The organism is Xanthomarina gelatinilytica (assembly GCF_000348685.1).
GTDB classification, from domain to species: Bacteria; Bacteroidota; Bacteroidia; order Flavobacteriales; family Flavobacteriaceae; genus Xanthomarina; species Xanthomarina gelatinilytica.
Genome location: NZ_ANLA01000004.1, coordinates 807,401 through 865,071, shown reverse-complemented (window position 1 = coordinate 865,071; position 57,671 = coordinate 807,401). Strand labels below are relative to the sequence as shown.

General features: G+C 35.1%; 57 protein-coding genes (2 of these 57 running past the window's edge). 25 read left to right on the top strand and 32 right to left on the bottom strand.

Annotation, left to right across the window (positions count from 1 at the left end; genetic code table 11):
- Window positions 1–183: the beginning of a hypothetical protein gene (locus D778_RS04545; RefSeq protein WP_007648106.1), read on the bottom strand. 585 nt of this gene lie to the left of the window's left edge; the window shows 183 of its 768 coding nt (coding positions 1–183); the start codon lies at window positions 181–183; its stop codon lies beyond the left edge, outside the window.
- 165 nt (window positions 184–348) lie between these two features.
- On the opposite strand from D778_RS04545, the gene miaB reads away from it, so the two are divergent.
- From miaB to groL, 7 genes are all read left to right on the top strand, one after another.
- Window positions 349–1,794 carry a tRNA (N6-isopentenyl adenosine(37)-C2)-methylthiotransferase MiaB gene (gene miaB / locus D778_RS04540; protein ID WP_007648103.1) on the top strand — a complete coding sequence of 482 codons (1,446 nt, stop codon included), beginning with the start codon at window positions 349–351 and terminating at the stop codon, window positions 1,792–1,794.
- A 132-nt stretch (window positions 1,795–1,926) separates the two neighbouring features.
- Window positions 1,927–3,180 (top strand): sigma-54 interaction domain-containing protein, encoded by a 1,254-nt coding sequence (locus tag D778_RS04535; protein ID WP_007648100.1) that lies wholly within the window; start codon window positions 1,927–1,929, stop codon window positions 3,178–3,180.
- Window positions 3,181–3,279: 99 nt separating this feature from the next.
- The gene (locus D778_RS04530; RefSeq protein ID WP_007648098.1) at window positions 3,280–3,786 is read left to right on the top strand and encodes an LptE family protein; all 507 of its coding nucleotides are present in this window, start codon (window positions 3,280–3,282) and stop codon (window positions 3,784–3,786) included.
- A 4-nt stretch (window positions 3,787–3,790) separates the two neighbouring features.
- Entirely contained in the window at window positions 3,791–4,732 is a 942-nt protein-coding gene (locus D778_RS04525) for a hypothetical protein (RefSeq protein WP_007648096.1), read from the top strand.
- A 2-nt stretch (window positions 4,733–4,734) separates the two neighbouring features.
- Window positions 4,735–5,091 (top strand): preprotein translocase subunit SecG, encoded by a 357-nt coding sequence (secG, locus tag D778_RS04520; protein ID WP_007648094.1) that lies wholly within the window; start codon window positions 4,735–4,737, stop codon window positions 5,089–5,091.
- 145 nt (window positions 5,092–5,236) lie between these two features.
- Entirely contained in the window at window positions 5,237–5,512 is a 276-nt protein-coding gene (locus tag D778_RS04515; RefSeq protein ID WP_007648092.1) for a co-chaperone GroES, read from the top strand.
- 120 nt (window positions 5,513–5,632) lie between these two features.
- Window positions 5,633–7,264 (top strand): chaperonin GroEL, encoded by a 1,632-nt coding sequence (gene groL, locus D778_RS04510; protein ID WP_007648090.1) that lies wholly within the window; start codon window positions 5,633–5,635, stop codon window positions 7,262–7,264.
- Between the two features lie 75 nt (window positions 7,265–7,339).
- Here groL and D778_RS04505 read toward each other — a convergent pair whose 3' ends face one another.
- The 6 genes from D778_RS04505 to xrtF all read right to left on the bottom strand — a co-directional run bounded on the left by D778_RS04505 (window position 7,340) and on the right by xrtF (window position 12,516).
- On the bottom strand, window positions 7,340–7,945 hold the full coding sequence (locus D778_RS04505) for a hypothetical protein (RefSeq protein ID WP_007648088.1): 606 nt from the start codon (window positions 7,943–7,945) through the stop codon (window positions 7,340–7,342).
- Between the two features lie 327 nt (window positions 7,946–8,272).
- Complete coding sequence (locus D778_RS04500) at window positions 8,273–8,629, bottom strand: heavy-metal-associated domain-containing protein (RefSeq protein WP_007648087.1); 357 nt, start codon at window positions 8,627–8,629, stop codon at window positions 8,273–8,275.
- Window positions 8,630–8,660: 31 nt separating this feature from the next.
- Window positions 8,661–10,949 (bottom strand): TonB-dependent receptor, encoded by a 2,289-nt coding sequence (locus tag D778_RS04495; RefSeq protein ID WP_007648084.1) that lies wholly within the window; start codon window positions 10,947–10,949, stop codon window positions 8,661–8,663.
- A gap of 115 nt (window positions 10,950–11,064) precedes the next feature.
- A complete protein-coding gene (locus D778_RS04490) occupies window positions 11,065–11,478 on the bottom strand; it encodes an HYC_CC_PP family protein (RefSeq protein ID WP_155949885.1) in 414 nt (137 codons plus the stop codon).
- 68 nt (window positions 11,479–11,546) lie between these two features.
- The gene (locus tag D778_RS04485; RefSeq protein ID WP_007648080.1) at window positions 11,547–11,975 is read right to left on the bottom strand and encodes an exosortase F system-associated membrane protein; all 429 of its coding nucleotides are present in this window, start codon (window positions 11,973–11,975) and stop codon (window positions 11,547–11,549) included.
- The gene (xrtF, locus tag D778_RS04480; RefSeq protein WP_051052633.1) at window positions 11,968–12,516 is read right to left on the bottom strand and encodes an exosortase family protein XrtF; all 549 of its coding nucleotides are present in this window, start codon (window positions 12,514–12,516) and stop codon (window positions 11,968–11,970) included. Before xrtF ends, D778_RS04485 begins: the two co-directional genes overlap by 8 nt.
- Before the next feature lie 91 nt (window positions 12,517–12,607).
- Here xrtF and D778_RS04475 point away from each other — a divergent pair, with 91 nt between their 5' ends.
- The 14 genes from D778_RS04475 to aqpZ all read left to right on the top strand — a co-directional run bounded on the left by D778_RS04475 (window position 12,608) and on the right by aqpZ (window position 26,289).
- The gene (locus D778_RS04475) at window positions 12,608–13,060 is read left to right on the top strand and encodes a GAF domain-containing protein (RefSeq protein ID WP_007648077.1); all 453 of its coding nucleotides are present in this window, start codon (window positions 12,608–12,610) and stop codon (window positions 13,058–13,060) included.
- A gap of 166 nt (window positions 13,061–13,226) precedes the next feature.
- Window positions 13,227–14,759, top strand: a complete 1,533-nt coding sequence (gene purH / locus D778_RS04470) for a bifunctional phosphoribosylaminoimidazolecarboxamide formyltransferase/IMP cyclohydrolase (protein ID WP_007648075.1) — start codon at window positions 13,227–13,229, stop codon at window positions 14,757–14,759.
- Window positions 14,760–14,896: 137 nt separating this feature from the next.
- Window positions 14,897–15,925 (top strand): rod shape-determining protein, encoded by a 1,029-nt coding sequence (locus D778_RS04465; protein WP_007648073.1) that lies wholly within the window; start codon window positions 14,897–14,899, stop codon window positions 15,923–15,925.
- A 9-nt stretch (window positions 15,926–15,934) separates the two neighbouring features.
- Entirely contained in the window at window positions 15,935–16,756 is an 822-nt protein-coding gene (gene mreC, locus D778_RS04460; RefSeq protein ID WP_007648071.1) for a rod shape-determining protein MreC, read from the top strand.
- A complete protein-coding gene (mreD, locus tag D778_RS04455) occupies window positions 16,749–17,252 on the top strand; it encodes a rod shape-determining protein MreD (protein WP_007648069.1) in 504 nt (167 codons plus the stop codon). Before mreC ends, mreD begins: the two co-directional genes overlap by 8 nt.
- Window positions 17,252–19,111: a penicillin-binding protein 2 gene (gene mrdA / locus D778_RS04450; RefSeq protein WP_007648067.1), complete on the top strand. Its 1,860-nt coding sequence runs from the start codon at window positions 17,252–17,254 to the stop codon at window positions 19,109–19,111. Before mreD ends, mrdA begins: the two co-directional genes overlap by 1 nt.
- A complete protein-coding gene (rodA, locus tag D778_RS04445; protein ID WP_007648066.1) occupies window positions 19,111–20,388 on the top strand; it encodes a rod shape-determining protein RodA in 1,278 nt (425 codons plus the stop codon). The genes mrdA and rodA overlap by 1 nt, the downstream gene beginning before the upstream one ends.
- A 102-nt stretch (window positions 20,389–20,490) precedes the next feature.
- Window positions 20,491–21,069, top strand: coding sequence for a DUF4136 domain-containing protein (locus tag D778_RS04440; RefSeq protein ID WP_007648064.1), 579 nt, complete (start codon window positions 20,491–20,493; stop codon window positions 21,067–21,069).
- A gap of 895 nt (window positions 21,070–21,964) precedes the next feature.
- Window positions 21,965–22,759 (top strand): hypothetical protein, encoded by a 795-nt coding sequence (locus tag D778_RS04435; protein ID WP_007648061.1) that lies wholly within the window; start codon window positions 21,965–21,967, stop codon window positions 22,757–22,759.
- Window positions 22,760–23,026: 267 nt separating this feature from the next.
- Window positions 23,027–23,569: a hypothetical protein gene (locus D778_RS04430; RefSeq protein ID WP_007648059.1), complete on the top strand. Its 543-nt coding sequence runs from the start codon at window positions 23,027–23,029 to the stop codon at window positions 23,567–23,569.
- A gap of 21 nt (window positions 23,570–23,590) precedes the next feature.
- Window positions 23,591–24,625, top strand: a complete 1,035-nt coding sequence (locus D778_RS04425) for an HAD family hydrolase (RefSeq protein WP_007648057.1) — start codon at window positions 23,591–23,593, stop codon at window positions 24,623–24,625.
- Window positions 24,626–24,694: 69 nt separating this feature from the next.
- The gene (locus D778_RS04420) at window positions 24,695–25,252 is read left to right on the top strand and encodes a porin family protein (RefSeq protein ID WP_007648056.1); all 558 of its coding nucleotides are present in this window, start codon (window positions 24,695–24,697) and stop codon (window positions 25,250–25,252) included.
- Between the two features lie 39 nt (window positions 25,253–25,291).
- The gene (locus D778_RS14600) at window positions 25,292–25,456 is read left to right on the top strand and encodes a hypothetical protein (RefSeq protein WP_162138288.1); all 165 of its coding nucleotides are present in this window, start codon (window positions 25,292–25,294) and stop codon (window positions 25,454–25,456) included.
- 143 nt (window positions 25,457–25,599) lie between these two features.
- Window positions 25,600–26,289 carry an aquaporin Z gene (aqpZ, locus tag D778_RS04415; protein WP_007648051.1) on the top strand — a complete coding sequence of 230 codons (690 nt, stop codon included), beginning with the start codon at window positions 25,600–25,602 and terminating at the stop codon, window positions 26,287–26,289.
- A 45-nt stretch (window positions 26,290–26,334) separates the two neighbouring features.
- On the opposite strand, the gene gldC is transcribed toward aqpZ, so the two are convergent.
- Window positions 26,335–26,667: a gliding motility protein GldC gene (gene gldC, locus D778_RS04410; RefSeq protein ID WP_007648049.1), complete on the bottom strand. Its 333-nt coding sequence runs from the start codon at window positions 26,665–26,667 to the stop codon at window positions 26,335–26,337.
- A complete protein-coding gene (gene gldB / locus D778_RS04405; protein ID WP_007648047.1) occupies window positions 26,668–27,630 on the bottom strand; it encodes a gliding motility lipoprotein GldB in 963 nt (320 codons plus the stop codon).
- Between the two features lie 93 nt (window positions 27,631–27,723).
- On the opposite strand from gldB, the gene nadE reads away from it, so the two are divergent.
- Window positions 27,724–28,515, top strand: coding sequence for an NAD(+) synthase (gene nadE, locus D778_RS04400; RefSeq protein WP_007648045.1), 792 nt, complete (start codon window positions 27,724–27,726; stop codon window positions 28,513–28,515).
- Window positions 28,516–28,603: 88 nt separating this feature from the next.
- Window positions 28,604–29,233 (top strand): response regulator, encoded by a 630-nt coding sequence (locus D778_RS04395; RefSeq protein WP_007648043.1) that lies wholly within the window; start codon window positions 28,604–28,606, stop codon window positions 29,231–29,233.
- Here D778_RS04395 and dnaG read toward each other — a convergent pair.
- The 5 genes from dnaG to D778_RS04370 all read right to left on the bottom strand — a co-directional run bounded on the left by dnaG (window position 29,230) and on the right by D778_RS04370 (window position 34,809).
- The gene (dnaG, locus tag D778_RS04390; protein WP_007648041.1) at window positions 29,230–31,188 is read right to left on the bottom strand and encodes a DNA primase; all 1,959 of its coding nucleotides are present in this window, start codon (window positions 31,186–31,188) and stop codon (window positions 29,230–29,232) included. The two genes, D778_RS04395 and dnaG, sit on opposite strands and share 4 nt — an antisense overlap.
- Before the next feature lie 140 nt (window positions 31,189–31,328).
- Window positions 31,329–32,411: a hypothetical protein gene (locus tag D778_RS04385; protein WP_007648039.1), complete on the bottom strand. Its 1,083-nt coding sequence runs from the start codon at window positions 32,409–32,411 to the stop codon at window positions 31,329–31,331.
- 32 nt (window positions 32,412–32,443) lie between these two features.
- Window positions 32,444–33,172 (bottom strand): hypothetical protein, encoded by a 729-nt coding sequence (locus tag D778_RS04380; protein ID WP_007648037.1) that lies wholly within the window; start codon window positions 33,170–33,172, stop codon window positions 32,444–32,446.
- Window positions 33,159–33,722: an RNA polymerase sigma factor gene (locus D778_RS04375; RefSeq protein WP_007648035.1), complete on the bottom strand. Its 564-nt coding sequence runs from the start codon at window positions 33,720–33,722 to the stop codon at window positions 33,159–33,161. The genes D778_RS04380 and D778_RS04375 overlap by 14 nt, the downstream gene beginning before the upstream one ends.
- A 109-nt stretch (window positions 33,723–33,831) precedes the next feature.
- Window positions 33,832–34,809 carry a polyprenyl synthetase family protein gene (locus D778_RS04370; RefSeq protein ID WP_007648033.1) on the bottom strand — a complete coding sequence of 326 codons (978 nt, stop codon included), beginning with the start codon at window positions 34,807–34,809 and terminating at the stop codon, window positions 33,832–33,834.
- A gap of 153 nt (window positions 34,810–34,962) precedes the next feature.
- Between D778_RS04370 and D778_RS04365 the strand changes: the two genes are divergently transcribed.
- A complete protein-coding gene (locus D778_RS04365; protein ID WP_007648031.1) occupies window positions 34,963–35,790 on the top strand; it encodes a T9SS-dependent choice-of-anchor J family protein in 828 nt (275 codons plus the stop codon).
- A gap of 111 nt (window positions 35,791–35,901) precedes the next feature.
- On the opposite strand, the gene rlmN is transcribed toward D778_RS04365, so the two are convergent.
- The 12 genes from rlmN to D778_RS04305 all read right to left on the bottom strand — a co-directional run bounded on the left by rlmN (window position 35,902) and on the right by D778_RS04305 (window position 49,427).
- Window positions 35,902–36,942, bottom strand: coding sequence for a dual-specificity RNA methyltransferase RlmN (gene rlmN / locus D778_RS04360; protein ID WP_007648030.1), 1,041 nt, complete (start codon window positions 36,940–36,942; stop codon window positions 35,902–35,904).
- A gap of 126 nt (window positions 36,943–37,068) precedes the next feature.
- The gene (gene queA, locus D778_RS04355; RefSeq protein WP_007648029.1) at window positions 37,069–38,118 is read right to left on the bottom strand and encodes a tRNA preQ1(34) S-adenosylmethionine ribosyltransferase-isomerase QueA; all 1,050 of its coding nucleotides are present in this window, start codon (window positions 38,116–38,118) and stop codon (window positions 37,069–37,071) included.
- A gap of 103 nt (window positions 38,119–38,221) precedes the next feature.
- Window positions 38,222–39,451 carry a 3-phosphoshikimate 1-carboxyvinyltransferase gene (gene aroA / locus D778_RS04350; RefSeq protein WP_007648028.1) on the bottom strand — a complete coding sequence of 410 codons (1,230 nt, stop codon included), beginning with the start codon at window positions 39,449–39,451 and terminating at the stop codon, window positions 38,222–38,224.
- 33 nt (window positions 39,452–39,484) lie between these two features.
- A complete protein-coding gene (locus D778_RS04345) occupies window positions 39,485–39,811 on the bottom strand; it encodes a nucleotide pyrophosphohydrolase (protein WP_007648027.1) in 327 nt (108 codons plus the stop codon).
- Between the two features lie 2 nt (window positions 39,812–39,813).
- Entirely contained in the window at window positions 39,814–41,838 is a 2,025-nt protein-coding gene (locus tag D778_RS04340; protein WP_007648026.1) for a transglutaminase domain-containing protein, read from the bottom strand.
- A gap of 3 nt (window positions 41,839–41,841) precedes the next feature.
- Window positions 41,842–43,743, bottom strand: a complete 1,902-nt coding sequence (locus D778_RS04335) for a DUF3857 domain-containing protein (RefSeq protein ID WP_040491368.1) — start codon at window positions 43,741–43,743, stop codon at window positions 41,842–41,844.
- Between the two features lie 75 nt (window positions 43,744–43,818).
- Window positions 43,819–44,271, bottom strand: a complete 453-nt coding sequence (gene dtd / locus D778_RS04330; RefSeq protein ID WP_007648024.1) for a D-aminoacyl-tRNA deacylase — start codon at window positions 44,269–44,271, stop codon at window positions 43,819–43,821.
- A 3-nt stretch (window positions 44,272–44,274) separates the two neighbouring features.
- Window positions 44,275–45,228, bottom strand: a complete 954-nt coding sequence (rsgA, locus tag D778_RS04325) for a ribosome small subunit-dependent GTPase A (protein WP_007648023.1) — start codon at window positions 45,226–45,228, stop codon at window positions 44,275–44,277.
- 114 nt (window positions 45,229–45,342) lie between these two features.
- Window positions 45,343–46,425 carry a bifunctional 3-deoxy-7-phosphoheptulonate synthase/chorismate mutase type II gene (locus tag D778_RS04320; RefSeq protein WP_007648022.1) on the bottom strand — a complete coding sequence of 361 codons (1,083 nt, stop codon included), beginning with the start codon at window positions 46,423–46,425 and terminating at the stop codon, window positions 45,343–45,345.
- An 89-nt stretch (window positions 46,426–46,514) separates the two neighbouring features.
- On the bottom strand, window positions 46,515–47,366 hold the full coding sequence (locus tag D778_RS04315) for a prephenate dehydrogenase (protein ID WP_007648021.1): 852 nt from the start codon (window positions 47,364–47,366) through the stop codon (window positions 46,515–46,517).
- A 94-nt stretch (window positions 47,367–47,460) separates the two neighbouring features.
- A complete protein-coding gene (locus D778_RS04310) occupies window positions 47,461–48,603 on the bottom strand; it encodes a pyridoxal phosphate-dependent aminotransferase (protein ID WP_007648020.1) in 1,143 nt (380 codons plus the stop codon).
- A complete protein-coding gene (locus tag D778_RS04305) occupies window positions 48,600–49,427 on the bottom strand; it encodes a prephenate dehydratase (protein WP_007648019.1) in 828 nt (275 codons plus the stop codon). Before D778_RS04305 ends, D778_RS04310 begins: the two co-directional genes overlap by 4 nt.
- A 365-nt stretch (window positions 49,428–49,792) precedes the next feature.
- Here D778_RS04305 and gldA point away from each other — a divergent pair, with 365 nt between their 5' ends.
- Window positions 49,793–50,686 carry a gliding motility-associated ABC transporter ATP-binding subunit GldA gene (gene gldA / locus D778_RS04300; RefSeq protein WP_007648018.1) on the top strand — a complete coding sequence of 298 codons (894 nt, stop codon included), beginning with the start codon at window positions 49,793–49,795 and terminating at the stop codon, window positions 50,684–50,686.
- Between the two features lie 141 nt (window positions 50,687–50,827).
- On the opposite strand, the gene D778_RS04295 is transcribed toward gldA, so the two are convergent.
- The 6 genes in view from D778_RS04295 to D778_RS04270 are tightly spaced (at most 34 nt apart) and all read right to left on the bottom strand, a layout consistent with a single transcriptional unit that may run on beyond the window.
- Entirely contained in the window at window positions 50,828–51,574 is a 747-nt protein-coding gene (locus tag D778_RS04295) for a head GIN domain-containing protein (RefSeq protein ID WP_007648017.1), read from the bottom strand.
- A gap of 4 nt (window positions 51,575–51,578) precedes the next feature.
- Complete coding sequence (locus tag D778_RS04290) at window positions 51,579–52,670, bottom strand: acyloxyacyl hydrolase (RefSeq protein ID WP_040491365.1); 1,092 nt, start codon at window positions 52,668–52,670, stop codon at window positions 51,579–51,581.
- A gap of 34 nt (window positions 52,671–52,704) precedes the next feature.
- Window positions 52,705–53,661 (bottom strand): methylenetetrahydrofolate reductase [NAD(P)H], encoded by a 957-nt coding sequence (metF, locus tag D778_RS04285; protein ID WP_007648015.1) that lies wholly within the window; start codon window positions 53,659–53,661, stop codon window positions 52,705–52,707.
- 2 nt (window positions 53,662–53,663) lie between these two features.
- Window positions 53,664–56,393 (bottom strand): methionine synthase, encoded by a 2,730-nt coding sequence (gene metH / locus D778_RS04280; RefSeq protein WP_007648014.1) that lies wholly within the window; start codon window positions 56,391–56,393, stop codon window positions 53,664–53,666.
- Window positions 56,394–56,395: 2 nt separating this feature from the next.
- Entirely contained in the window at window positions 56,396–56,755 is a 360-nt protein-coding gene (locus D778_RS04275; RefSeq protein ID WP_007648006.1) for a four helix bundle protein, read from the bottom strand.
- A 34-nt stretch (window positions 56,756–56,789) separates the two neighbouring features.
- Window positions 56,790–57,671 carry the 3' portion of a homocysteine S-methyltransferase family protein gene (locus D778_RS04270; protein WP_040491459.1) on the bottom strand. Its footprint extends 108 nt past the window's final position, so 882 of the gene's 990 nt are visible here — the last part of the coding sequence; its start codon lies beyond the right edge, outside the window — the gene reads right to left on this strand; the stop codon is at window positions 56,790–56,792.

Genomic DNA, 57,671 nt, shown 5'->3' with positions numbered 1-57,671 from the left:
AGGCGCCAATCCTATCATGGTAAAAACAAAAATAATTCCTAAAGACACAGCCATAATCAATAAAATGGTTATGAATCCTTTTAACCATATTTTTTTGAACAATTCAAAAACGTCGTTTATGAGGTTGCCAAAATCAATTGGTTTGGCATTTTTAATTTTATCTTCAACATCCAAGTAGGTCATTTCCGTGATTTTTAGTTAGCACCTAAAAGTAATTAAATTTTACAATTAGAAACAGAAATTTTAACACACTGTCACTTTGTCACTTTGATTAAAATAATTGTATCTTTGCAGTTGCTTCATTTTTACAGGCATGAATATTGACTTAAAATAGTGTTTATTTTAAATATGGAAAAGATTATAGACGAAAGCAAACAAGGCGAAAGCTTGGTTTTAGAAAATAAAGAACAAAACACACGCAAACTTTACATAGAAAGTTATGGCTGTGCCATGAATTTTAGCGATAGTGAAATTGTGGCTTCCATTCTTTCCAATCAAGGTTATAATACCACACAAAAACTGGAAGATGCCGATTTGGTCTTGGTAAACACTTGTTCCATTCGCGATAAAGCAGAACAAACCGTTAGAAAAAGACTTGAAAAATACAATGCCGTAAAACGTATTAACCCTGGAATGAAAGTGGGTGTTTTGGGCTGTATGGCAGAACGCTTAAAAAGCAAATTTCTGGAAGAAGAAAAAATAGTGGATTTGGTGGTAGGCCCAGATGCCTATAAAGATTTACCCAACCTGCTCGCTGAAGTAGAAGATGGAAGGGATGCCATAAATGTTATTCTTTCCAAAGAAGAAACCTATGGAGACATTTCTCCTGTACGTTTAAACAGCAATGGTGTTACAGCCTTTGTATCCATAACCCGTGGCTGCGATAACATGTGCACCTTTTGCGTGGTGCCTTTTACACGTGGCAGGGAAAGAAGCCGTGACCCACAAAGCATATTAGAAGAAATAAACGATTTATGGGCCAGAGGGTTTAAGGAAATTACGCTTTTAGGACAAAACGTAGACAGCTATCTTTGGTATGGTGGAGGCTTGAAAAAAGATTTTGATAAAGCAAGCGACATCCAAAAAGCAACAGCAGTCAATTTTGCCAATTTGTTGGATATGTGTGCCAAAGCACAACCACATATGCGCATTCGTTTCTCAACTTCTAATCCACAGGATTTAACCCTGGACGTTATTGAAACCATGGCAAAACACCACAACATCTGCAAACACATTCACTTACCAGTACAAAGTGGCAGCAACCGAATTTTAAAGGCCATGAACCGTTTACATACTCGTGAGGAATATTTTCAATTAATAGACAACATAAAGCGCCTTATTCCAGACTGTGCCATCAGTCATGATTTAATAGCTGGCTTTCCTACAGAAACTGAACAAGACCATCAAGACACCTTAAGTTTAATGGACTATGTAAAATACAATTTCGGGTACATGTTTACCTATTCAGAAAGACCTGGGACTCTGGCTGAGCGCAAAATGGAAGACGATGTGCCTGAAGATGTAAAAAAACGTCGTTTGGCAGAAATAGTTCAGTTACAACGTGAGCATAGTGAAATTAGAACAAAACAATATTTAAATACAGTTGTAGAAGTACTTATTGAAAAAGAATCTAAAAAATCCAATAAAGAATGGTCTGGAAGAACCTCCCAAAATAGTGTAGCTGTTTTTCCAAAAGCCCAATATATCATTGGCGATTTAGTAAAAGTAAAAATAACCGATTGCACAAGCGCAACCCTTATTGGGGAAGCCATCGGACTTTCGGACAATCAATAAACATAGGGTTGCATTTAGCCGTAACCTTGTTCAAACCTCATAATTGCATGTCTATCTATAGATAGCTGCTCGAGAAAAGAAGACTAAACATTAACATTAAAACTAAGATTCCTGCTTTCGCAGGAAATTAATATGGAATCCATTCAAGCAACAAAACAACGATTTGGAATAATTGGCAACGATGCCAAACTTAATCGTGCCATAGAAAAAGCCATACAAGTAGCACCTACAGATATCTCTGTTTTGGTTACAGGGGAATCTGGTGTTGGTAAAGAAAGTATTCCAAAAATCATTCATCAATTATCACATAGAAAACACGGCAAATATATTGCAGTTAATTGTGGAGCCATTCCAGAAGGCACTATAGACAGTGAACTTTTTGGTCATGAAAAAGGCGCATTTACAGGAGCCACCCAAACACGATCTGGATATTTTGAAGTCGCTGATGGAGGCACCATTTTTCTTGATGAAGTTGGCGAACTCCCTCTTACAACCCAAGTGCGTTTATTACGTGTCCTGGAAAATGGCGAATTTATTAAAGTAGGTTCCAGCCAAGTTCAAAAAACCAATGTGCGTATAGTGGCAGCTACAAATGTGAACATGTTTGATGCCATTAAAAAAGAAAAGTTCCGTGAGGATTTGTATTATAGATTAAGCACTGTAGAAATCCATCTGCCTCCACTTAGGGACAGAAAAGACGACATCCATTTGTTGTTCAGGAAATTTGCAAGCGACTTTGCCTTGAAGTATAAAATGCCAACCATTAAATTAACAGACGAAGCCGTAGTGGCCTTGTTAAAATACCGATGGAGTGGAAACATTAGACAATTGCGAAATGTAGCCGAACAAATTTCTGTTTTAGAACAAAACAGAACCATTAGTGCTGCAACGCTTCAAGGCTATTTGCCTAACGAAGGGAGTAATTTACCAGCCATTATAAACACCTCAAAATCCGAAAGTGATTTTAGTAATGAACGAGAAATATTGTACAAAGTCCTGTTCGATATGAAAAGTGATTTGAACGACTTAAAGAAATTAACCATGGAACTTATGAAAAGTGGTAATGTAAAAGATGTTCAAAAACAGAATGAAGGCCTGATTCAAAAAATATATGGCGAGGAAGAAGATGCCACCATTGAAGATCTGGAAGTGCTGTCCATTGCTGAAAAATCCCCAGAGAATTTTGAACCTGCTCCAGAATCTCAGGATAAATATCATTTTGCTGAAGAGATTGAAGAAGAGGAAACCCTATCTTTACATGATAAAGAACTGGAACTCATTAAAAAATCCTTGGAACGCCATGATGGCAAACGCAAATTGGCAGCTGCAGAACTAGGAATAAGCGAACGTACCTTATACAGAAAAATCAAGCAATATGACCTGTAAAAAGGTTGTTTGTTTATAAAAACTGTCACACCAAGCACAACTATCCACCCACACAAAAACAAAAGTGGAATCAAAGTGCAATTGAAATTAAATGTTACAATGAAATTATTTAAAATAACCCTTTTAGTCTTAATCTCCCTTACCATCTTGGGTTGTGGCGCATATTCGTTTACAGGAGCCTCCATTCCTGCCAGTACCAAAACCTTTCAGGTCAATTATTTTCAAAATAATGCCATTTTGGTGGAACCAGGACTGGACAGACAGTTTACCCTTGCCTTGCAAGACTTATTGTTAAACCAGACCAATCTGGAACTGGTAACTTCCAATGGCGATTTGGTATACGAAGGTGAAATAACCGAATACAGAATCTCACCAACTACTGCTCAAGCAGATAATACAGCCGCACAAAACAAGTTAACCATTTCTGTAAATGTGCGCTTTTACAACAAGAAAAATGAAGAGGACAACATGGAACAACGCTTTTCCTTTTTCTATGATTATGCAGGCGATGCCAACCTTGTTGGTGCGCAAAAAGTAACAGCCATTGAAGAAATTTTTGAAAGGCTTACACAAGATATTTTTAATGCAACCCTAGCAAAGTGGTAACCAGATGAATCAAAAAGATTTTATAGAAATCCTTCAAAGCCCAAAAAGCATAACAGCCGAAAACACTTTGGCTTTACAAGCCATTACAGAAGAGTTTCCATATTTTCAATCTGCTAGAGCCTTATACCTTAAAGGATTAAAAAACAAAGAAAGCTTTAAATACAACCAAGAATTAAAAACAACAGCAGCCTACACCTCAGATAGAAGCATTTTATTCGATTTTATAACTTCGGAAGAATTTCTTCAAAATGAAATTTCGCAGTTCATAAAACAAAACACAGCACATTTAAAAGACATTCCTGTAGAAGTTGAAGATATTTCGGTAAACAAAAGTGTTTCCATAGACGATACCTTAAAACAACAAATAAAAGACACAACAGGGGTTTTGGATCCTGATTTGTTTCAACCAAAAAAAGAACATGCTAATTTTAAATTGCAAGAAAGCAAAGAAACGGCAAACGTTACACAACAGGAAACTCCAGCCAAAACAGCATCGCCAGACACCATATTGCAATTGGGGAAACCTTTACAGTTTGACCAGTCTGAAACCCATTCCTTTAACGAATGGTTGAAACTGACTCGCTTTAAACCCATTGAAAGATCAAATACTGAAGACATAGAAGCAGAAAAAACAACAACAAATCCCAATAAAAGTCAAAACACTAGAGATAAAAAATTCGATTTAATAGATAAGTTCATCTCTAAAAACCCTAGGCTAAAACCACAGCAATACACTAGCAATAACGCCAATCTTGCCGAAGAACAGATGATTCAACCCGAATCCCTGATGACCGAAACTTTAGCTAGAATTTATCTGGAGCAAAAAAACTACAAAAAAGCAATTCAATCTTACAACATTTTAAGTTTGAAATATCCAGAAAAAAGTGGTTTCTTTGCAGACCAAATTAAAGCAATTAAAAAATTACAAGAACAAAACAATAAATAACAATGAGTACGTTTACAATATTTTTAGCACTAATTGTAGTTGTAGCCTTTTTACTAGTAGTGGTTATCATGGTGCAAAACCCTAAAGGTGGTGGATTATCTTCTTCTTTTGGAGGTGGTGGCACACAACAACTTGGTGGTGTAAAAAAGACAACCGACTTTTTAGACAAAAGTACTTGGACCTTGGCTACCTTAATGTTGGCATTAATCTTACTTTCCAATGTAGCCATAAACAGAGGTTCGGGAACAGTAGATTCTAAAGCTTTGGACACGGAAGCAACCACACAACCTGTTGTTCCAGCAACACCAGCTGCTCCTGCTCCTACAAACAATGCTGAAACTGAACCAGCTTCAGAATAACATCATTGTTTCAAACAAAAAAACATGAAAATGCCAGCTGTTTAAGTTGGCATTTTTTTTTAAATGAAAATTTGTCAGTCTGCTTCTATTGGCACATTTTTAGCATAACGCTAAAGCGTTAACATTAACTTTAAAAAATATAAATATGAGTTTAAACATTAAACCTTTAGCAGATCGCGTTCTTATTGAACCTGTAGCAGCTGAAACAAAAACTGCTTCCGGAATTATCATTCCTGATAATGCCAAAGAAAAACCTCAACAAGGCAAAGTTATGGCTATTGGTAAAGGCACGAAAGATGAACCAATGACCGTTAAAGTTGGAGATACCGTTCTTTACGGAAAATACTCTGGAACCGAACTTAAACTTGAAGGTAAAGATTACCTAATGATGCGCGAAAGCGACATTTTAGCAATTATTTAATTGCAAATTCCAAAAACAAAAAAACAAATTCCAATGACCTCGCATTGAATTACAGAAAATCCTTTTTGGGAGTTTGTATTTAAATTTTGAGGTTAAAAATTTTAATTAAAATTTTTTATTATGGCAAAAGACATAAAATTTGATATAGAAGCACGCGACGGTTTAAAACGTGGTGTGGACGCATTGGCAAATGCAGTAAAAGTAACCTTAGGACCAAAAGGTAGAAACGTTATTATTAGCAAAAGTTTTGGCGCTCCTCAAGTTACCAAAGATGGAGTAACTGTTGCTAAAGAAGTGGAGTTGGATAACGAGCTTGAAAACATGGGAGCTCAAATGGTTAAAGAAGTAGCTTCCAAAACCAACGATTTGGCTGGAGATGGAACCACTACTGCAACCGTTTTAGCACAAGCCATTGTAAAAGAAGGTTTGAAAAACGTGGCCGCTGGAGCCAATCCCATGGATCTAAAACGTGGTATTGACAAAGCTGTTGAAGCTATTACAAAAGATCTGGAAAAACAAGCAAAACAAGTTGGCAATTCATCTGAAAAGATAAAACAGGTTGCATCTATTTCTGCAAACAACGACGATACAATTGGAGATTTAATAGCCAAAGCTTTCGATAAAGTTGGCAAGGAAGGTGTGATTACCGTTGAAGAAGCCAAAGGAACAGACACATATGTAGATGTGGTTGAGGGAATGCAATTTGATAGAGGATATCTTTCCCCTTACTTTGTGACTGATGCTGATAAAATGATTGCCGATTTGGAAAATCCGTACATTTTATTGTTCGACAAAAAGATTTCCAATTTACAGGAGATTCTTCCAATCTTGGAACCAGTTGCACAATCTGGCCGTCCACTATTGATTATTGCTGAAGATGTGGAAGGCCAAGCCTTAGCTACTTTAGTGGTCAACAAATTACGTGGTGGATTAAAAATTGCAGCTGTAAAAGCTCCTGGATTTGGAGACAGACGTAAAGCCATGTTAGAAGACATCGCTATCTTAACAGGTGGTGTGGTTATTTCAGAAGAAAGAGGATTTTCTCTTGAAAATGCCGATTTAAGCATGCTTGGTACTGCTGAAACCATTACCATTGACAAAGACAATACAACCATTGTTAACGGCTCTGGAAAAGCTGCAGATATCAAAGCAAGAGTCAACCAAATTAAAACACAAATTGAAACCACTACAAGCGATTACGATAAAGAAAAGCTTCAAGAACGTTTAGCTAAATTAGCTGGAGGAGTTGCCGTACTTTATGTTGGTGCTGCCAGCGAGGTGGAAATGAAAGAGAAAAAAGACAGAGTGGACGACGCTTTACATGCAACCAGAGCAGCCGTAGAAGAAGGTATTGTTGCTGGTGGAGGTGTCGCTTTGGTAAGGGCAAAAACTGTTTTGGAAAAAATTACCACTGAGAATTTAGACGAGGTAACAGGTATCCAAATTGTAGCAAGAGCCATAGAAGCTCCTTTAAGAACCATTGTTTCCAATGCTGGTGGTGAAGGAAGTGTGGTTGTCGCCAAAGTTATGGAAGGCAAAGGCGCTTTTGGTTACGATGCCAAATCTGAAGCCTATGTAGACATGTTGAAAGCTGGAATCATCGATCCTAAAAAGGTAACACGTATTGCACTGGAAAATGCAGCTTCTGTTGCTGGAATGATTTTAACTACAGAATGTGCCTTAATTGATATTAAAGAAGATGCTCCTGCTATGCCTCCAATGGGTGGAGGTGGCATGCCTGGCATGATGTAATTGAAAATTACGATTTTAAAATTACAATCAAAAAACGCCTCAAAAATTGAGGCGTTTTTTTTCATTTATAGAGAACTATTTAACACTTAACGTGTTCCATAAAAGATTTATCATCTCTTCCCCTTCATTATCTTCATCCCCTCCTAAGTTCATAGTCATGATAAGAATCCCTTCATCTTTCTTGCCTAAAGCCGATACTTCGTAAATCTCGAATTCTCCTTTATACTTTAATTTGGCTTTAAGTACTCCAAGTTCATCTCCAGATTTTAAAGTTCTATCGTAATCTTTTCTCTCTAAAGTATAACCGTAATTAACACTCTCTTTAGTAACTTCATTTAGCATCATTTCTTGCAACATTGTAGGGTCAAAAGAATCGTATTTTTGAATAATGATGCCCGAACCGACTGCTGTCATAAGCACAATTTGCTCAATGCCTTCATCAAGTTTTACTTTAGAAATCTTGTGCTTTTTTGAATATTTAAAATTATAAAAAGAATCGTTATATAATAATGTGTCTTTTTCTTTTACTGAAATTTGTATGGCTTTACCATCTACTTTAAACTCATAATCTGTATCTAAGGAAATCTCTTGAGATTGATTGTTAACAGTTAATATAAAGTTAGTTTGAGCAAAAGTGTTTGAAAACAACAAACAAAATAGAATAAAAAATAGTTTTTTCATGGGATTTGGCTGGTTTTTAAAGTTACAATTTAAACAATTACAAATTTATAATATGCTTAATAAGCAATTTGGCTTTTACTTCATCCGTTTTATCAACTAAAACCTCAATCTGACCAATAATTCCGGGATAAGAAGAATCAGATTTATTAATTTCAAAATATGCAATACCTGCTTCATCTATAATATTTTTTAATTCCTGACACTAAAACTTGTGAGTTTCCCGAATAAATTAATTTCTTGTCCATATGGTATTATTTTTAAAAGTTTTTCCCTAAAAAAAAAGCCCAAATCTAAGTTAGGCTTCTTTTTAGAGGTTTGTTCTGTTTTTTATTCGTCTTTATGGTCATCTACCACAGTTTCATCCCGATACTTACAACAATCGTGTACACTGTTGTACGCTTCATCTGTTGCAGTTACATTTTTGGTATCATGACCAACTGCTGCAATATTGTTTTCAATGGTTTTTAAATCGGTTTTATTTTCATCATAAATCAGTTTTAATTCGTGTGTGTTTACGTTCCACACAGCCGATTTAACCCCTTTGGTTTTAATACACGCTTTTTCAATACGCTCTTTACACATGTTACAAACGCCATCTACCTCCATAGTTGCTCTGGCATTTTTGTTTTGTGAAAAGGCTGTCATGCTCACAAGCATCACTACTAATATTCCTAATTTTTTCATGTTATTTGGTTTTAAATTTATATTGTTTTTGTTATTCTATTTTAAATCGCAACCCTGTATAATACATGCTCCCAAAAATGGGACCATACACAAATGTGGTATCAAAATACGAACCAAAAGGGTCGTTTGGTGCTAAAATAGCATTTTCCTGCTTAACATTTGTAATATTTTCACCTCCAACGTAAATCTCAAATTTTGGAGAAAACACTTTTGTAATTTGTGCGTTCAAAGTGCCTACAGTAGGTGAATAAGCAGGTACTTGATATGCTACTGGATTAGAAACCGTTGATGGAAAACGTTGTTTACTCAACCAATTATAGGTTGCATCAAACTTCCATTTACCTCCTTTTTCCTGCGCTTTAGTTTCATAAGATGCGTTTGCAAACAAACGGTGTTGTGGTGTTAAGGGTTTTTCCAATTTTCCGGAAGTGTATTGGGTTTTTACATCGTAATATTTATAAGCCAATCGCAAATCAAAATGGGTAAAGACATTGTAGTTAAACTCCAATTGTAAACTATTGGCATAACTTTCCCCATCTAGATTATAAAAGCCTACACCTTGTGGGTTTTCATAATCTACCACAATTTGATTTTGAAAATCGGTTCTATAAAAATCCAAGGTTACATCACCTTTTCTACCGAACAAATTAAATCCTTGCAAAAAAGAGACGCCATAATTCCAGGCAATTTCCGGATCCAAACCATAAATATTCCCTCCAGAACTTAAGATGTTGATTTGTCTGGATGTTGCAAACATGCTTTGGTTTTCTGTGAAAATATTGGCACTGCGTTTCCCTCTTCCTATGGAAGCCCTTATTGCCGATTTTTCCCAAGGTGTATATCTGGCATGTAATCTTGGTGTTATAAAAACCCCAAGTAAATTATGGTTGTCTATACGCACACCAGCTGTGACATTCAATTTATCCAAATTATCGTAATTATACTCAAAAAAACCACCAATGGATGCTTCTGTTCTTTCATAATTGGTAGTATTCACCAATTCGTTGTAATGATCGTAAGTATAGCTTAAACCCGTTTTAATTTTATGTCTGGAGTCGCTAATAATGGAGTTATACATGGCATTTGCATACAAACTATTATGGATAATGTTGTAAATATTAAGTCCGAAATACGAATCCTGCTCATGCCAACTAAAGGCACTTTGAAACCCGATGCTTTGATAAGGAATCTCTGGATTAACATAACCCAATTTTACAGCAGCTTCAAAACGTTGGGTATCTATTTCGCTTCCCCAAGCATTTGTGGTTAACTTATCGGTATCTGGATTGAAATCAAGTTCTCCAGTTTGTTTACTATCATTTAAATATTTCACATTAAAAAAACTTACCAAACCTTTTTCTGGATTGGTATACTGCCAACGATTCATGATATTGATTTGGTTATAGATAGGCATATCCAGAAAACCATCGTCATTCACATCGTGTTTTTTATTATGAGTGTTTCCATGAATGTACAAACCAGTGTCCCATTTTTCGGAGATATTAGTGTTTAAATGGGTGTTTAGCTCCAACCTTTCGTTACTTCCTGCATACAAGTTTACAAACAAGGAATTATCGGTTTTAGGTTTTACCAATTCGGTGTTTATTTGTCCAGCAATGCTTTCATACCCATTTACCACACTTCCTCCTCCTTTGGTAATTTGTATGCTTTCTACCCAGGTTCCTGGAATAAAACTTAAGCCATAGGCTTGAGAAGCTCCTCGAATGGAAGGAATATTTTCGGTAGTGATCAAGATGTAGGGACTGGTTAATCCCAACATTTTAATTTGTCTGGTTCCAGAAACAGCATCAGCAAAATTTACATCTATGGAAGGATTGGTCTCAAAGCTCTCAGAGAGGTTACAGCATGCTGCTTTTAAAAGCTCGTCGCTACTTACCGTCATAATATTTTGTGAAGCCAAATAAGATTTTGCAGTTGCTTGCTTCCTAGAGGTCACAACCACTTCATCCAAACTGCTTGTGGATTGTAATATATGGTGGATGTGATCTGTATTTTTAACCGTTAGTGTATCTGTTTTATATCCTACAAAACTCACCACTAGTTTTTTGTACTCTGGTTTATATGGAATGGTAAATGTTCCTTCAAAATCTGTAATGGCACCAACCGTTGTGTTTAGCCAATATACATTGGCGCCTGCAACAGGTACGTGTTTACTTTCTTCGTTCACTTCCATGATCATCCCCTTTAATTTCTCTTGTGAAAAAGAAAAAACAGGAATTAAAATCAATAATAGGGCAATTTTTATATTGATAGAACCAACAAAAGCTGCTGGATATTTTCTAATAAATAGGTTTTTCATTATTAAAATTTTGTTTGAAAAAGATTTTTATTTCATCATTTCGCAAAAGCGATAGACAGCATAAGTTCCCTTACTGTTTAACACATAAGTAAAGGGAATGTTAAAAATCTATATATCAAATCAAAAAAACCTGATCCAGTACATGTATATCTGCAACCAGATTGGGAGGAGAGTAATTTTTATGAGGAATTACCTGTTCTGGTAAACCTTCGTATAAATTAATAAAAGAACAAATAAAAGCACTTAAGAAGAGTTGTTGTTTCAACTGCAAGTCTTCAAAGGAAGATTTCTTTAATTTATCTTGCCCTTTAACAACCTGGATTTCATCCTTACAGCAATGTTTTTTTTCAAAATTGGCAGTTGCAAAGGCTTCCAGATCCATGCCACAATTTTCTGCTTTGGTAAAAATAGCTACATCTACCAAATGATTACCACAGTAGTGTTTTTCAACTGTAAAGGACAAGGTTGAAAACAATACCAAGCAAGACATAGTCACTGAAAAGGTTTTATGTAGAATTGCTTTTATCATCATTCTATTTCGATGCAAATTTATAAAAAAAGCATCTGAAACAAATCATTTTTTCAAAGGATTAACATTTACAATCGTTGTTTGTGGTAATAAAATGCTGGAATGAGCAACAAGGCTATCAAAGGTTGAATTAAAAAACGTCTCACATTAAAAAACAAATAATAATCTTCCTGTTTTGGGTGAATTACAAAATATAAAAACAGAGACATAAACACCACATATGCCAAAGCATAGACTAAAACCGAAAACTTAATAATGCTTAAATCCTTAAAAAGCACAAACAAAATACCAAGTGAGATAACCGTGTTCAAAACATACCTAAGTGTTGTAAATGCTGCCAGCTTAAACACTTCTTGTCTTGGAGAGTCTATATATAAATAATCGTTTTTAAAAAAAGCCAAATAGGGATCGTAAAACAATTGTTCTTCAAAAACCCTTATTAAGACCAACAAGCCAACCAATACAAAAAATGCTATGTATTTAAAACCCTTATTCATGCTTTTTGGGATTAGAAAACCTATTTACCCAAAATAACCAAAGCAAACACACCATTCCATAAATAATAGCCGGAAAAATAACCGTGTGCAAAACATCCTTTCGCCAAGGGTAGTGATACAGACCTACAGATAAAATTACCACACGTACCAAATTGGCCACATAAATCAACACGCTTCCAGCCAACAGATAAAAAAAGGTGGTTTTAAATTTTCCTGTAAATGCAATGATGAAAGACGCGAAAAGGATGATAACACTAACCGAATTACAACCTTCTATCACTCGAGCCACATATTTGTTATTGATAATTAATTTCATGGAAGACTCGTCTGGATGAGGAATTACCTGCGCGTGATACCCAAGGGTCTCCAGTAACTCCTTACTTTGTTTGGCTACCAAATTTGTCATGTAGTCAGGATAATAAACGTCACTGGAACCATATTGCAGATACAGCTTATAAGCAAACGTCAACACGGTATACACCAATAAAAAGGTGAAAATAAATGTGATAACAGATTTATATTTTTTTAATAAGTCTTTCAATTGAAATTTGTTGTTTCTCTCGTTAAAATTATACAAATTAAGTCTTACAAGACTAGCTTTTTAAATACTTTTGCTGAAAATTTTCTTAAAAATGACTTTTACATCACTAAAACCTCAAATAGAAACTATCATTTCTTCCGAAAAGCCAGTTAACGAGCGTTTAAAAAACATTTGTGAACTTTTGGAAGCTCATATTCCACATTACAACTGGGTTGGTTTTTACTTTAAAAATGGCGACAAAAACGAACTTAAACTGGGACCTTATGTAGGTGAACCCACAGACCACATCATCATTCCTTTTGGGAAAGGTATTTGTGGTCAAGTAGCTGTAAGCAACAAAAACTTTGTGGTTCCTGATGTTTCTGCTCAAGACAACTACATTGCTTGTAGCATCACTGTTAAAGCTGAAATTGTAATCCCTATTTTTGTAAACGGAGAAAACATAGGACAAATAGACATCGACTCCAACACACCTGATCCGTTTAGCGAGGAGGACGAACGTTTTTTGGAATTTGTTTGTGAGAAAGTGGCATCCATACTATAGTTGTTAACAACTTTTCATTTAAGTTGAAAAATCTCATGTTTTTAGCGACCCTAACCTAGGTTTTTTTTGATTGAAATACCTACTTTTGCAGTCATAAAAAACAACTAACATTCTCCGTGAGCTAATTGCTTCATCAAGAATGTTCCAGACACACAACACAACTAAAATGAGCAACAACAAAACCATTAAATCGGCTTTAATTTCTGTTTTCAGTAAAGACGGATTAGAACCAATTGTAAAGCAACTACATCAACAAAATGTCACTATTTATTCCACTGGTGGCACAGAAAAATTCATTCAGGATTTAGGGATTCCAGTGGTTCCTGTAGAAGAGGTAACCTCTTATCCTTCTATTCTTGGTGGCCGTGTTAAAACCTTACACCCAAAAGTGTTTGGAGGTATCTTAAACCGTCAAAACAATGACAGTGATGCCAAAGAGTTGGTCGATTTTGAAATTCCACAAATCGATTTGGTTATTGTGGATCTATATCCTTTTGAAAAAACAGTGGCCTCTGGAGCCAGCAACCAAGACATTATAGAAAAAATTGACATTGGTGGGATTTCATTAATTCGTGCTGCTGCCAAAAACTATGCAGATGTGGTTTGCGTATCTTCCGTTGAAGATTACAAAGAATTTTTGGAATTACTTCAAACCAAAAACGGAGACACTTCTGAAGCAGACAGAAAGCGTTTTGCTGCCAAGGCTTTCAATGTTTCATCTCATTACGATTCGGCCATTTTCAATTATTTCAACAGCAATCAAGACATTGCCAGTCTAAAAATTAGCGAAACTCAAGGTCAAGTATTACGTTATGGCGAAAATCCACATCAAAAAGGGTTTTTCTATGGAAATTTCGATGACATTTTCACCAAGCTTCATGGCAAGGAATTAAGCTATAACAACTTGTTGGATGTAGATGCAGCCGTAAATTTAATGAACGAGTTTAAAGGCGAAGCACCAACTTTTGCCATCTTAAAACACAACAATGCTTGTGGATTTGCACAAAGGGAAACTGTTTTGGAAGCATATCAAGCCGCTTTGGCAGGCGATCCTGTTTCTGCTTTTGGTGGCATATTGATCAGCAATTCTGAAATTGATTTAGCGACAGCCGAGGAGATCCATAAGTTATTTTGCGAAGTGGTTATAGCACCTTCGTTTACTTCGGAAGCAGCTACTGTTTTAAAAGGTAAAAAGAATCGCATTTTACTGATTTTAAAAGACATCCAGTTGCCTCAAACCACGGTAAGGACCTGTTTAAATGGTGTATTGGTTCAAGATAGGGACCACAAAACCGATACAGTTACAGATTTATCTTATGCTACAAACAATAAACCAACCAAAAGGGAGTTAGAAGATTTGATTTTTGCATCAAAAATTTGCAAACACACCAAATCGAACACCATCGTTTTGGCAAAAAACAAACAATTATGTGCTAGTGGAACAGGGCAAACCAGTCGTGTAGACGCTTTAAATCAAGCCATACACAAAGCACAATCCTTTAATTTCGATTTAAAAGGGGCTGTGATGGCCAGTGATGCGTTTTTTCCGTTTCCAGATTGTGTGGAAATTGCAGATAATGCAGGAATTTCAGCAGTAATTCAACCTGGAGGTTCCATTAAAGACCAACTAAGCATTGATTATTGTAATGAACACAACTTAACGATGGTGATGACTGGAACACGCCATTTTAAACACTAAATTGAGAATACCTAATTTAAGATAGCGTATCTCATCGAATAATGACAATCAAAAAGACAACCGAAGATAATAATTGCATAACTTTTATTACATTTACAAGATTAGATTAACAAACCTCAAATAAACGACTGTAACGCATGGGATTTTTTGACTTCCTAACCGAGGAAATAGCAATAGATTTAGGAACTGCAAATACACTTATTATCCATAACGATAAAGTGGTTGTAGATAGTCCTTCTATAGTTGCGCGAGATAGAATTTCTGGAAAAATAATTGCTGTTGGTAAGGAAGCCAGCATGATGCAAGGAAAAACACACGAAAACATTAAAACCATTAGACCTCTTAAAGATGGGGTTATTGCCGATTTTGATGCCAGTGAGCAGATGATTAGCATGTTTATAAAAAACATTCCTGCCCTAAAAAAGAAATTCTTTACCCCAGCCTTACGTATGGTTATTTGCATTCCTTCTGGAATTACAGAAGTGGAAATGCGAGCCGTAAAAGAAAGTGCCGAACGCGTTAATGGTAAAGAGGTTTACTTAATTCACGAACCTATGGCAGCAGCTATTGGTATTGGTGTGGACATTATGCAGCCAAAAGGAAACATGATTGTGGATATAGGTGGTGGAACCACAGAAATTGCTGTCTTGGCCTTAGGAGGTATTGTTTGTGATAAATCGGTTAAAATTGCTGGAGATGTGTTTACCAATGATATTATTTATTACATGCGCACACAGCACAACCTATATGTTGGAGAGCGTACTGCCGAAAAAATAAAAATCCAGATTGGTGCAGCAACTGAAGATTTGGAACTTCCACCAGAAGATATGAGCGTTCAAGGACGTGATTTATTAACAGGGAAACCAAAACAAGTAAACATTTCTTATAGGGAAATTGCTAAAGCCTTGGATAAATCCATTTTGCGTATTGAAGATGCTGTTATGGAAACCTTGTCCCAAACACCTCCAGAATTGGCAGCAGACATTTACAATACTGGTATTTATTTAGCTGGTGGTGGATCGATGTTAAGAGGGTTGGACAAGCGTTTGTCCCAAAAAACCGATTTGCCTGTTTACATTGCAGAAGACCCGTTACGAGCTGTTGTTCGTGGTACAGGAATAACCCTTAAAAACTTACCTAAATACAAAAGCATATTGATAAAATAGCCCTAACACATGCAGCAAATTATAAACTTCATAATAAGAAACAAATCGTTTTTGTTATACTTATTGTTGTTTTCAATTGCCATGGTGTTTACCATTCAATCGCATTCATATCATAAAAGTAAATTTATTAATTCGGCCAATTTTTTGTCTGGAGGTATTTACAATTCAGTAAACAATGTTAGTGAATACATGCACCTGAGAAAGCAAAACGAGCTTCTTCAGCAAGAAAACAATCAATTAAAGTCGCTTTTGTACAACAAAACGGATTCCATTAACAAAACTTTTGTGGATACGGTTTATTCTGGGGTTTCCTACAAGTTTTCTCCTGCAGTAGTTATAAAAAACAGCTACTCTTCCAACAACAATGTGTTATTGATCAATAGAGGAAATAGAGATAGCATCAAACAAGATTTTGGTGTAATTTCACCAAAAGGCCTGGTAGGCATTGTGGATAATACCAGTAAAAAATATGCTACGGTTATTTCGGTTTTGAACACCAATAGCCGAATTAGTGCCAAGTTAAAAAAATCGAATCATTTTGGTTCTTTGGTATGGAATGGCAAATCGCCCTATTTGGTTCAACTTACAGAAATCCCGAAAATCGCTCCAATTACGGCTGGAGATACCATTATAACCTCTGGTAGATCTTCCATTTTCCCTAAAGACATACCTATTGGTACCATAGACAGTTACACCTTGGATGCTTCCCAAAATTACTACATCATTCATGTACGTTTGTTTAACGATATGACAAGTTTGGAACACGTGTATGTTATAGAAAATAAAGATGCCGAAGAAATAAATGCCTTAATAAACAACACCAATGAATAGTATTGTATTTACCCATACCTTTCGGTTTATTATTTTGGCATTATTGCAGGTTTTGGTACTGAGCCATATCAACTTCTTAGGTTATATAAATCCGTATTTATACATTTTGTTCATTTTATTGTATCCTTTAAAAAACAATCGGGTTATTTTTATTCTTGTCAGTTTTTTATTGGGTTTGACCATTGATACCTTTTTAGATTCTGGAGGTGTTCATGCTGCAGCATCTGTGACCATAGCTTTTATTAGGCCTTTTATATTAAAGTTTTCATTTGGAGCCGTTTACGATCATCAAACCATGAAATTTGGCAATGTGGAGTTTGGATCCAAACTTACCTATATTGCCATTTTGACCTTAATTCATCATTTTATTTTATTCTCATTGGAATTTTTTAACTTTTATAAGATAATTTTAATCCTTCAAAACACGTTATTCTCCAGTATATTTACTATTATATTATGTTTATTGACAACCATTATCTTTAGCAGGAGAAATTAATGAGACAACTATTACTTTTTATTACCATTATTCTTGTAGGCGTGAGCTTTATAGCGAGATTGTTTTACCTTCAGGTTTATAATGCCGAAGAACACAGTCTCTACGATGATAATGCCATAAGAAAAGTGTACGATTACCCTAAGCGTGGCTTTGTTTACGATAGAAATGGCAAACTTTTGGTGGCCAACCAACCTTCATATGATGTGATGGTGATTCCTCGCGAGGTAAAACCCCTGGACACCTTGGAATTTTGTTCGTTACTTAAAATCGATATTGAACAATTCAAAAAAATTTATAATAGAGCTTACCATTATTCCCCTAGATTACCCTCTGTTTTTGTGCCTCAGTTGTCAAAAGAAGATTATGCAGCACTCCAAGAGAAAATGAGGAAATATGAAGGATTTTATATTCAAAAGCGTTCATTAAGAGACTACCAAACAACCATTGGAGCCAATGTATTGGGTTATATTGCCGAAGCGACACAGTACCAAATAGACAACGATCCATACTACAACATGGGAGACTTGATTGGAAAACAAGGCGTGGAACTGTCTTACGAGGAGGAGCTTAGAGGTGTTAAAGGGATAAAGTTTATTCAAAAAGATAGATTTAACAGAGACATTGGCCCCTATAAAGATGGCATATACGATACAGTACCTCAACAAGGGAAGGACATTACCATTTCCATTGATGCCGATTTGCAAGAATATGGCGAGCGTTTAATGCAAAAAAAACATGGTGGCATTGTAGCTATTGAACCAAGTTCTGGAGAAATATTGGCACTGGTATCTGCGCCAACCTACGATCCTAATTTATTGGTTGGAAGACAACGTTCCAGAAATTTCACTAAGCTTTACAACGACACAATTAACAGACCCTTAATTGACAGAGGACTCTTGCGTATGCACGAACCTGGTTCGCCATTTAAAGTGTTTGTTTCTTTGGTGGCTTTGCAGGAACATGCCATCACACCTGAAACCACTCTTTTTTGTTCTGGTGTTTATCACTATGGAAGAAGAGGTACCATGGGTTGCCATTGTGGTGGTGGAAAAAGGGATTTGGTTTTAGGGATTGCTAAATCTTGTAATTCCTATTTTGCCAACGCCTTTAGAAAAAATATTGATTTATATCCAGATGCTGGAAAAGCTATGGATATATGGAGTGACCATATGAAAAGTTTTGGATTTGGAAATTTTTTGGGTTACGATTTAGCCATAGGAAAAAAGGGGAATATTCCTGATGGTGCCTATTACGATAAATGGTATCCAGATTTTAATTGGGGAGCCACCACCATTATCTCCAACTCCATTGGTCAAGGAGAGGTTTTAGTAACACCAATACAACTGGCCAATGCCACAGCTGCCATTGCCAATAAAGGGTATTACTACACACCACATATTATTAAACATATAGAAGGAAAACCTATAGACAAAAAATACACCACAAAAAACCAAACCACAATAGATCCAAAACATTTTGATCCCGTAATTCAAGGACTTTTTGATGTGTACAACAACGGAACAGCTTGGTTTTTAAAAGTTCCAGGGATAGATGTTTGTGGAAAAACCGGAACAGCAGAAAATTTCACTATTATAGACGGCAAAAGAACCCAATTAACAGACCATTCCATTTTTATAGCCTTTGCTCCAAAAGACGACCCTAAAATAGCTTTAGCCGTTTTTGTTGAAAATGGTTATTATGGCGCACGTTGGGCTGGTAGAATAGCTAGTTTGATGATAGAAAAATATTTAAAGGGCGAAGTGACATTGAAACAAATGGAACAAATGGTTTTAGATAAAAGCTTGGAGGAAGAATATGCCAAGCCGTATTCTGGAAAACCGTTTACAATTAACAACTAATGTATAGAGAGACAAATAGACATTTTAGGTTCGATTGGATCACCATCATCATATTTTTACTGCTTGTTGGTTTTGGTTGGCTAAACATCTTATCTGCTTCTCATGTTGGGGAAACCATTGATTATTTTGATTTTTCCCAACCTTATGGCAAGCAGTTGATGTTTATAGCCTTAACGGTTTTATTGATTATTCTTATTCTTTCCATAGAATCAAAATTTTATGAACGTTTCTCAAGTATTATTTACATTGTCTCCATGTTGTCATTGGTTGGTTTGTTTATTGCCGGAAAAAATGTAAATGGTGCTACCTCTTGGTATGCCATTGGTGGTATGACCATTCAACCCAGTGAATTTGCCAAAGCTGCAACAGCTCTTGCTGTTGCAAAGTTTTTAAGCGATTTACAAACAGATATAAAAAATTTTAAAGACCAAATTAAAGCCTTTATAATTATAGCTATTCCAGCTATCTTAATTTTACTTCAAAACGATGCAGGAAGTACCGTTGTGTACGCGTCTTTCTTTTTTGTTTTTTACAGGGAAGGACTGCCTAAAATTTACTTGACACTAAGTCTGTTGCTTATATTTATTTCTGTAAGTTCATTAAAGTTTGGAGCCACGATCACTGGAATTGTCTTTACCATTTTAATTTTGGCTTATCACTTTACAAGAAGAAAAAAACCTCGAATACTACAAACCCTATTTGCTATTGCAACCTGTTTGGTTTTAAGTTTTGGGATTAAATTTTTCTATCAAAACATTCTGCAACCTCATCAACAAGACCGAATAAGCTTGTGGTTAAGACTGGAAAAAGATCCTGATAAAATTGCCCAAATGAGAAGGGATATTTTATACAATCTCTACGAATCTGAAAAAGCCATAAGCTCTGGAGGTTTAACTGGCAAAGGGTTTTTGGAAGGCACTAGAACTACAGGAAAATTTGTTCCAGAACAGCATACTGATTACATTTTCAGTACAGTTGGCGAAGAATGGGGTTTTGCTGGTACCACTTTTGTAGTAGTGCTTTTTGTCCTGTTATTACTCCGTATTTTGCACCTTTCCGAACTACAAAAGTCACAATTTAGTCGTGTCTATGGCTACAGTGTGGCATCCATACTTTTTTTCCATTTCATGATTAATATAGGCATGGTTATGGGATTGATACCAACCATTGGAATTCCGTTACCTTTCTTTAGCTATGGTGGCTCAGGACTTTGGGGCTTTACTATTTTATTGTTTATTTTTATTAAACTGGATTCCAATAGAATTAATGAGTGGTAAAAATTTAATTACTCCATTTATTATAAAACGATATTTTAAGATTTTTTTTTACCTTTATTTTTCAATACTAATCATCTATATATCATTACACAGTAACATTTTATGAAAAATCTATTCAATACATTCGGTATCCTAGTCACAATATTCATTTTTACAAGTAACAGTATTGCACAAGTAAACAGTGACTATGATAAAAGTACAGATTTCAAAAAATATAAAACAGTTAGCTTTGGAGGCTGGGAAAAAGAAAGTGACAAAATTTTAAACGATTTCGACAAAAAAAGAATCACAGATGCTTTAACAAACGAATTTAACTCTAGAGGCATTAAACTGGTAGATGCAAATGGCGATGCCACAGTAACACTATATTTAGTTATAAAGAATAAATCTAACATTACAGCATATACCAACTTTAATGGTGGATTGGGTTATGCTGGACGATGGGGGTTTGGAAGAGGTATTTATGGAGGTGTTGGTAGTGCCTCTACATCTCTTAGTGAAAATGAATACAGAGAAGGCACTATTGTTATTGACCTGTATGATACCGCACAAAAAAAATTAATATGGCAAGGAGACATGACCACTGAAGTTCAAGAAAAATCAGAAAAAAGAGAGAAATCCATTCCCAAGAACATTAAAAAACTTATGAAAAGATTCCCTGTTGACCCCATTAAAAAATAAACGCATCATATACCCACTTTTCCATATCAAATGTATATGAATCCTTATTTTACTGTTTAGACATTTTTAAATCCATTGGTAGTATTAAAATGCTCTTTTAACATTTAATTTCCAACTTTTTTAGGGTCATATTTCCTAAATCTAAAGAAGCTAGTTTCCTTTTACCATTTTTGTTAATTCTTTATGGTATACAATTAACAGTGTTCATTTTATACAATTTAATCAATAAGTTTGATACCTAAATAAAATGACATACACTTTTATATAAACGTAACATTTTCTAAACCTAATATAGGTCCATAAAATTGAAATCAAAAACAATTAACCTGAAAGCAAAGACAGTGCATGTTGACTGTTAAATAAAAACAACATTGCAACACCGTTTGCTTCTCCAAGAACTAATTTTTTGCTAGTGTATTATACTAAAAAATCACCACTATGTAAACAGTCTTTAGGCAACTTTAAGAAGCCTAATTCAATATGCAACTGTATGAAGTGAGGTAGTAAAAATTGGCAATGTTAATTTGTAAGACTTTGTAATATAAATCTTATCGATTAAATGCAAAAAAAGATGGAAATAAGCATCATAAAATTAACCTGTATATTAGGAAAACCATAAAAATATTTTTGCAAAATAATTTGTTATGGTTAAATACACAACCCAAATACTACCTATGGAGTTAAATTTACTTTATACTTAATAGCCAATACTAGAATAATTTTAAAAAATAATACATCTTTTTAAGCCAGGTGGCATTGAATAATTAATATTTCTTATTTAATTTATTTAAAAAACTTTTTTAAGTATCTTTATTCTTGACAACCGTTCTCCCTAAAACACACTTTTAGTCTGATTGATAGCAAATTATTTGTTTCATTTTAAACCTATCAACTCATGAAAAGACAATTTCTATGTGCGTTTGCCATGCTGGTTGCAATTCCTTTAATGGCACAAGAGAACAGAACAAGTGCAGATCCTGAAGACGGCAAAAGTTTACAGGATAAAATTCAAAACCCCATTGCCAACATGGCAAGCATTCCTTTGGATTATAATCTACCCATTAACAACAAGAATTCCAACATCCTTAACTTACAAGCTGTAATTCCTGTAAGACTTACAGAGAACTGGTTGTTGATTACACGTGCCTTTGTTCCATTTATGAATGTTCCCACAACATCAAGCTATAGCAATGGGGTTGGAAATGTCATGTTCACTGGAACCATTACACCTGCAAAAGAAGGCAGTTTTTCTTGGGGAGCTGGTCCTGCCCTTATGTTGCCTACAGGCATAGAAGGATTGGGCTTTGAAAAATTTTCCATCGGACCTTCTCTGGCAGCTTTAAAACAAAGCAATGGCCTAACCTATGGCCTAATATTACAAAATTACTTTTCCGTTGCTGGCCCTAGCAATGCTCAGAATGTCAATTACCTATACACACAGATTCTACTATCCAAAAATTTAAAGAATGGTTGGTACCTGTATTCCAATCCAAACATTACGGCTGATTGGAATGCCACAAACAACAATCAATGGACCATTCCTTTGGGAGTTGGTGCCGGAAAACTGATCACTCACAATAGATACCTACCCATAAATGTAAAAGCAGGTGTGTATAAATTTATAGCTCATCCCACAGATGCCGATTGGTTGATTCAGGCTCAAGCAACTTTTATTCTGAAATACAAATAAAATCATCAAACTACAGCAATATTAACCATGAGGATGATCGTTGATAGATATATTAAAAAAAAAATCATGATTGATGTTAAAGAGACATGGCGTTTTTAGATTCAATAAAAAAAAAGAAAAGCACGTCACGAACTAACACTAAAGATATTTCTAAAATGTCTTTAGTGTTTTAGTATATCAATTTTGATAAAGCTTAAAATTTTCTTTTGACAGCTTCATTAAAAAGTTTAATTTTAATCCTAACCCATTAAAAGACAAAACCAACCAATGAAAAAAACTGTTTTCAATTTTCTTTTATTTGTCTTTATATATATTCCCAATATTTCTAAAGCACAAGAAAATACAAATTCAGAAGAAAAACACCATTCCATTCAGTTCTTATTGGCACACACGCAAATTCAAGAAGCGCTAAATGAGAATGGAGAAAAAACATGGATATCTGCTCCGTCTTTTGAACTCAATTACAATTATGAAATAAATGACAAATGGGCTATCGGACTCCATACAGACATTGTTATTGAGGATTTTACAGTGGAAACATTTTCTGAAGAGAACAACATGGTAGAACGCAGTTCCCCTATAGCTCCAGCCATTGTTGGCTCTTATAAATTTTGCAAAAACTTTTCTGCTTTATTGGGACTTGGTGGGGAATTTTCAAAAGAAGAAAATTTTGCCTTATTGCGTCTAGGAATAGAATACGGTTATCCATTTCACGAAAACTGGGAACTTGTGAGCAACATTACAAACGACATAAAATTCAGTGCCTACAATTCATTCTCTTTGGGTATAGGTATTGCTCGAAAATTTTAACTTAATTTAAATAAAAAAACCATGAAAAATATTGCCATTCTAAGCATTAGTTTTTTGCTTTTAACAGGTTGTTTGAAAAAATCTGAAAACAAGCAAGTGGAAATTGTGGTCAAGGATACTACCAGCTTTAAAATAGATCCTCTTCCTTCATGGAACGAAGGCAAAACCAAAGCAGCCATTATAGATTATATCAAAGATGTGACCAATAAAGAAAGTGCCAATTTTATTCCAGAAATAGACAGAATAGCAACCTTTGACAATGATGGCAATTTATGGTCCGAACAACCAGCTTATTTCCAGTTGTTCTTTGCTATGGATCGGGTAAAAGAACTTGCAAAAGACCATCCAGAATGGCAGAACAAACAGCCTTTTAAAGCGGTATTGGAAAATGACATGAAAACATTGATCGCTTCAGGTGAAAAGGGGATTATGGAGTTGATCATGGCAACACATGCTGGTATAACCACAGATGAATTTGAACTGTTGGTGAAAAATTGGTTGGAAACTGCCCAGCATCCAAGATTCAACAAACCCTATAACCAATTAATCTATCAACCTATGTTAGAACTTTTAGACTATTTAAGAACCAACGATTTTAAAACCTTTATAGTTTCTGGTGGAGGCATAGAATTTATGAGGCCTTGGGTTGAAGAAGCTTACGGCATTCCCAAAGATCAAGTAGTTGGAAGCAGTATCGCTACCGAATATGATTATAACAATGGAGCCCCAGTTATAAGACGTTTATCAAAAATTGATTTTATAGACGATAAAGCAGGAAAACCCGTTGGTATAAATAAATTTATAGGAAGAAAGCCTGTTTTTGCTTCTGGAAATTCCGATGGCGACTTACAAATGATGCAATGGACAGATTCAAACCCATACAAATCCTTTCAGCTATATTTACATCATACAGATGCAGACAGGGAATGGGCCTACGACAGGGAATCACATATAGGGCAATTCAACAAAGGTTTGGATGAGGCCTTAGAAAAAGGTTGGACCATTATAGACATGAAAAACGATTGGAAAACCATTTACCCTTTTCAAAAGGAATGAGAAGCGATGTAACCCATTTGGTTAAATAACAGTAAATTTAAAGGTTATTTCTTGAGATTTGAAAGTGTAATGAAACATCAATTTCTTTATTTGTTTTGGATTGTTTTGTTAAGCTTTCATGTTAAGGCCCAAGATTTTAGTAAAGATCAAGACGTAAAAGTAAACCAACAGCTATGGTTGGATTACAATTTTAATAACAACATAGACAGTTTGAAGGTTTTAATCACACAAATAGGTTTTAGAAAAATATCTCCCAATGTGTTCAATAGATTTTTGGTACTTTCTCACATCAATCTCCTTCACAAAAAAAGTTTGGGTATTGTAAATCTGGAAAAACCCTTTATAGAGTCGTTTATGTTGGGTGCTGGAATTATCTACACCCAAAATTATGATGCAGACGATAACTTAGAATTCAGACTCTCTCAAGGGTTTAAATTTAGCATTCCCACCCTTAAAGGCATTGATCTTATTAACTATGTACGTTTGGAAGAACGGTTTCAAAATACATTTAACAACTCTGGTTGGACAGCTGGTTACCGATTAAGATACCGGATTTCTACCGAACTGAATTGGAAAAAACATGTGGTTAAATTCACTAATGGCTTATACATTCCCATGAGTTTTTAGATATTTTTAAATTTAAAAAAATCCGATCGTTTTAACGATTTGGTAAGAATTTCGCCTAGATTGGGTTATAAATTGAAGAACGATTGGAAGTTTGAACTCTACTTAATCTTTAATGAAACCAAAAACAACACTGAAACCAACAACAGTTCAAGCGATTTTATTTTAAGAATCCGTGTTTATAATGGAACCCTAAAAACCCATTAAAACAATTTGCTTTAGAATAGTTTTTAATCTTAAAAAAAATTCCATTCCATACTACCATTATTTTTATTAAAAACTTTAAATTTTTTTTTACCTTCAATCTAATTAACTACATATCATTTAATTACTAACTAATCATTGAAAATATGAAAAAACTTTTAGCTGAATTTATTGGAACCTTCTGGTTGGTACTGGGAGGTTGCGGAAGTGCTGTGCTTGCTGCAGGAATTCCAGAACTAGGTATTGGGTTTGCAGGTGTGGCAGCTGCATTTGGTTTAACTGTATTAACAGGAGCTTATGCTGTAGGCCATATCTCAGGCGCCCATTTTAATCCTGCTGTTTCTATTGGGTTATGGATGGGAGGCCGTTTTAATGGTAAAGAACTACCTGGTTACATTATTGCCCAAGTACTTGGTGGTATTGCAGGTGCTGGCATCCTATATGTTATTGCCAGTGGAAACGATGGCTTTAGCCTGGCTGATGGATTTGCAGCCAATGGTTATGGAGAACATTCACCAATGGGTTACGACATGACTTCTGCTTTGGTAACGGAAATTGTTATGACCTTTATGTTTCTAATTGTGATTCTTGGTGCCACCCACAGAAATGCTTCTCCTGGAATTGGAGGTATCGCCATAGGTTTGGCACTCACTTTAATCCACTTAATTAGCATTCCGGTTACCAACACATCTGTAAATCCAGCTAGAAGCACCAGTCAGGCTTTATTTATTGGAGATTGGGCCATGGGACAATTATGGTTGTTTTGGATAGCCCCAATAGTTGGAGCTATTTTAGCAGGATTGCTTTATAAATATCTAGCTCCAAATACCGATTAAATGAAAGTTTAAAAACCATTGGAGGATTGTTTTTTTACAATCCTCTTATTTTTTAAGCTCTAGTTTTTCGGCAAAATAATCGCAAAAGTCTTTCATGGTAGCTGTCATTTTTTCATCTTGGGTAGCTCTATGAAAAGTATCGCTCATGGCCACAAGGGTTTGATGAAAAAACAATTTCATTTCATCCACAGGCATATCTTTGGTCCAAAGATCAATCCGTAAGGTTTCTTGTGCTTTACTGTCCCAAACAGAAAGCAACATGGCTTTGGCCTCTTCGTTGTTTATGCCTCCATCTTCGGCTGTCCAAAGCAATTTCTCTGGAATCCTATTGTCGTCTAATTCTACTTTAAGCTCTATGGTAGAAGTTGTATTTGCCATTTATTTTTTAGGTTTAAAATTTGAATTATTAAAAATCTCTGTGGGTTCTTTTTGCAGCATATCCTTCAAGGACACCTCGTTATGGGCCATATAAGCCCTAACTATCTGCCAACCCATATATCTTCCTATCTGTCCAGGGGATTCAGTATCTATTTCCTCCAAATAAAACTTAGAAAACGGAGCTGGATTTATAAACCTGTTGGGAAGTTTGGAATCTGTACTGAACAAAAGCTCTTTCTCAACAAAATAGCGCCAAATCTCTGTTTCGTTTGCTGCTGCCCAATCCAATTGGTCTTGCGTATAACCTATTTTTTCGGCATCTGTTTTAAAAGGAATGACCACATCTTTAAAATAAAGTTGTTTCCCGTAATAAATCATTTCGTCCAATAATGATTTTGGTGGTTTTTGATAGATGTACCTCTCTGCATAAGCAGCTGCCAAATCCACCACCATTTGGTCTTTGGAGAAGTTTTCCCTCAAGTACTTTTGAATGCCTTGATAAAATTCATGGTCCTTCCCTAAATAGGTGTCCAAGGAAATTAAAACAATGGTATCTGTCACGATCACTTTATTTCTATAATCCACATTGGAGGTAGTAGTGACCACTCGAGGTGTCTTAAATTCTGGAAAATAGTATTCAAGATGCTGAAAAAGCTGTATGATTTCTTCTTTTTCTTGCTTCAACTCTGGAAAAACACGAGCTGTTTCTTGTGTTAATTGCTGTTGCAAGGTGTCGTTTACTTTCGCGATCCAAAAAGAGTCCGGATATTTTTCCGAAAACATAAATGGATAGGCTATTTTGGTCTCTGCCAGATTTTCTGGTGTTGTTTCTCCAAAAGCCTTATCAAACCTCTCCACAATAAAATCAACGTCTATCTTGGCAATCTCCTTTTCAATCTTGTTGTCGTTCTTACAAGAAAATACAATTACAAACAGAAATATCAGTAAACTAAAATTCTTCATAAAAAACTAATAGGTTGTTAATTTTTATTAATTAGGTGTTTCTTTTACTTTTGTTGGGCAAAGGTAAGGTACTTTGTTTAAAATACGTTTAAAATGCAAACAGAAAAAGTGGTTCATCACATAGTAAAATGGCTTAAAGATTATGCCTTAAACGCCAAAGTAAACGGTTTTGTTGTAGGTATTTCCGGAGGTATTGATTCTGCAGTCACTTCAACCCTTTGTGCAAAAACAGGTTTGGAAGTCCTTTGCCTAGAAATGCCCATTCATCAAGCTACAAGCCATGTAACAAGAGCTCAGGAACACCTTGCACAACTTAAAGCCAATTATAATAATGTTAGCGATTTAAGAACCGATTTAACACCCGTTTTTGAAGAGTTTAAAACCGAAGTATCTTTGGATGGTGAGCAAGCCATTGTGGATATGGCTTTGGCAAATACCAGAGCTCGTTTAAGAATGACCACCTTGTATTATTACGCCGGATTGAAAAAATTGTTGGTTGCAGGAACTGGCAATAAAATTGAAGATTTTGGAGTGGGTTTTTATACCAAATATGGAGATGGAGGTGTTGATTTGAGTCCCATTGCCGATTTATTGAAATCTGAAGTATATGAATTAGCTGAAATTTTAAACGTGCCAGAATCCATTATGAAAGCTGCACCAAGCGATGGCTTATTTGGTGATGCCAGAAGCGACGAAGACCAAATAGGTGCTTCGTACCCAGAACTGGAATGGGCCATGAAAATGGTTGAAGAACATAAAACAGAAAGCGATTTTGAGGATAGGCAAAAAGAGGTTTTTAAAATTTATAAACGCTTGAACACAGCCAACAAGCACAAAATGAACCCCATTCCTATTTGCATGATTCCTAATAATTTAAAGCAATAATTATTAATATTTGAAAGAATTTTACTATCTTTACTAAACATGATTCACTTTTTTGCCTCAACAGTCTTAATATTTAAAACTTTTTAAGATGATAAAACTGTTGGTTGTTGATAGTCATCCAATTATTAGAAAAGGTATCGAACTTTTGTTTGTTGCTTCCAAAGACATTAAAGTTGTTGGAGGAATTAGCAATGGCGAAGCTATATTCGATTTTCTAAAACAGGAGAAAGCAGATGTAATTTTATCTGAAATAGATTTACCAAAGCTTAATGGCATCACTGCTTTAAGGCGTTTATCAAAAGAACACCCAAATATCAAAGTGCTAATGTTTTCTTCGCAACCTGAAGAAATCTACGCTGTAAACACCATAAAAGCTGGCGCTTTTGGTTATTTATCCAAAACAGCCAATATAATCACCATTAAGGAAGCCATAGAAAAAGTAGCTGCTGGGGAAACGTATTTAAGTAACAACCTTGCCAGTCAATTAGCATTTGCAAAAGGCATTCACAAATCAACCAAATCAACTTATAAAAAACTGTCAACCAGAGAAATAGAAGTGTTGAAATTGATTTCTGTAGGCAAGAAAAATAAAGAAATTGCCCAAGAATTGGAAATAAACGAAAAAACTGTAAGCACCTATAAGTCCAGGTTGATGAAAAAACTACACGTTGATAATATTGTAGATTTGATCAATAGAGCCAAGTTGATGGAATTTTAAAGTGCCTTATTTAATTTTCTGGACAGTAAATTGTCCAATTTTTTATAACCAACAACCTCTTCCAAAATCTCTTTATACTGTATTTCTATATTCCCTTTGGTCTCCTGGCTTAATTCGTCTATTTTTTTACTGATTAAAAAACATCTTAAATTCAAGATGGTTTCATTTACCAATTGCGCTATGGTATCTGTTTTTTCTTTTGGAAAAATATTTTTTGTATGCCAATTGGACAAGGTATAACGTTCGTCCTCCATTAAAATGGTAGTCATTTCTGTGGCCACATCGGCATCCACATCGTTAACAAAATTTTCCAAAGCAAAATCGGGATTTTGATTTAAGGTGTCTATAATTTTATAATATAGTCCTTTAAATTTTAAATTGGTAAATTCCATCTCGTCTTCCTGAAGGTCCAAAAATATTTTTTCAAATACTTTTGCTCGATGCACCACAGGCTCTAAAACCAATTCATTTTTATCGTTTTCCTTTAAAATCAAATCCTCAAAATCTTCGGTTCTGTTTCCATAAAGCAATAAGATTTGGATAATTTTACGTTCCAATTCATATTGCACATCTACCTTAGGCTTTGGTTGCTGATTTTTTATAACATCAAAGGCTTTTTGCTCCTCTTTAAATTGTTTGTTGGCTTCTTGTAAATCTTTTTTTGAAGATTGTGCCAAGGTACTATAAAGTACATCTTCGCTAATTTGCATGATCTTGGAGCATTCCTGGATATAAATCTCACGCTTAATCCTATCTGGAATTTTGGAAATACTATTTACGATATCCCGAACGGTTTCTGCTTTCTTTATAGGATCGTTTTTAGAAGCTTCAAATAACATGGATGCTTTATACTGAATAAAATCCTGCGCGTGTTCTTCCAGATATAAAGTGAGCTCTTCAAGGGTGTTTTGTTTGGCGAAACTATCTGGATCTTCACCTTCTGGAAAAGTGCATATTTTTACGTTCATCCCTTGTTCCAAAATCAAATCAATTCCTCTCAAGGATGCCCTTATTCCTGCTGCATCGCCATCAAAAAGTACCGTAATGTTTTTTGTTAGTCGATTAATAAGCCTAATCTGGTCTGGCGTTAAGGCTGTCCCAGAAGACGATACAACGTTTTTAATCCCTCTTTGATGAAATTGAATGACATCGGTATAACCTTCCACCAAATAACAATTATCTTCTTTGGCAATGCTTTGTTTGGCGTGAAAAATTCCATAAAGCACTTTGCTTTTATGGTAAATGTCGCTTTCTGGGGAATTTAAATATTTGGCCGCTTTTTTATCATTGGTTAAAATACGGCCTCCAAACCCAAGCACACGTCCGCTCATACTCCTAATTGGAAACATGACACGACCTTTAAACCTATCAAAACGCTTGTCTTCCCTTACTATGGTAAGACCTGTTTTTTCAAGATATTCCAATTTGTAACCTTTTTTCAGGGCTTCGTCTGTAAAGGCTTGCCAGTCGTCTAAAGAATAACCCAAATGGAATTTTTTTATGGTTTCTTCGGTAAATCCTCGTTCCTTAAAGTAACTCAGTCCAATGGCTTTACCTTGATTGGTTTTGTGGAGTATGTTTTGAAAATAGCTACTTGCAAACTCACTGACCAAATACAAACTTTCACGCTCGTTTGCCTGTTCTTTTTGCTCATTGGTTTGTTCGGTTTCCTCTACTTCAATATTGTATTTATTAGCTAAATACTTAATGGCTTCTGGATAGGTAAAATGCTCGTGTTCCATTAAAAAAGCCACCACGTTACCACCTTTGCCACTTGAAAAATCCTTCCATATTTGCTTCACTGGAGAGACCATGAAGCTTGGGGATCGCTCATCGCTAAACGGACTAAGGCCTTTGAAACTGCTTCCAGATTTTTTAAGCTGTACAAAATCGCCTATAACCTCCTCTACACGAGCAGTTTCAAACACTTGATCTATGGTGGATTTTGATATCAATTTAAAAACATTTGAGGTTGTAAAATTACAATATACATTGAATAGTAAAAGTAATAAAACGAAATGTTTTTAAATTAAATTAAAAAGGCCTTACTGTTTTTTTAAAACCAGAAAGGCCTAACTTAAATTAACCACGTAAACTAATCCATGTCGAAACGTAAGCCCAATGAAATATTGTTTTGGTCTATGGCCTGATCTTTAAAAATAGTTGATAGATCATACTTGGCATAAATACCAACATGTCCCCAAGAAATATAAGAGCTTAAACCATATACAAAGTTATTGGTGTTAAAATCTTTAATTTTATCTTTTTGAAAATTGCCTTGTTCATCATCGTATTTTAGTTTTTGAAGCGATTGGATAACAAATCCTCCATAACCACCAAGCCCAATTTTAAATTTCTTGTGCGTGGAATACCTAAAATAGTTTTCCCGTTCTATTTTCTTGGAAGGTCCAAATTCTAAATGCACAGGAAACACCAAATTGGTTGACCTAAATTTAGATTTGTCCAGGTTTAAAGGGAATTCTTCCAAGGATACCACATCATCTACTTCCTGAAAATAGAGATTGTCTTTTATATCTAATTTATTCCATTGAAACGACACTCCATATTTTAAACGTATGGCATTACTGTTTTTAAGCAATCTGGTCTTCCAAGCCCAACCCAATTCCACAAACCCGGAACCTCCTAATTTGTATGGCGAATCGTTTAGGGATTGTCCTTCTATAATGGCATTATTAAATCCTATGGCAAAAACCAAATCACTGGTGGTACGTCTGTCGTACTTTTTAGGTTCTTTTTTTTGTTCAGGGCCAATATATATACTCTTTAAATCGTAAGTATCGGAATCTTCATCCTTACCTACAGTTATAATAAACCCTTCCAAATTGGCTCCTGTATCATAAGGTACGTGTTCATTTCTTTCCAAGAGAGCAATTCTATTATCTATTATAGCCAATCTGTTTTCTATATTTAAGGCATGTTTGGACGCAAAATCTGCTTTTAAACCATCTGCTTCTTCCTGCGTGATCTCATTATTGTCCAGTTGCACATTAACTGCTTCAACCTCGGCTTTAAGCCATTCTTTTTCTTGGGTTACTACCTGTTCTTTCTGTGCTTCCAAGGCAGCAATTTTATCTTGATTGGACGTTTCCTGTGCCTGAATAAACTGTATGGAAAAACCAAGCACAAGTAGTGCTATTAATTTAGTAAGAGTTTGCATGATTGTTTGTTTTTTTTTAATGGATGATATATTTATTGGTTACGTTGGGCAACTGCAGTTTTTACCTTTTTGTAACCTGTTATCAATGTTTCGAAAACTTTGGCTCTGAACGATTCGTCCAGATCTGCTTCAACGTCTTGAAGTAAAGCTTTCGCATCTATGGCATAGTCTTTTTCTGTAGTAGTATGTTTAAGCTTCTGTTGAGCCTCCTTTAGCAAGGCATCAACATCTGTTTCTGTTTTTATTGGATGTTCCTGTGTCTCTGTTTGAACTATTTCTGTTTCTCTTGAAAGTGGTTCATGAAGTGTATCCTTTAAAATCTTTTGTGACGCTTTCGGACTTTCTGTTTGGGCAACTTGGGTGGTTTTCACTGAATATGTTATGGACTCGTTTTTGGTTTCATTGGTTTTTGTCACATTTTCTGAAGTGCCTACAACTTCCATATGAGGTTGTTCCATGAAAACTTGTTTTTCTTGATTCTCTTTACCACTTTTCTGAAGGGTTTCAATTTCCTGGGTTTCTGTATCTACCAAAACAGGATTTTGATTGGATACTTCAGAAGTTTTAAAAAACGTGTAGGTCATTAAAAAAATCCCAACCAGACTGGCAGCAATTCCTATCCATACATACGTTTTTTTGGAAGATCTTTCAGTATTTGTCTCCAGCTTTTCAGAAAGTCTATTCCAAGCCTCAGTGGATGGCTCTAGCCTTCTTTTTTCAAGCTTTTCCTTAATGCTGTCTTCAAATTTAATTGGAGCCATAATGGGTGTTGTTTTGTTTGTTTATTTGTTCCTGAAGCAGTTTTCGGGCTTTAAAGAGTTGCGATTTGGAGGTGCCTTCCGAAATCTTTAAAAGTTTTGCTATTTCGGCATGTTTGTAACCTTCTACGGCATACATGACAAAAACCATTCTATAGCCTTCGGGCAACCCATCTATCAATCGTTGGATATCTGCAACATCCATTGATACATCTATTTGAAGGGAAGAACCATGAGCCTCCTCCATCACTTCTTCAGTGAACACAATTTGTTTTTTTTGCCTTAAAAACGATATGGATTCCCGAACCATAATGCGTCTGATCCAGCCTTCAAAACTGCCCTCTGCCTTATAATCCATAAGATGTTTAAAAACCTTGTAAAACCCATTCAGCATGGCTTCTTCGGCATGCTGTAGATCCTTTATATAATATCTACAAATACTTAACATTTTAGGTGCATGCATCTCAAACAACACGTGTTGTGCTTCACGATTGTTTTTAATGGCTTTTTTAATAAGCACTGTTTCGTTTTTGTAGAGTTGTATAACTTTCACTAAAAGGGTTTTGAACTGCTTCTATTTATAAAGACGAAAAAATCATGCAAAAGGTTGCCTAAGTTTTGAAATAATATTTTAAAATACTAAAAATGAAACGGTTAATGTCTTATTTTTTTCTGTCAATCACATAATTAACCATCAACTCCAATGAATTTTTAAATGCAGAATCTGGATAGACTTGAAGTATTTGAAGGGCTTCTTCCTGAAATGCCTTCATTTTGGAGATAGCATAATCCAGACCACCTTTGGCTATAACATAGCCAATAACTTCGGAGACCCTTTTTTTATCCCTATTGTGGTTTTTAATGGAATTTATAAGCCAACGCTTGTCCTTTTTATTTGCTTGGTTGAGCACATAAATCAATGGCAAGGTCATTTTTTGTTCTTTGATATCGATTCCAGTAGGTTTGCCTATTTTCTCTTCGCCATAATCAAACAAATCGTCTTTAATTTGGAAAGCCATCCCAATAAGTTCGCCAAATTTTCGCATGCGTTCCACATGCTCCGAACCTGGTTTCACCGAAGCAGCTCCCAGACTGCAACAGGCAGCGATTAACGTAGCTGTTTTTTGACGTATAATTTCGTAATAAACGGCTTCTGTAATATCCAATTTTCTGGCTTTTTCTATTTGAAGCAATTCACCTTCGCTCATTTCCCTAACAGCAATGGAAATAATTTTGAGCAAATCGAAATCGTTGTTGTCTATGGATAGCAATAGGCCTTTTGAGAGTAAATAATCACCTACCAAAACCGCAATTTTGTTTTTCCAAAGGGCATTGATAGAGAAAAAACCACGACGTCTGTTGCTCTCATCCACCACATCGTCATGAACCAAAGTGGCTGTATGAATAAGCTCTATAACCGAAGCACCTCGATACGTGCGTTCACTAATCTCGCCATTGGAAACCATTTTAGCCACCAAAAACACAAACATAGGACGCATTTGCTTACCTTTTCTGTTAACAATATAATGGGTAATTCGGTTTAACAAGGCTACCTTTGAAGACATGGACAGTTGAAACTTTTGTTCAAAAAGTTCCATCTCATAATCAATAGGCTGTTTTATTTGTTCTACAATTTTCAAAAGAAAATATGACTAAAAATTGATAACAAACGTACTAAAAATGCCTGTGAAATACTACTAACTTTCAAATTAAGGTGCTTCATGCAATATAACCACAGTGTTAATATTATTTTTTGTATCTTAACTTGTTGCAACCAATTAAAAATTAATACCATGAAGCAATCTATTTTATTACTTTTTCTGGTTTTTGGCTGTCATGTTTCTTTTTCACAAATAATTTTTGAGGATAATTTTGATGGTTCTGGTCCTGGCTTAGCAGGTTGGACTGTTATTGACAACGATGGACATACCATAAACGCTGGGATTTCGTTTATTACAAATGCTTGGGTAGAAATAGATAGGAATGACGCAAACGGGAATTTTGGTGGTCCTGCTGGAGATGTAGCAGCCATGAGTGGTTCTTGGTACACCAGTTTACAAACCTCTGACGATTGGATGATAACTCCAGCTATTAACATAAGTGCCAATAATGAGCTGGTTTGGGATGCAAAAGCCCAGGACGCTTCTTATCCTGATGGTTATGAAGTAAGGATTTCCACAACGGGAACCAATATCAATAGCGATTTTGATACTGTTTTATTTTCCACAAGTGCTGAAAATCCTGATTGGGTTAACAGAACAGTCGACCTTGCTTCTTACAATGGACAAACCGTATATATAGCATGGAGAAATAACAGTACAGATAAATTTGTTTTACTGGTTGACAATGTTTCCGTAGCTGTAAACAATTTAAATGTAGGCGAATATGAGGAACCTATTACCTACCAAATAGGTTGTGTAAACCATTATATATCCATTTACAATATTAACAGCGAAATTAATTACAAACTGTTATCTCTTACTGGACAAACATTACTGCAAGGCAAAACAACTCTGGAAACACACCAAATAGATGCTACAGGATTAGCTTCTGGTGTTTACATAATTGAAATTTATAACCCAGAAACCCAAGGCGTTTTTAGAAAGAAAATTGCTTTTTAATCCAGTTGTAAGATCATCATTTTGAGCTCCGTTAAAAAACCAACCGTTTTGGTTTATTGACATTTAGACTGCGTATAATGCAACACATGGCTTTTCAATAGTTTCTGTATGCTATCCCTTGTTTGCCAATTGCCCACAGGCTGCATCAATATCTTTTCCTCTGGACCTTCTTACTGTAACTGTAATGTTATGGGCTTCCAACATGGACACATACATGTCTATAGCTTGTGTATTGGCCTGTTGAAACTCGCCATCATCAATAGGATTGTATTCTATTAAATTAACTTTACTTGGTGCAAATTTGCAAAATGCAATTAAGGCATCTACATCTTTCTTTTTGTCGTTTATATCCTTCCATACCACATATTCGTAGGTAATTCTATTTTTGGTTTTGGCATACCAATATTCCAAAGCTTCCCGTAAATCGGCCAATGGAAAATTTTCATTAAAAGGCATGATGGAGGACCTCACTTCGTCAATAGCCGAATGAAGTGAAACGGCTAATTTAAACTTCACTTCATCGTCTGCCATTTTTTTTATCATTTTTGGCACACCAGAAGTGGACACGACAATTCGTTTGGGAGACATGCCCAAACCTTCATCTGAAGTTATTTTATCAATAGCTTTAAGCACATTGTTATAATTCATAAGAGGTTCTCCCATTCCCATGAATACAATATTGCTCAATGGCCTGTTGTGGTACAACCTACTTTCTTTATCTATGGCAACCACTTGGTCGAAAATTTCATCAGGATTTAAATTTCGCATGCGTTTTAGTCTGGCAGTGGCGCAAAACCTACAATCCAAACTACAACCTACCTGACTGGAAACACAGGCTGTTGTTCTGGTACTGGTTGGAATTAAAACCGATTCCACGATTAAACCATCATGCAAACGAACAGCATTTTTTATGGTTCCATCAGCACTTTTTTGCATGGTATCCACATGTATGTGGTTGATGACAAAATGATCTTCCAGCATTTGTCTGGTTTCTTTTGAAATATTTGTCATATCTTCAAAGGTGTGAGCTCCTTTATTCCACAACCATTCATAAACCTGATTGCCACGAAATGCTTGATCTCCTTCTTTTACAAAGAAATCACGTAATTGTTCTTTGCTTAAGGCTCGTATGTCTTTCTTTTTAGTTTCCATGTGTTTGCAAAAGTAATGAAAGGAATTTGGATTGATGACTTCCTCTTTTTAATTTGTTCAAGGATCTTAGGTAAAGCAAAAAAAAGCCTTGTAAAAACAAGGCCTTTTAATAGAATATTTGTAAAGTTAGATAATGAGCATGGCATCACCATAACTATAGAATTTATATTTTTCTTTTATGGCTTCTTCGTATGCCTTTTTAATAAAATCGTGACCAGCAAAGGCAGATACCATCATTAACAGTGTGGATTTTGGAGTATGGAAATTGGTAATCATGCTATTGGCTATACTGAAATCGTATGGTGGAAAAATAAATTTATTGGACCAACCATCAAATTCGTTTAAGGTACCACTGGAAGACACAGAGCTTTCTATGGCGCGCATGGCAGTGGTTCCTACAGCACATACACGTCTTTTGTTTTTAATACCTGTGTTTATGGTTTCTACTGCTTCTTTGTTGATAATTATTTCTTCACTATCCATTTTGTGTTTGGACAAATCTTCCACCTCAACTGGATTAAAAGTTCCTAAACCTACATGTAAAGTAACTTCTGCAAGGTTTACACCTTTAATTTCCAAACGCTTTAACAAATGTTTGGAAAAATGCAATCCAGCTGTTGGAGCTGCAACAGCTCCTTCGTTTTTAGCGAAAATGGTTTGGTAACGCTCTTCATCTTCTGGTTCCACCTCTCTTTTTATATATTTAGGTAGTGGTGTTTCTCCCAACTCCCTTAGCTTCACCCTAAAATCCCTATAAGATCCATCATATAAGAAACGTAAGGTTCTACCTCTGGAAGTGGTGTTGTCTATAACTTCTGCTACTAAAGATTCGCCTTCTCCAAAATATAATTTGTTTCCAATTCTAATTTTTCTTGCTGGATCTACCAATACATCCCAAAGACGTTGTTCTTCATTTAATTCCCTTAACAAAAACACTTCAATTCTTGCTCCAGTTTTTTCCTTGTTACCAAACAGTCTGGCAGGAAAAACCTTGGTGTTGTTAAGAATCATCACATCATCCTTATCAAAATAATCAATAAGATCTTTAAACATCTTATGCTCGATGGTTTGCTTTTCCCTGTTTAATACCATTAAACGGGATTCATCTCTATTTTCGGCTGGATATTCTGCTAATAATTCGTCTGGAAGGTTAAAATTAAAATGTGATAATTTCATTGTGTTCTATCAATTTTTAAATTAAAATGAAAGTGTTTTGTTTTTTACAAAGGTTGCAAATATACAATCTGAAAGTAGGCGTTGTCAAGTATTTAGCCAATTATTATTGAGATATTTGAAAACCGATGGTTTTTAAATCGTTCCAAAAACCTGGATAAGACTTAGAGACTACTTCGGCATCATTGATTATAAGTGAGGTTTTAAGCGCCAACGGAGCAAATGCCATAGCCATTCTATGGTCGTTATAAGTTGCTATGGCAACCTGACTTTTTAAATTATTTGAAGCTTTTAAATGTAAACTATTGGTTGTAATGGTTACCATACCTCCTAATTTTTCAATTTCGGTTTTAAGGGCAAGAAGTCTATCTGTTTCTTTAATTTTTAAGGTATGAAGTCCGGTTAGTAGGCATTCCAAGCCTAAAGCGAAACATGTTACTGTTATGGTTTGCGCAATATCTGGTGAATTTGACAAGTCTAATTCAATGATGGAAAGGTTATTTAGCTTTTCTACTTTTTGAAGGACAAGCCTATTGGTTTTAAAAGTGGTTTTTACTCCAAATTGCAGATAGATGTCTGCCAAAACAGCATCTCCTTGCAGAGAATGTGCTTTGTAGGATGACAAAGTGATTTTGGTTCCCACTTTGCTTAAAGCAATAATGCTATAAAAATAAGATGCTGATGACCAATCTGATTCAACTGTTGCTATTTGATTGTTGATTGCTGATTGTTGCTTGACCTTGATAGTTTGATCCTTAAAAGATGTTTCTATTCCTAAATCTTCAAGTAGCCTAAGCGTCATCTTAATATAAGGAACAGACGTGATGTTTCCCTCTAAAGTAAGCTCCAAGCCGTTTTCTAATTTAGGTGCAATCAACAATAAAGCAGAGATATATTGACTGCTTACATTGGCTTGAAGTGTCACTTTATTTTTTGTTGGGTTTGTTCCGTTTATTTTTAAAGGTGGAAATCCTTCCGTTTCCAAATAACTTATATCTGCACCAAGTTCCCTAAGAGCATCGACCAGTATTTTTATGGGTCTTTCCTTCATTCTATCTGATCCGGTTAATACCACTTCCCGACCTTTTTGAAAGGCAAAATAGGCTGTTAAAAAACGCATAGCTGTACCAGCATGATGAACATCCACAATATTGGAAGTAGACGATAATGCTTGAGACATGACACGAGTATCATCGGAATTTGATAAGTTCTCTATTTGGATATTGGAGTACAAAGCCTGTAACAACAACAACCTATTGGATTCGCTTTTGGAACCTGTGATTTTGATTTCAGATTGCAGATTGTTGATTGTTGATTGTTGAAGTAGGATATTCATTTAAAAAGACTCCTGCTGTCACAGGAATTTGCGTTATTTTAATTTGCTGTTGTTGTGGTGTCTGTCGTGATCGCGTTTGGTTTTTTTATCCATTTTTTTATCAAAAGCTGCTTGGAGGTCAATTCCTGTTTGGTTGGCGAGACATAGAACCACAAAAACAACATCTGCCAATTCTTCGCCTAAATCTTTGTCTTTATCGCTTTCCTTTTCACTTTGTTCGCCATAACGCCTGGCTATAATTCTGGCCACCTCTCCCACTTCTTCAGTTAATTGTGCCATGTTGGTTAATTCGTTAAAGTAACGAACACCATGCTCTTTAATCCAGGAATCAACTATCAACTGTGCATTTTTAATATCCATTGTTATGCTTTTTTAAGAACTATTTTCTCAGCTTGTTTATTTACTAATAATTCGAAAAACTGTTTAAATTGCTCATAATTTTCTGGTAAAATTAAGGTATTATTTAAATCTAACGTAATTATCATTTGTAGCATCGAACCGTTCTCTCTAATTAAATAAGTAAATTCTCCTTCTGTGCTATTATACTGTAACTTTTGGTTTTCTGGTAAAGATTCTACTTGAAATTCTTCAGGTAACATGATGTTTACCATATATTTTCTTGACGTTGGGTAATCTAAATCTATTGGGTAATTTCTTGTTTGAAGCTTAAAAGGTGTTTCTTTTATTTTTAAAAATAATAAAGGAGAAAAATAGTAGCTACCTCCTATTTCTTCTAAAGCTTCTTTTAGTTCATATTCATAAGATAAAAGTACAGGTTTTATAGGAATATTCAAATCTTCTACTTCAATATTAGATACTTGTAACAACCCATTTTCAGATTCAATTTCTTTAATCAAATCGTCTTTAGAATAACTTTCAAAGGTATTTCTGTATTTTAATGCACTATAGTCTGTGTATTGATTTCTAACTTTTCCTGTTGCTGATAAATCTGTATTAAGTTTAATATTTAAAGAAACTATTTCCTTAGAAGGCTCTTGAACAGATAAATTAATCCAGTCTGAACTACCATCTTTTCGTATTAATCTTCCTTGCCAATTTAAAGCTTTTACTGGTAATACGTTGAGGCTTGTGAAATTTCTAGAAGCGTCTAAAAGTACCAGACCTTCTTTTAATTTAACAGCGCAAATAACATAATTAAAACCACTTCTTGTTGGAAATACTGGAATACCATTATCTTTTGTGCTCACTAAAACAGGATTTGCATCTAGTCCAGCTTCACGCAACATAGCATTTAAAATCAAATTGATATCTGCCACATTTCCAACACCTTGCTTATAAGCTTGCCTTACGCCTAAATCTGAGTAATACCCATGAAGTCCGTTCCATTTTACTTTGGTTTTTACAAAATTGAAAATATTATAGGTTTGTTCTATTGGGTTTGTTGCGCCTGCAATGGCAGAACTTAAATCATCACTAAAATAACCTGATTTTTTTAATTGCTCTCCAAAATCATTACTTTCATAAATTGTTTTTGTTACTTTTTCCCAATTGGTTGTAAAATTACGTCTCACTTGATCTGGATAATGAATGGAACTTAAATCCATTTTCATGATGGCTCTATAATTATCAATATTAGACACATGAGTTTCGTTTTTTATAGCTGGAATGTTAACTAAATTAGCAGTTGTTATATTTTCTCTATACTTCCATTCATTTTTACTAAAATCTGAACGAGTTCCTCTTGTTGGATTATGAGATATTTTTGTTTGCATTTCACCAGACAGAAAAACCGTAGTTTCTTTATAAGTTTCATTTAATTTAGGGTAGTAAGCTGCCTTAACATTTGGATATTTGGCATAGTTATAAAACTCTGGTGTTGACATTTTAAAATCTAATTTTCTAATTGGAATTTCTTGTTGAAACTCAATATCATCTATTCTAATTAGTTCTGATTCAATTGTATATTTATATTCAATAACACAACCTTCTTTAATATTTGGCATGGTGAATTTAGTATATAACCAATATCTATTAGTTTCTTCTTCAAAAATACCATCGCTTTTTAATTTATCATCTATTATTTTATTCCCTTCTAAGTTATATGTATATGCTTTAAATCCTGTTAAACTTTCTTTTAATTCATTAGATTCATTATAAAGTTTAATGGATTTGGTTGCCTGGTCAAAACCTTCTTTATTATAGATTTTTATTCGTTCATGAATCTCATTTTTCTGAACAAAGCCTTTGCTTTCTATATATTCGAATTTAATTTCTTGACTTCTATATAAAACGGTTGCATTGGCTTCTGAATCTGTAGGATCTGATGTTTCCTGAAGTTCCCCTTTGCTTACTTTTCCAAATTTATAATCTTGGGCAGTTGCGATTTTCAACGCAAATACAAATATGAATAATAATAAATATTTCATAGGTTAAGTTTTGGTGTTTAGTACGATTTTAGAGTTATCGTGTTTTTTAATACTTAAGAGGAACTCTCTAAACTCATGGTAATCTTCTTTAGAATAAGAACCTTTATTAAGTATTAATTCACGCCTATAGTTTATAACATTATTGGAGGTTGTGATGTTTAAATTATATGAGCCAAACTTGTTTTGAATTGATACAGGCTCGTTCTTAGCTTCCACATGTAAGTTGTTAGAAAGCTTAATCCTATAGGTGTCAAGATCTGTAAATCCCCTTTCTATTACAAAAGGTAATTTTCTGTTTTTATACCTTGGAGGCACCATGGTTATTTTATTAAACACATTAGGCTGAAATAAGAATCTGCTACCTGCCTTAGAGGTATAATTAGGAATTTTAACTTTGATGTCTTCTGTAAAAACAATACTGTCTTTATCGTTACTGAAAGCCATTTTTAGAATTTCAAGATTATTTAAATCTTTCCAAAAATTATTTTTGTAATATAATTCCTGTTCTTTTATTGTTTTGTTTTGTATGCCTTCATGATCACCATATTGCGCTCCTTTAGATTGAATGTTAACATCTGCTAGAATAGCTCCGTTTTCATCTAAAAAAACTTCAGCATCTATCTTTTGAATATTTTCTTCAGTGGCATATACCTTTGTACGTACAATTTTACCTCCTTCTGGTGTAATTATTAAAGCATCTCTATCATCGGTAAAATTTGCAGTATACCCAAACGGATTGGTTTGACTAGTACATTCCAGCCAGATATAATCGTTATTATTAGGCAAGCATAAAATAGCGTGATTCCCTTGAGTTGCCGAAAAATCTTTATCTATATCAATAAGTTTATCATCTCCATAAATAATGGTGTAATAAGAAGCCACACCAACTTCTTTTAATAAGGCTTGTGTATAATTGGTTAAGGCCTTACAATCGCCATAAGCTAACTTATCTACGTCTTCAGCATCCATTGGTTTCCACCCACCTATTCCAACTTGCACACTTACATAGCGTGTTTTATTCTGCATATACTCATAAACAATTTTAGCTTTTTCCATATCTGTATTAACAGTTGCAGTAAGTTGTTTAATGGTGTTTTTTACATTTTGAGGTAGTTCTTGAGTTCCGTTTATCAAGTTGTTGTTCATCCATAATCCAAAATCCACCCAATTGTTATTAACGCCTTTAACGCCTTCCATTTCAAATTTAGTTAAAGCTGCTTTTAAAAAAGGTGCATAAGTACTAAAATCTGGACTGAATGACTCTGGCTCTATTGATTTTAAGTTTTTGGCTATAAAATGATAATCACTAAGCCTTTTGATGTTATAATCTTTAAAATTTGAAGTTTTAACTTTTACGGATATATCAGAAGAATTTGAGATTTTATATTCAGCATTTTCGGTACTTATATAAAATCCTTCTATTGGTCTCCAACTTGGTATAAAAGCTGTGGAATTGTAAACAACTTCTGTCTCAAAGAGGACGGTATAAGGATAATTAATTGGGGTATATTCTAAATACTTTACACGACTGTCTGAATACAACGTACCACCAGGTACTGCACTTACGTCTTTAAACTCGTTCTTTTTAATCTTTTTGATTTCTTTTCCAAGTGAATTATAAATTCGCACTTCAAGATCTTGGATTTTTATGTTATCATCGTAATGTTGAAATGCACCAATTTTATAATCTCCTTCTTTATTAAGAACTGTGATGATACGTTTATTAGTAAACACGAATTTATCATAGTCAATAACGTTTATATGTGTATAATCAGACCTAACAACTGCATTCGATTTTATTCTAAGCTCTAAAGGGATGGTATTTACATTAAATAAATTATCATCCTGTGCTGTTATTTGTGTATAAATTAGTGAGGAGAGAACTAAAAGTATAATTCTTATCATGTAGGCACTTTATTTCTCTGTTTCAAAAATAGACTTATTTTTCAAAAAACAAAGCTTTCAATAAAATTAATTGATTTATTCTTTATTTTTAGTATCAATGATTATGGTTACTGGTCCATCGTTTAAAAGTTCCACTTTCATATCTGCACCAAACTCACCTGTCTGTACACTCTTCCCTAAGTCTGACTCCAATTGTTTTACAAAGTTTTCGTAGATTGGTATTGCTGTATCTGGCTTGGCTGCTTTTATATAACTGGGTCTATTGCCTTTTTTTGTACTTGCATGAAGTGTAAACTGACTTACAACTATGACTTCCCCATCAACCTCTTGCAATGATTGATTCATCACACCATTCTTGTCGTTAAAAATCCTGAGGTTAGCAATTTTATTGGACAACCATGAAATGTCTTCCTGAGTATCATCTTCAATAATACCCAATAATACCAACAAGCCCTTGTTTATATTGGCAACCTGTTTAGCATTAATAGTAACACAGGCTTTTGAAACTCTTTGAATTACAGCTTTCATACCTTATTCTTTATCCCAACTATCCGTTCTATAATGTTCATCTTCACCTTCCAGAATTTGAATGTAACTTCTATATCTGGAATAGGCTATCTCATCTTTATCCAAGGCTTCTTTTACAGCACATTTTGGTTCGTCCACATGAATACAATTATGAAATTTGCATTCCTGTTTGAGTTTAAAAAACTCAGGAAAATAATCGCCTACCTCAGCCTTATCCATATCTACAACCCCAAAACCTTTAATTCCAGGTGTATCAATAATTTTAGCTCCAAAACTTAAATCAAACATTTCAGCGAAAGTCGTGGTGTGCTGTCCTTGCATATGCTGATTGGAAATGGCTTTTGTTTTCAAGTCCAATTCTGGCTCAATAGTGTTTATTAAGGTAGATTTTCCAACTCCAGAATGACCAGCAAACATGCTTACCTTATCTTGCATTAAGGCCTTAACCTTATCGATATTTTTACCAGTAGCAGCCGAAATTCCAATACATTCATAACCTATTTGCCTATATATATGAGCTAAATACCTAACTTCATTAAGGGTCTCTTCTTGATAGGTGTCTATTTTATTGAACAGTAAAATGGTTTTAATGGAATAGGCTTCTGCTGTAACCAAAAACCGATCGATAAAACTTGTAAATGTTGGTGGATTATCAATGGTAATCAATAAAAACACTTGATCGATGTTTGATGCAATAATGTGTGTTTGCTTTGATAAATTAACCGATTTTCTAACAATATAATTCTTTCTATCGTGAATATGGGTCACAATACCAACGGTTTCTTCGTTATTGGTTGTATCCAAATCAAAATCCACACGATCTCCAACAGCTATGGGATTGGTGCTTTTAATGCCTTGTATCCTGAACTTTCCTTTGATTCGGCATTGATAAGTGGCACCAAAATCTGTTTTAACAGTGTACCAACTTCCTGTAGATTTATATACAATTCCTGTCATTATTACAAAGATGCAATATTAATTAATAATGTAAAACTTATCGTTGATAAAAGACCTTTCAGGATGACTCAAGACCATTGAGGTTTTAGAAACCTTAATGGTGGGAAAACACTTTTATTTGTTAATAATCTTTTCCTGATGATTGATGGACTCCTGGTGTATGGCTTTGAAAAGCCTTAAAATAAATTCTTCGCTTAAGTTTTTCTCTTCTCCTTGAAGAATCATTTTACCAAGTATCTCGTTCCAACGTTTGGTTTGTAAAACGGCCACATTATGTGCTTTTTTTAAAGCTCCTATATCATCGGCAATCTTCATGCGTTTTCCTAACATTTCAATAAATTGATGGTCTATAACATCTATTTGCGTTCTTAAGGTGTTTATTTTGTTTTTAAATTCTGCAGCTTCACCTATCTCTTTTCTTATACGTAAATCTTTTGTGTACTGAATAAGCGTGTTTGGTGTGATTTGCTGGGACGCATCACTCCAAGCCTTATCAGGTTGGTGATGTGTTTCTATCATTAAGCCATCATAATTCAAATCGAGAGCCGTTTGGCATAAATCGAAAATAATATCCCTACGTCCAGCTATATGCGAAGGATCTAAAATAAGTGGCAAGTCTGGAAACCTGTTTTGTAAATCGATTGGTAATTGCCATTCTGGATTGTTTCTATACCTGGTTTTTTCATAGGTTGAAAAACCTCTGTGGATCACTCCCAGATTATTGATTCCTGAGGCGTAAAAACGCTCTACAGCTCCCAACCACAAAGCCAAATCTGGATTTACAGGGTTTTTCACCAACACTATTTTGTCGGTTCCTTTTAAAGCTTCTGCAATTTCCTGAACTATAAACGGACTGACCGTTGTTCTGGCACCAATCCACAACACATCTACATCATGTTGCAGCGCCAAATCCACATGAGTGGCATTGGCAACTTCTGTGGCTGTTAACAAGCCTGTTTCTTCTTTGGCTTTTTGCAACCACTTTAAGCCCAAGGCTCCTACTCCTTCAAAATTTCCAGGTCGTGTTCTTGGTTTCCAGATTCCTGCTCTTAAAACTGTTGTATCACTATCCTTCAATTGATGGGCTATATTTAAAACCTGTTCTTCAGTCTCTGCGCTACAAGGTCCTGCAATAACCAATGGATGCTCTAACCCGAAGGCATTTAACCAGTGTCTTAATTCTTTTTTGTTTTCCATAATACTTTTTAAAATTCCATAAAACAAATTCCAAACTTATCTATACAATTCCGGCTTTTTTGATGTTTGGGAATTTGCTTAGTGCTTACTTATTTTATTCCGTTTAATATGTCTTTTATATGGTTTGTGTTTTCCATATCCTTAAAAATGGCATCAAAATTATCGGTTTGCATAAACTCCTTAAATTTAACAAGATTGTTTATATACTCATCTAAAGTTTCAATAACATTAACTTTATTTTGTTTGAAAATGGGTGTCCACATATGTGGTGAACTTTTCGCCAATCTTACTGTTGAAGCAAAGCCACTTCCTGCCAAATCGAAAATATCACGTTCGTTTTTTTCTTTCTCAATAACTGTTTTCCCTAACATAAAAGCACTTATATGGGATAAATGCGATACATAAGCTATGTGTTTGTCATGGGCTTCCGGATTCATATAACGCATGTTCATTCCCATAATCTTGAAAATGGTTAAAGCGCGCTCTTGCAATTTAAAAGCTGTTTTTTCTATTTCGCAAATGATGTTTGTTTTGTTCATGAACAAACCTTCCACAGCAGCTTTTGGTCCCGAAAATTCAGTTCCTGCAATAGGGTGTGTGGCTAAAAAATTTCTCCTTTTTGGATGTTTCGCTACTGCTTTGCAAATGCTTGCTTTGGTGGAACCGGAATCTATTACCAAGGTATCCTCTGAAACAACATCCAAAATATGTGGCAACAAGGTTTCTGTTGCATCTACAGGAATGGAAACAATCACCAAATCAGCATGTTTTAAATCTTCGAAATTTGCTTTTTTATCAATTAGTTTTAAAGTTAATGCTTCTTGTAAATGGGTTTCGTTTGCATCAATTCCATGAATTGAAATCCCTGGATTCAATTTTTTAACATCTTTGGCAATGCTACCTCCAATTAAACCAACTCCTATTATGTATATGTTTCTCATATTTTTTGTCTTTTAAAGACATCTTCACTTATGGAAGATTTGTAATTTAAACCTGCAAGTCCCGACGCTTGGGGATTACAACCATGCAGGATATTTATAGCCTCGCAATGGCTTCTTCAATAACATCTGTGGTTGCACAAAGTGAAAACCTAACATAGCCTTCTCCTTGGCTTCCAAAAACAGTCCCTGGAGCTATAAAAATGTTTTTTTCTTTTAACAATAAATCAATAAACTCCTCTGATGTAAACAAGTCTGGAACTTTTGCCCAAACAAACAATCCAGTTGCTTTTTTATCATACCTGCAGTTTAAGCTATCTGCCAGCTGCCAGATGAGTTTTCGTCTTTCCCGATAAACTTGATTTAAACTGGCATACCATAATTTGGAGCACCTTAAGGCTTCTATGGCTCCTTTTTGAATACCGTAAAACATGCCAGAATCCATATTGCTTTTTACTTTTAAAACATGATTGATGTAGTCTGATTTCCCTAAAACCATCCCAACTCTCCAACCAGACATATTAAAGGTTTTACTTAAAGAGTTCAGCTCCAAACAAACGTCTTTTGCTCCTGGAATACTCAAGATACTTTTAGGGGAATCGTTTAAAATAAAACCATACGGATTATCATTCACAATTAAAATACGATGCCGTTTCGCAAAGGCAATCAATCTTGTAAAAAAAGCTTCGGTCGCAATGGCTCCTGTTGGCATATGAGGATAATTCACCCACATCATTTTTACCTTGGATAAGTCTTGACTTTCTAATACTTCCAAATCTGGCATCCAATTATTTGTTTCGTTTAAATTGTAAAATACTGGCTTTGCACCAAGTAATTTTGTTACAGAAGCATAGGTTGGATATCCTGGATTTGGAATAAGCACTTGATCTCCATGATTTAAAAAAGCCATGGAAATGTGCATAATGCCCTCTTTGCTTCCCATTAATGGCAAGACTTCAGTAGTTGGGCTTAAATACACCTGAAACTGGTCTCTATAAAAAGAGACAATGGCTTCGCGAAGTTCCGGCAAACCTTGATAGCTTTGATATTGGTTTGCCTGTATGGCTTCAAAACTTTTGCCCAAGGCTGTAATGACACTCTGTGGTGGTTGAAGGTCTGGGCTTCCAATGCCCAAATTAATGATTGGTTTGCCATTGGCTTCCAACAGCCTAACTTCCCGAAGTTTTTTCGAAAAGTAGTATTCTTCAATGCTTTGCAATCTTTTTGCAGCTTCAATCATGGTTTTGCTTTTTTATATTCTCCTAATATTTTAAAATCTTCAGTCATGATTTCCATAATGGAAATTGCTTTTTTATAATCTTCATACACATCAAATGTCACATCAATAAAAAAAGCGTATTTCCATGGTGTTTCCATTTTTGGTAAAGATTGTATTTTGGTTAAGTTCAATTTACAATCGCTCATTACATTCAACATGGCTGCCAAACTGCCTCTTTTATGTTCTAATTCGAATTTTATAGATGCTTTGTTGATTTCTTCTTCTGAGATTTCATGATTTTCTTTTTTAACAATTACAAAGCGTGTTTCGTTATGTTTTATGGTTTGAATGCTTTCGGCAAGAATGTTCAAGTTAAATAGTTCTGAAGCCAATTTACTTGCTATGGCCGCAACCCCTTTGATGTTTTTACTTTGAATACGCTGTGCCACTTCAGCTGTATCTTTATCTTCAACCAGTTTAATGTGCGGGTGTTTTTTAAAGAATTCCTTGCATTGCAACAAAGCCATAGGATGTGAATAAACTTCAACAATATCGTTGATATCCTGATTTGGCAAAGCCATTAAATGATGTTGTACATCTAAATAATGTTCGCCAACTATGTGTAAATTATGGTTATCAATTAAAGCATAATTTGGAATAATAGATCCTGCAATCGAGTTTTCCAAAGCCATAACTACAGCATCTGTTTGGTCTAAAATGAGACTTTGCACAGCCTCATCGAAAGTTAAACACTCTTTTACAGTTACTTGATTTTCAAAATATTGCTGAGATACAATATGATGAAAAGACCCTTTGACTCCCTGTATGGCAACTGTTTTTATCAAACCTATGTTTTTTATTTTAATTTTTTCGCAAAAAAAAAGTCCCGATTTATATCGAGACTTTTTAACATATATTATTAATCTTTACATATACATATATAGGGTCTCGTTTCTTCTGCTAAAAAAGAAATAATACCAGTTATAATATGTAAAATGCGTAGTTGTTTTCATGTGCTTATTTTACGGCTAAAATTTGCCACTTGAAACAGCTTTATAATCATTCCTTTGGATGTTAAGCTCTTTAGCTTGACTGTTTCATAATGCGGCAGCTAATGTAAGCAATAATTTGAAAAAACAAAATGGAAAGACTTTTTTTTAATTGAAATCGTTTACGAATTAGTTATTTTTACAAAAAATCTAAGCGTTTTATGTCTATAGAAGTTGCAAACATCTCAAAAATTTACGGTTCTCAAAGGGCGTTGAACAACATATCCTTTAAGGTGAACAAGCCAGAAATTGTTGGTTTTTTAGGTCCCAATGGCGCAGGAAAATCGACCATGATGAAAATTCTAACCACTTATATTGAGGCTTCTGAAGGACAAGCTAAAGTGAACAACTTTGATGTAAATACCAACCAACAGAAGGTACAGCAAAGTGTAGGGTATTTGCCGGAACACAATCCGTTGTATTTGGAACAGTATGTAAGGGAATATTTAGCCTTTAACGCTCAAGTTTATGGCGTAACCAAAGAACGTATAGAAGAAGTGATACAGCTTACTGGTTTAACACCTGAAAGTCACAAAAAAATAGGCCAGCTCTCTAAAGGCTACAGACAACGGGTAGGTTTTGCCAATGCGCTTTTGCACAATCCAGATGTGCTGATTTTAGATGAACCTACCACTGGATTGGACCCAAACCAATTGGTAGACATTAGGAACCTGATTAAAAGTATTGGAAAAGAAAAAACTGTTTTTCTTTCCACACACATCATGCAAGAAGTTGAAGCCATGTGCGATCGAGTGATTATTATTAACAAAGGTGAAATTGTAGCCGATAAGAAATTAAAAGAACTTCGTGAAGGTCAGGAACAAATAGTGGTTGTGGAATTTGATTACAGGGTTGAAGATGCCTTTTTATTGAACTTGCCAAAAGTAAAACAGGTTGTAAATACGCACGACTTTATTTATGAAATCACCTTTTCCACTACAGAAGACATGCGTTCCCATGTGTTTGATTTTGCACATGACAATCAGTTGAAAATTTTGCAGTTGAATCAGAAAAACATGAGTTTGGAAAACTTGTTTCGGGAGTTGACGAAGTAAGTTTTTTTCTAGCAAAGACGCAAAGTTGTAAAGGTCTAAAACTTTAATGTTTGACCAACAGTACTGATTGGAGCCTAAGCTATTGCAATTTTGTTTTTGGGGTTTGATTACCTCTAAGCAGTCAATGATTTTTTTTTCAACTTAATCAAAAATAAGTTCTCCTGTGTATAATTGTTCCACATCAACAATTGGTGGCTGGTTTTTGGAAATTACATCTCCTGTACCACGTAATTCCCCTTCTAAAGAAAGTTGTGGGTTTACAATTATGTCGTTACTCCCTCTATGGGACACATTTACTTCTTGAGCGATTAACTGAGCTCCTTCAAAACGTCCAGCTCCAGAATAAAAACCTATATGCAGTTTGTTGGTATCTCCAGAAATGTAAAAAGAAGACAGATTATTTGAAGTGATTCTCAACATGTTTGTATTGACACGCAATCTAAAATCTCCCATAGTGAAAGCACCTTCAGAATTAAAATCTTCTGAAAACAATCTTAAATCTGTATAATTCAAAACGCCATCGGAAGATATGTCGAACTGTGTGGAACTTCTTATATCGGTAATATTTGGAGCCGAAACATAAATTTTAGTTGGCTCGTAATCCCGTACAAAATTACATGTATTGTTATCTGTTAATCGCAATTGATTATCTACAACTACCACCTCTACATCATTCATTAAGTTTTCTCCTGTTTCAATTAAAACATGGGTTTCTGGTGCTTCTTTAAGTATGAGTTCTATGTTTCGGTTAATTAGAATTTTTTCAAAATCGTCCACAACCACTTCCTTTTGAATGATGTTTCCGGTTTTTTGAAAACAATCGTTCGCATCCTCGCTATCGCAAGCAAGAAAACAAGTAAAAACAAATAGGTACAGTATTTTTTTCATTTATTTACAATCTAATTCCTACTCCAAACTCAACAGCTTCGGCTTTGGCTCCATGAGACTTTAAAGTAATGGCACCAAATATTTTTTCACCAAAATAACGTTTTACCCCTATTCTTAAGTAGGTTCTCCCTTCAAAATCAAATGGATAATACACATAATAACCAAATTGTGTGACCAAAGACATTTTATTGATGAACAATTCGTGACCAGCAAACACACCCACACGCTTGTAATCTTCATCTCCCGAAACATGTTCTTCAGGAAAGGCAACGGATTTATAGTAAATCAGTTCTTTTAAAAACATAGAGAAGAACACATCTGTCCCTAACTGCACAGCACTTTTATGCGACAAACGCTTATCGGCATAAGCCGAGAGGATATAAAATGGAAATTGCCCACTTCCTATCACATCACTTTCATTGATACCACTTCTAAAAACCACATTGTATTTTATGGGTTGCGTGAATTTTTCTTTGGTAAGCGTTTCAATAAAATCTGGGTCTGTTTCATCTAAATTATATGTAACGCCTACATTGAAGGCAATGGTGTTTACACTGGTATTTGGCGCTTTTACATTGGCATTGGAATAATGTAAAAGTGAAAAACCGGCTTGCACGCCAAACCTATCAAACAAACGTTCTTTTTTGTAATTTAGAATTAAATAAGTGGCACTTAAAATGGTAGAACCAAAAGCCACGTTTTTATGGTTATCCTCTTTATCGTAAGGATTTGTATTATAAGCCAAGCCTTGACCTATACGCAACATTAAATTCCGTTTTAAAAAATAAAAATTATAATGGGCATAAAGGGAATAATTGTTGCCCAAAACATTGTTTTTTAAATCTTGATATGCAAAAGACAGGCCCCAATCTGGATAGCCATAGCGTTGTTCCCAATCCTTTTCCCCAAAGGTTTTTTTGTTCCAACTCAGGATAACACCCTCTGGATGTCCTTGTATTAAATGAAGAATATCATTATTGTGCAAGGCAATGTTGCCAGTAAAATAATTAATATCAAAATAGGATTTGCTTTGCTTCTCTTGCGAAAAACCAAATGCAAAACACAGACACATCAAGCAGGTTAGTAATAGCCTCATTTATATTATTTGTGAAGCAAAAATAGCAGAATATTTAAAATACCTGCGATGCTATGGCTTTTATATTGTCACTTTTTCCCATGGAATAGTAATGAAGCACAGGAATTCCTGCTTTTTGTAGTTCTTTGGATTGCTGGACACACCACTCAATGCCCAATTGTCTTACCTGTTCATTGTTTTGACATTTCACAACCTCTAAAATTAAGTCTTCAGGTAAATCCACATGAAAACGATGAGGAATTAAATTAAGTTGTTTTTTGGTTGCTATGGGTTTCAACCCTGGAACTATTGGAACTGTGATGCTTTCTCTTCTACATTTTTCAACAAATTCAAAGTACCTATTATTATCAAAAAACATTTGGGTTACAATGTATTGGGCACCATTTTTTATTTTCTTTTTTAAGAAATGGATGTCGCTATCCAAACTTGGAGCTTCCATGTGCTTTTCTGGATAAGCTGCAACGCCAACGCAGAAATTTGTACAAGATGAATTAAGCAGGTCTTCATCCAAATAGGTGCCTTTGTTCAAATCTGAAATTTGGGTCACCAATTCACTTGCATAATGATGCCCTTCTTTTTCAGCTTTAAAATAGGTTTCGGTTTTTACGGCATCACCACGTAAGGCCATGACATTGTCAATCCCCAAAAAGTCTAAATCTATCAAAAAGTTTTCGGTATCTTCTTTTGTAAATCCACCACACAAAATATGCGGAATGGCATCTACACGATATTTATTTTGAATGGCTGCACAAATTCCAACCGTTCCAGGTCTTTTTTTAACCACCTTTTTTTGCAGCAAACCATTCTCGAGCTCTTTATACACATATTCTTCACGATGATAGGTCACATCAATAAATGGTGGTTTAAATTCCATTAACGGATCGATATTATCGAATATGGATTGCACGTTTTGTCCTTTTAAAGGAGGTAAAATCTCGAATGAAAACAAGGTGTTTCCATTGGCGTTTTTTATGTGCTCTGTTACTTTCATATTTAATCTGCTAAATTAGGACGCAACCATTTTTCTGCTTCGGCTTCTGTAACACCTCTTCGTATGGCATAATCTTTTACTTGATCTTGATTAATTTTACCTAATCCAAAATATTTTGCTTCCGGATTTGCAAAATAGTATCCACTAACACTGGCTGCTGGCCACATGGCCAAACTTTCTGTAAGTTCAACTCCAATGTTTTCTTTTACCTTCAACAATTCCCAGATCGTCTTTTTTTCCAAATGATCTGGACACGCTGGATAGCCTGGAGCCGGACGAATGCCTTTGTAATTTTCTTTAATTAAATCTTCGTTTGTTAAACTTTCGTCTTGCACATAATTCCAGTAATTTGTTCTTACTTCTTTATGTAAATATTCTGCAAATGCTTCTGCCAACCTATCTGCCAAGGCTTTAATCATAATGGCATTATAATCGTCATGCTGCTTTTCGAATTCCTTGGCTAGTTCTTCCGTTCCAAAACCTGTACTTACACAAAAGCAACCCAAATAGTCTTGGATTCCTGTTTCTTTTGGTGCGATAAAATCGGCTAAGGCCAAGTTTGGTTTTCCTGCTGCTTTTTTGGATTGCTGACGAAGGGTTAGGAATTTATAATTCTGAATTCTGAATTCTGAATTCTGAATTTCAATATCATCATCATTGACTGAGTTTGCTGGAAATAATCCGAAAACAGCATTAGCTTTCAGAAGTTTTTCATCGAAAATACGATTGAGCAAAACTTTGGCATCATTAAATAACTCCTTGGCTTGTTCTCCAACAACGTCATCTTCCAAAATATCTGGGTAACGACCATGTAAATTCCAACTCCTAAAAAATGGAGACCAATCGATAAAGTCTTCTAATTTTTTTAAATCGAAATCTTCAAGAATCTGAACTCCTAATTGCTTTGGTTTTACAATTTCTGAGGTATTCCAATCTATTTGAAATTTGTTTTTTCTGGCTTCTGCTATGGATAGATACTCTTTTTGTTTGGTTCGTTTTAAAAACTGTTCTCTAAAACCATCGTACTCTTTTTTTATTTGCTCTTTAAAAACACCATTGTCTTTTTGCAACAAATTCCCAACCACTGTAACTGCTCGGGAGGCATCGTTAATATGCACCACAGTTTCGCTATAGTTTGGAGCAATTTTTACAGACGTATGCGCTCTGGACGTGGTGGCACCTCCAATGATTAAAGGAATATCTAAATTTTTCTTTTCCATTTCTTGTGACACATAAGCCATTTCGTCCAGAGAAGGTGTAATCAACCCACTTAAACCAATAATATCTACCTTTTCGGCAATGGCAGCTTCAATAATTTTTTCTGGTGGCACCATGACGCCTAAATCGATGATTTCGTAATTGTTACAACCTAAAACCACACTTACAATGTTTTTTCCAATATCATGCACATCACCTTTTACCGTTGCCATTAAAATTTTGCCTGCCGATGAAGCTTTTCCATCCTTTTCGGCTTCAATAAAGGGTTGTAAATAAGCAACTGCTTTTTTCATAACCCTTGCCGATTTCACTACTTGAGGTAAGAACATTTTTCCACTTCCAAAGAGGTCTCCAACCACATTCATACCTATCATTAAATGGCCTTCAATCACTTCAATTGGCTTTGAGACTGATAAACGTGCTTCCTCTACATCTTCTATTATAAAGTTGTCGATGCCCTTTACTAAAGCATGTGTGATTCTGTCTTGAAGGCTATGGTTTCTCCATTCTTGTAGTACGGACAAGTCGCGACTTGTCCCTTCGCGACTTGTCCGTACGCGACTTGCGTGCACTGATTCAGCAAAATCCAGCAATCGTTCTGTGGCATCATCACGTCTATCAAAAAACACATCTTCAACCAACTCTAACAATTGGTTATCAATCTCATCATAAACCTCTAACATGGCAGGATTGACGATGCCTAAATTCATTCCGTGTTGAATGGCATGATATAAAAAAGAAGCGTGCATGGCTTCGCGAACTGTATCATTTCCCCTAAAGGAAAAAGACACATTACTTACGCCTCCTGACACATTTGCATAAGGTAGATTCTCCCGAATCCATTTGGTAGCCATGAAAAAATCCAAAGCATTTTTCCTATGCGCTTCCATACCTGTTGCCACAGGAAAAATATTGGGATCGAAAATAATGTCTTGTGGTGGAAAGTTAACTCGGTTAACCAAAATATCATAAGATCGTTTACAAATATCTATGCGACGCTGGTAAGTATCGGCTTGACCAACCTCATCAAAAGCCATGACAATGACAGCTGCTCCATAACGCTTTACCAATTTTGCATGATGAATAAATTCAGCCTCTCCTTCTTTTAAACTAATCGAATTCACAACCGATTTCCCCTGAACCACTTTCAATCCGGCTTCAATAATCTCCCATTTGGAACTATCAATCATAATAGGAATTCGAGCAATATCAGGTTCTGATGCAATAAGGTTTAAAAATTTGGTCATGGCATATTTACCATCTAGCATGCCTTCATCCATATTCACATCAAGGATTTGTGCACCTCCTTCCACTTGATGTCTTGCAACCTCCAAAGCTTCGTTATAATCCCCTTCTTTAATTAATCGAAGAAATTTTCTAGAACCTGTTACATTGGTTCGCTCACCAACATTAATAAAGTTGCTTTCAGGAGTTACAACCAAAGGTTCTAAACCAGACAGAGTTAAATACTTTTGGTATTTGGTGTTTGATGTTTGGTGTTTAGTATCACTCATAACTATAATTTATTTTTGAAATAGTTAATGAATCCGTTTAGTAATTTCTTGCAAGATGATAATTGTTCTAAAATTACTTTTAGTTGGTCTTCAGAAATATATTCTAAATCGAAAGTAAGATACATTTGCGTTTCAAGCTCAAACAAAGAACCTTTTGAGATATACAAAAATTGAATAGTTTCTTTGTCTGATTGTCTTCCAATACCTTCAGCAATATTTGATGGTACAGATATCACACTTCTATTAATCTGATTTGTTAAACTATATAATTCTGTATTTGGAAAGTGCTTAGTAAGCTGATAAACCGATTTCACCAAAGCTCTTGCAAATTTCCAAACTTCTAATTCCGTATAATTTTTCATATTTTATATTTTTCTAAACACCAAACACTAACAACTAAACCAATCTTGGTTTATAATTTTTAGCCACTTCAGCAATCGCTTTTATATGTTCTGGATTTGTGCCACAACAACCTCCAATAATATTGATAAGGCCATCTTTTAAATAATTTTCAATCAACACTTGCATTTCTTTGGGTGACTGGTCGTATTCCCCAAAAGCATTTGGCAAACCTGCATTTGGATGCGCAGAGGTGTAAAACTCCGTTTCGTTAGACAATCGTTGTAGATATGGTTGTAATTGTTCGGCTCCAAGTGCACAATTAAATCCAACGCTAAGCAACGGAACATGCGAAATAGAGGTTAAAAAAGCTTCTACGGTTTGACCAGAAAGCGTTCTTCCAGAAGCATCTGTTATGGTTCCAGAAACCATAATGGGAATATCGATGTTACGTTCCTCTTTCACTTCTTCAATAGCGAACAAAGCTGCTTTGGCATTGAGTGTATCGAAAATAGTTTCAACTAAAAGCACATCTACGCCTCCATCAATTAAAGCTTCTACTTGTTGTTTGTAGGCAATTCTTAATTCATCAAACGTAATAGCTCGAAATTCTGGTCTATTTACATCTGGCGATAAACTTGCGGTTTTGTTTGTTGGACCAATGCTTCCTGCTACAAATCTTGGCTTTTCTGGATTTTCTTTGGTAAATTGGTCTGCTACTTTTCTTGCAATTTTAGCCGATTCAAAATTGAGTTCATACACCAAATCTTCCATGCTGTAATCTGCCATGGCAATGGAAGTCCCAGAAAAGGTATTGGTTTCCACAATATCTGCACCTGCTTCAAAGTACAATCTATGAACTTCCGCAATGGCTTCAGGTTGCGTAAGGGAGAGTAAGTCGTTATTGCCTTTAAGCGATGTTGGGTAATCTTTAAAACG

Excerpts from the sequence above, each read along its gene's own strand:
- D778_RS04500 (WP_007648087.1), bottom strand. The coding sequence starts at position 8,629 with ATGAAAAAATTAGGAATATTAGTAGTGATGCTTGTGAGCATGACAGCC.
- D778_RS04475 (WP_007648077.1), top strand. The coding sequence starts at position 12,608 with ATGACTTTTACATCACTAAAACCTCAAATAGAAACTATCATTTCTTCC.
- purH (WP_007648075.1), top strand. The coding sequence starts at position 13,227 with ATGAGCAACAACAAAACCATTAAATCGGCTTTAATTTCTGTTTTCAGT.
- D778_RS04365 (WP_007648031.1), top strand. The coding sequence starts at position 34,963 with ATGAAGCAATCTATTTTATTACTTTTTCTGGTTTTTGGCTGTCATGTT.
- D778_RS04315 (WP_007648021.1), bottom strand. The coding sequence starts at position 47,366 with ATGAGAAACATATACATAATAGGAGTTGGTTTAATTGGAGGTAGCATT.
- D778_RS04275 (WP_007648006.1), bottom strand. The coding sequence starts at position 56,755 with ATGAAAAATTATACGGAATTAGAAGTTTGGAAATTTGCAAGAGCTTTG.
- aroA (WP_007648028.1), bottom strand. The coding sequence starts at position 39,451 with ATGAATATCCTACTTCAACAATCAACAATCAACAATCTGCAATCTGAA.
- D778_RS04420 (WP_007648056.1), top strand. The coding sequence starts at position 24,695 with ATGAAACATCAATTTCTTTATTTGTTTTGGATTGTTTTGTTAAGCTTT.
- gldC (WP_007648049.1), bottom strand. The coding sequence starts at position 26,667 with ATGGCAAATACAACTTCTACCATAGAGCTTAAAGTAGAATTAGACGAC.
- D778_RS04435 (WP_007648061.1), top strand. The coding sequence starts at position 21,965 with ATGAAAAGACAATTTCTATGTGCGTTTGCCATGCTGGTTGCAATTCCT.
- D778_RS04290 (WP_040491365.1), bottom strand. The coding sequence starts at position 52,670 with ATGAGGCTATTACTAACCTGCTTGATGTGTCTGTGTTTTGCATTTGGT.
- D778_RS04535 (WP_007648100.1), top strand. The coding sequence starts at position 1,927 with ATGGAATCCATTCAAGCAACAAAACAACGATTTGGAATAATTGGCAAC.
- rodA (WP_007648066.1), top strand. The coding sequence starts at position 19,111 with ATGTATAGAGAGACAAATAGACATTTTAGGTTCGATTGGATCACCATC.
- D778_RS04310 (WP_007648020.1), bottom strand. The coding sequence starts at position 48,603 with ATGATTGAAGCTGCAAAAAGATTGCAAAGCATTGAAGAATACTACTTT.
- mrdA (WP_007648067.1), top strand. The coding sequence starts at position 17,252 with ATGAGACAACTATTACTTTTTATTACCATTATTCTTGTAGGCGTGAGC.
- D778_RS04345 (WP_007648027.1), bottom strand. The coding sequence starts at position 39,811 with ATGGATATTAAAAATGCACAGTTGATAGTTGATTCCTGGATTAAAGAG.
- D778_RS04380 (WP_007648037.1), bottom strand. The coding sequence starts at position 33,172 with ATGGCTCCAATTAAATTTGAAGACAGCATTAAGGAAAAGCTTGAAAAA.
- metH (WP_007648014.1), bottom strand. The coding sequence starts at position 56,393 with ATGAGTGATACTAAACACCAAACATCAAACACCAAATACCAAAAGTAT.
- aqpZ (WP_007648051.1), top strand. The coding sequence starts at position 25,600 with ATGAAAAAACTTTTAGCTGAATTTATTGGAACCTTCTGGTTGGTACTG.
- D778_RS04505 (WP_007648088.1), bottom strand. The coding sequence starts at position 7,945 with ATGAAAAAACTATTTTTTATTCTATTTTGTTTGTTGTTTTCAAACACT.
- metF (WP_007648015.1), bottom strand. The coding sequence starts at position 53,661 with ATGAAAGTAACAGAGCACATAAAAAACGCCAATGGAAACACCTTGTTT.
- D778_RS04485 (WP_007648080.1), bottom strand. The coding sequence starts at position 11,975 with ATGAATAAGGGTTTTAAATACATAGCATTTTTTGTATTGGTTGGCTTG.
- D778_RS04525 (WP_007648096.1), top strand. The coding sequence starts at position 3,791 with ATGAATCAAAAAGATTTTATAGAAATCCTTCAAAGCCCAAAAAGCATA.
- D778_RS04395 (WP_007648043.1), top strand. The coding sequence starts at position 28,604 with ATGATAAAACTGTTGGTTGTTGATAGTCATCCAATTATTAGAAAAGGT.
- D778_RS04465 (WP_007648073.1), top strand. The coding sequence starts at position 14,897 with ATGGGATTTTTTGACTTCCTAACCGAGGAAATAGCAATAGATTTAGGA.
- mreC (WP_007648071.1), top strand. The coding sequence starts at position 15,935 with ATGCAGCAAATTATAAACTTCATAATAAGAAACAAATCGTTTTTGTTA.
- gldA (WP_007648018.1), top strand. The coding sequence starts at position 49,793 with ATGTCTATAGAAGTTGCAAACATCTCAAAAATTTACGGTTCTCAAAGG.
- D778_RS04320 (WP_007648022.1), bottom strand. The coding sequence starts at position 46,425 with ATGGAAAACAAAAAAGAATTAAGACACTGGTTAAATGCCTTCGGGTTA.
- D778_RS04335 (WP_040491368.1), bottom strand. The coding sequence starts at position 43,743 with ATGATAAGAATTATACTTTTAGTTCTCTCCTCACTAATTTATACACAA.
- nadE (WP_007648045.1), top strand. The coding sequence starts at position 27,724 with ATGCAAACAGAAAAAGTGGTTCATCACATAGTAAAATGGCTTAAAGAT.
- D778_RS04425 (WP_007648057.1), top strand. The coding sequence starts at position 23,591 with ATGAAAAATATTGCCATTCTAAGCATTAGTTTTTTGCTTTTAACAGGT.
- D778_RS04340 (WP_007648026.1), bottom strand. The coding sequence starts at position 41,838 with ATGAAATATTTATTATTATTCATATTTGTATTTGCGTTGAAAATCGCA.
- D778_RS04495 (WP_007648084.1), bottom strand. The coding sequence starts at position 10,949 with ATGAAAAACCTATTTATTAGAAAATATCCAGCAGCTTTTGTTGGTTCT.
- D778_RS04440 (WP_007648064.1), top strand. The coding sequence starts at position 20,491 with ATGAAAAATCTATTCAATACATTCGGTATCCTAGTCACAATATTCATT.
- rlmN (WP_007648030.1), bottom strand. The coding sequence starts at position 36,942 with ATGGAAACTAAAAAGAAAGACATACGAGCCTTAAGCAAAGAACAATTA.
- D778_RS04385 (WP_007648039.1), bottom strand. The coding sequence starts at position 32,411 with ATGCAAACTCTTACTAAATTAATAGCACTACTTGTGCTTGGTTTTTCC.
- D778_RS04530 (WP_007648098.1), top strand. The coding sequence starts at position 3,280 with ATGAAATTATTTAAAATAACCCTTTTAGTCTTAATCTCCCTTACCATC.
- D778_RS04430 (WP_007648059.1), top strand. The coding sequence starts at position 23,027 with ATGAAAAAAACTGTTTTCAATTTTCTTTTATTTGTCTTTATATATATT.
- rsgA (WP_007648023.1), bottom strand. The coding sequence starts at position 45,228 with ATGACAGGAATTGTATATAAATCTACAGGAAGTTGGTACACTGTTAAA.
- gldB (WP_007648047.1), bottom strand. The coding sequence starts at position 27,630 with ATGAAGAATTTTAGTTTACTGATATTTCTGTTTGTAATTGTATTTTCT.
- queA (WP_007648029.1), bottom strand. The coding sequence starts at position 38,118 with ATGAAATTATCACATTTTAATTTTAACCTTCCAGACGAATTATTAGCA.
- miaB (WP_007648103.1), top strand. The coding sequence starts at position 349 with ATGGAAAAGATTATAGACGAAAGCAAACAAGGCGAAAGCTTGGTTTTA.
- secG (WP_007648094.1), top strand. The coding sequence starts at position 4,735 with ATGAGTACGTTTACAATATTTTTAGCACTAATTGTAGTTGTAGCCTTT.
- D778_RS04490 (WP_155949885.1), bottom strand. The coding sequence starts at position 11,478 with ATGATAAAAGCAATTCTACATAAAACCTTTTCAGTGACTATGTCTTGC.
- mreD (WP_007648069.1), top strand. The coding sequence starts at position 16,749 with ATGAATAGTATTGTATTTACCCATACCTTTCGGTTTATTATTTTGGCA.
- groL (WP_007648090.1), top strand. The coding sequence starts at position 5,633 with ATGGCAAAAGACATAAAATTTGATATAGAAGCACGCGACGGTTTAAAA.
- dtd (WP_007648024.1), bottom strand. The coding sequence starts at position 44,271 with ATGAAAGCTGTAATTCAAAGAGTTTCAAAAGCCTGTGTTACTATTAAT.
- D778_RS04295 (WP_007648017.1), bottom strand. The coding sequence starts at position 51,574 with ATGAAAAAAATACTGTACCTATTTGTTTTTACTTGTTTTCTTGCTTGC.
- D778_RS04515 (WP_007648092.1), top strand. The coding sequence starts at position 5,237 with ATGAGTTTAAACATTAAACCTTTAGCAGATCGCGTTCTTATTGAACCT.